Source organism: Glycomyces amatae (genome assembly GCF_020991375.1).
Taxonomy (GTDB): domain Bacteria; phylum Actinomycetota; class Actinomycetes; order Mycobacteriales; family Micromonosporaceae; genus Glycomyces; species Glycomyces amatae.
Window position 1 is genome coordinate 452958 of the sequence record NZ_JAJLQZ010000002.1, and the last position, 56519, is coordinate 509476.

Here is a 56519-nt window from a genome sequence, read left to right on the forward strand (position 1 = left end):
CAGGAACGAGTACCTGGCGGCGACCGCGCGGTCGAGGTTGATGAACAGGCCCGCGGTGATGGTGGCGCCCGAGCGCGAGACGCCGGGGATGAGCGCGCCCGCCTGCGCGAAGCCGAGGATGAGGCCGTCCTTCATGCGGAAGTCGCCCCAGGTGCGGGTCTTGCGGCCGACGAGTTCGGCCAGCGCGAGGAGGAGGCCGAAGAAGATGAGGCTGAAGGAGACCAGCCACAGGTTGCGGGCGCCTTCGCGGATCGCGTCCTGGAAGATCAGTCCGAAGAAGACGATCGGGAGGGTGCCGATGATGACGTACCAGCCCAGGCGGTAGTCGGTCTCGTTGCGCAGCTCCTTGTCGCGCAGGCCCTTCCACCAGGCCACGAGGATGCGGACGATGTCCTTCCAGAAGTAGAGGAGGACCGCCGTCTCGGTGCCCAGCTGCGTGACCGCCGTGAAGGAGGCGCCGGCGTCCTCCTCGAAGAACAGCGCCGAGGTCAGGCGGAGGTGCGCCGAGGAGGAGATCGGCAGCATCTCGGTCAGGCCCTGGACGATCCCGAGCACGATGGCCTCGAACCAGGTCATGTCGACCATCCGGCCACCTCCGTCCGCACACGGAACCGGCAGGGGGATGTGTACATGTGAGCTTCTTTCGTCATTTCGACGTCGGGGAGTCGCTGCCGCCGTCTCTCGGCACCCGGCGCGACTGGGACATCTTGCCAGATCCGTCCCTGTGACCGTCTCCTGTACACCCGCGAGTGAGACCGATCGCGAGCGGAGACGACCGGCGGCGCCGACCCGAACGCGGTCGGCGCCGCCGGAGACCTGACCGCGTCGCATGGCAGGAACAGTCGGTCGGCCTGCGGGCCCGCGCGGCGGGCCCGGTTATGACACGCACTCTACGAGCCGCGAGTCCGGCTTGTCAGCGATTCGGATGATTCAGGCGGATTGGGGTGTGGTGCGCCTCGGCGTCAGGCGGCCGTCAAAAGCGCGGCGGCGCGCGTAGCGATGGCGTCAGGCCCTCTGGCCAGGGGCCCCGCCGCGGCGTTCACTCGGTTCCGCCGGGGCCGATCGCCCCGGCGGCGGCCCTCGGCCGCCCCCCACGCAGAGGAGAAGGAAGCCATGCCCGATCTCGCCCACCTCGCGCTGACGGTGGCCTGTTTCATCGTCCTGGCCCTGGTCGTCAAGGCGGTGGAGAAGCTGTGAGCGCCGTCGGCGCCGTCCTCGCCGTCCTCATCGGCGTCTACCTCGTGGTCGCCCTGCTGAAACCGGAGCGGTTCTGATGGGCGAGACCACCGCGGGCGTCGTCTTCATCGCCGCGATGATCGCGGCGCTCGCCGCGAGCCACGGACCGCTCGGCGACCACATCCACCGGGTCCTCACCCGCGAGCGCCACTACAAGGCAGAGCGCGGCCTCTACAGGGCCATGGGCGTCCGCCCCGGCGAGGAGCAGCACTGGGCGGGGTACGCGCGCAGCGTGCTGGCCTTCTCGGCCCTGAGCGTACTGGCGCTGTACCTCCTCCAGCGGGCCCAGGGGTCGCTGCCGCTGAGCAACGGGTTCACCGGGGTCGAACCGGGGCTCGCGTGGAACACCGCGGTCAGCTTCACCGCGAACACCAACTGGCAGGCGTACTCGGGCGAGTCCACGATGGGCGTCCTGGTCCAGACCGCCGGCCTGTCGGTGCAGAACTTCGCGTCCGCCGCCGTCGGCATCGCCGTCGCCGCGGCGCTGATGCGCGGCTTCGCCCGCAAGACCACCGACGCGCTCGGGAACTTCTGGGCGGACCTGACCCGGATCACCCTGTGGGTGCTGCTGCCGATCGCGTTCGTCGGCGCGGTCGTCCTCGTCGCCGGCGGCGCGGTCCAGAACCTCACCGCCTTCACGGGCGCGACCACCGCCGCCGGGGACGCGCAGACCCTCCCCGGCGGGCTCGTCGCGAGCCAGGAGGCGATCAAGAACCTCGGCACCAACGGCGGCGGGCCGTTCAACGCCAACGCGGCGCACCCGTTCGAGAACCCGTCCGGCTGGACGAACTTCATCCTGGTCTACCTGATCCTGGTCGTCCCGTTCTCGATGCCGCGCGTCTTCGGCCGCATGGTCGGCGACCGGCGCCAGGGGCGCGCCGTCGCGGCGGCCATGGCCGTCATCGCCCTGGTCTCGACCGGGCTGGTCCTCGGCTTCGAGTCCTTCGCGAACGGCACCGTCCCGCAGGCGGTCGCGGCCGCCATGGAGGGCAAGGAGGTCCGCTTCGGCGTCGCGGACTCCGGCGTCTTCGCCGCCGCGACCACCTTGACGTCGACGGGCTCGGTGAACTCCTTCCACGACTCGTACACGTCGTTCGGCGGCGGGGTGCTGATGCTGAACATGATGCTCGGCGAGGTCGCCTCCGGCGGCGTCGGCGCGGGGCTGTACGGCCTGCTGGTGCTCGCGGTCGTCACCGTGTTCATCGCCGGGCTCATGGTCGGGCGCACGCCCGAGTACCTGGGCAAGAAGATCGGCGGCCGCGAGATCAAGCTCGCCGGCCTGTACTTCCTGGTGACGCCCGCGCTCGTGCTCATCGGCCTGGCCGCCTCGCTCGCGGTGCCGGCCAACCTGGAGTCCATGCAGGACGCGGGGCCGCACGGCCTCTCGGAGCTGCTGTACGCCTTCACCTCCGCGTCGAACAACAACGGCTCGGCCTTCGCCGGGTTCGGGGCGGACACGCCGTGGTTCAACACCGCGCTGGGCCTGTGCATGCTGTTCGGCCGGTTCCTGCCGATCATCCTGGTGCTCGCCCTCGCCGGCTCGCTGGCGCGGCAGCGGCCCGTCCCGGCCACCGCGGGGACCTTCCCGACCCACAGGCCGCTGTTCGTCGGCATGGTCGTGGGCGTGACGGTCGTCCTCGTCGCCCTGACCTTCCTTCCCGTCCTCGCCCTCGGCCCGCTGGCCGACGGGCTGCAATAGGAGGCGTCCGCACATGTCAAGCACGGCAACCGCGCCCACCGCGGCGCCCCGGAGCCGGAACGGGCTCCTGGACCCCCGGCAGTGGGCGGGATCCGCACCCGCCGCACTGCGCAAGCTCGACCCGCGCCTCATGTGGCGCAACCCGGTCATGTTCATCGTCGAGATCGGCGCGGCCTTCACGACCGCGCTCGCGATCGCCGACCCGACCCCGTTCGCCTGGACCATCACGGCGTGGCTGTGGCTGACGGTGCTGTTCGCCAACGCGGCCGAGGCCGTCGCCGAGGGCCGCGGCAAGGCCCAGGCCGACTCGCTGCGCCGGGCCAGGACCGACACCGTGGCGCGGAAGCTCGCGGTGCAGGACCCCGGCATCGGCTCCCCCCGGGTGGCGACGGTCGAGGTCCCGGCGCCGGAACTGGTGCGCGGCGACCACGTCCTGGTCGAGGCGGGGCAGACGATCCCCGGGGACGGCGACGTCGTCACCGGCATCGCGAGCGTGGACGAGTCGGCGATCACCGGCGAGTCCGCGCCCGTCATCCGCGAGTCCGGCGGCGACCGCTGCGCGGTCATGGGCGGCACGAGGGTCCTCTCGGACTGGGTCGTCGTCCGGATCACCGCCGAGCCCGGCAGGTCCTTCCTGGACCGGATGATCGCCCTCGTGGAGGGCTCGGAACGGCGCAGGACGCCCAACGAGATCGCTCTGAACATCCTGCTCTCGGCGATGACGGTCATCTTCCTGCTGGCCGTGGTCACCATGCAGCCCGCAGCGGTCTTCTCCAAGGACCACATGGCCGCCGCCCAGGACTCGACGGTCCTGAACCAGGACGGGGTCACCGGTATCGTGCTGATCTCGCTGCTGGTGTGCCTCATCCCGACCACCATCGGGGCGCTCCTGAGCGCCATCGGCATCGCCGGGATGGACCGGCTCGTGCAGCGCAACGTGCTGGCCATGTCCGGCCGGGCCGTGGAGGCCGCCGGCGACGTCGACACGCTCCTGCTGGACAAGACCGGCACCGTCACCTACGGCAACCGCCGCGCGTCCGCGTTCCTGCCGGTCCCCGGCGCCGGCGGGCGGGAGCTCGCGGACGCCGCGCAGCTCTCCAGCCTCGCCGACGAGACCCCCGAGGGGCGCTCGATCACGGTGTACGCCAAGGAGGCGTACGGGCTGCGGGAACGGGCCGAGGGAGCGCTCGCGCACGCCGAGTGGATCGCGTTCTCGGCGCAGACCCGCATGTCCGGCGTGGACCTGGTCGAGCACGGCTCGACGCACCGCATCCGCAAGGGGGCGGCCGCGGCCGTCATCGCCTGGGTCGGCGACGAGGGCGGCGATGCGGACCCGCGCGTGGACGACCTGGTCGACCAGGTCTCGCGCGAGGGCGGCACGCCGCTGGTCGTCGCCGGGCACCGGGACGGCGAGCGGGCCCGCGTCCTCGGGGTGGTCCACCTCAAGGACGTCGTCAAGGAGGGCATGGCCGAGCGGTTCGCCCGCCTGCGGGCCATGGGCATCCGCACCGTCATGGTCACCGGCGACAACCCGCGCACCGCGGAGGCCGTCGCGGCCGAGGCCGGCGTCGACGACTTCCTCGCCGAGGCGAGGCCCGAGGACAAGCTGGCGCTCATCAAGCGCGAGCAGGACGCCGGGCGCATGGTCGCCATGACCGGCGACGGCACCAACGACGCGCCCGCGCTCGCCGCGGCCGACGTCGGCGTCGCGATGAACACCGGCACCTCGGCGGCCAAGGAGGCCGGGAACATGGTCGACCTCGACTCCGACCCGACCAAGCTCATCGAGATCGTCGCCATCGGCAAGCAGCTGCTGACGACCTTCTCGGTCGCCAACGACGTCGCCAAGTACTTCGCGATCATCCCGGCGATCTTCGCCGCGGTCTACCCGGGCCTGGACGCGCTCAACGTCATGCGCCTGTCCAGTCCGGAGTCGGCGATCGTCTCGGCGGTGGTCTTCAACGCGGTCGTCATCGTCGCACTGGTCCCGCTGGCCCTCAAGGGCGTCGCCCACAGGCCCGGCCCGGCCTCCTCGCTCCTGCGCAGGAACCTGCTGGTCTACGGCCTCGGCGGGATCGCCGCCCCGTTCATCGGCATCAAGCTCATCGACCTCGCGGTCGCCCTCATCCCAGGGATCGGTTCATGACACGTCTGCCCCGCTGGGTCCCCCAGCACTTCGCCGCAGTGCGGGCACTGCTGGTGCTCACCGCCGTCACCGGCGTCCTGTACCCGCTGGCGGTCCTCGCGGCCGCCCAGCTCCCGGGCCTGAACGACAAGGCCGAGGGGTCGCTCCTCCACGACGGGGACGGCGCCGTGGTCGGCTCGTCCCTGATCGGGCAGTCCTTCACCGACGACGAGGGCGCGGCGCTGCCGGGGTACTTCCAGTCGCGCCCGTCCATAGCCGCCGGGGACGGCGGCGACTACGACCCGACGGCCTCGGGGGCCTCGAACTTCGGACCGGAGAACGTGGTCGACGCGCTGCCCGATCCCGGACTCGGGTGGGAGGGCGACGAGGACGCCGCCAAGAGCCTGCTCACGCAGGTGTGCGAGCGCTCGTACGAGATCGGGGAGCGGGAGGGCGTGGACGGCTCCCGGCCGTACTGCGCCGAGTCCGGGGACGGCGCCGTGGGCGCGGTCCTCGGGGTGTTCCGCTCCGGCGGCGTCACCGGCGAGGCGACGCGGGCGGTGAGCCTCAACGAGGCCTGCGGCTCGGTGGAGGCGCCGTTCCTCGCCGAGTACGAGGGCGTGCCGGTCGAGTGCGCCGAGTACGGCGAGGACTACGCGAAGGCGGTCGTCACGCCGGTCGAGGGCGACGCGGGCGAACCGGAGGTCCCGGCCGACGCGGTGACCGCCTCGGGCTCGGGGCTCGACCCGCACATCTCCCCCGCGTACGCCGGCCTCCAGGTCGACCGGGTCGCGGCCGAGCGCGGCGCGGGCGCCCGGGAGGTCGCGGCGCTGGTCGAGGAGCACACGACGGGACGGTTCCTCGGGTTCATGGGGGAACCGGCGGTGAACGTCCTCGAGCTCAACCTGGCCCTGGACGAGGCGTATCCGCTTTCTTAGGGCCGCAATGGAAACGGGGCGGACGCGATATGCGCGTCGCGTCCGCCCCTCCCTCATCGCCCGACCGGGGTCAGGACCGGAACCACTTCTGCGCGGGGTTGCCGCTGCAGGTGACTATCTGGAGGTTCGTGCCGTCGGCCGAGTTGGCCCACGGCACGTCGAGGCACTTGTTCGCCTGCGGGTTCACCAGGTCGTTCGCGCCCGAGAGGACCCATTTCTGGGCCCCGGAGCCGTTGCAGTTCCACAATCGGACCGGGGTGCCGTCGGCGGTCCCGCCGTTCGCGACGTCGAGGCACTTGCCGAGGGCCCGGAGGGACCCGTCGCTCGCGAAGGTCCACTGCTGGGCGGCGGTGCCGTTGCAGTGGTAGAGCTGGACGGGCGTGCCGTTCGCGGTGCCCGAGCCCTCGACGTCCAGGCACTTGCCGGCCAGGCCGGTGATCGCCCCGCCCGAACTGGTCGCCCCCGAGTAGACGCGGACGTAGTCGATCTTCATCTGCTGCGGGAACTGCGTGGAGCCGTCGGGGTAGCCGGGCCAGTTCCCGCCGACCGCGACGTTCATGATCATGAAGAACGGGTGGTCGAAGACCCACTCGTTGCCGCCGATGTCGGCCGTGGACTTGGTCTGGTAGTTGACGCCGTCGACCGACCAGGTGATCGAGTTCGGCGACCAGTCGACCGCGAACGTGTGGAAGCCGTTCGCGAACGGCTGCCCGATCGTGTGGGAACCGGTGACGCCCGCGCCGCCGGAGTAGCCGGGGCCGTGGAGGGTGCCGTGGACGGTGTTCGGCTCGTGGCCGACGTTCTCCATGATGTCGATCTCGCCGCTCTGCGGCCAGCCGACCTGGCCGAGGTCGTCGCCGAGCATCCAGAAGGCGGGCCAGATGCCCTGGCCGCGCGGGATCTGGATGCGGGCCTCGAAGCGGCCGTACGCCTGGGTGAACGTGCCGGAGGTGAGCAGCCGCGCCGAGGTGTACTGGCAGGTCCCGTACCAGCACTGGTAGTTGGACGGGTTCTCGCGGCGGGCGGTGATGACCATGTTGCCGCTGCCGTCGTGGGCGGCGTTGCTCGTCGAGTCGGTGTAGTACTGGTGCTCGTTGTTGCCCCAGCCTCCGCCGCCGATGTCGTAGCGCCACTTGGAGGAGTCGGGCGGGGTGCCCGCGCCGGCGTTGAACTCGTCGCTCCAGGTCAGGGCCATGGCCTGCACGTCGGCGGCGTCCACGTCCTGGGCGTCCGCGGGGCGGTCGAGGTTGACGGTGACGATGGTCGCGGCGGCCGCGACGGCGGCCGCGGCCAGTGCGAGGAGGCGGACGGTCCGGCCGCGCCTGGGCCGGGTGGTGACGGGGTCTCGGGGTGGTCTCACGGAGGCGTCCTCTCGTTCCGCGGGAGAGGGAGCGCTGCTGTCGGTCATGGAGGCATGACATTCAGAGAGCGCTCTCTCTAAATATTCTTATCTTTTTATCATCGGCATAGATCCTTGTCAATAGGATGAATTCGGGCGGGGGCCGCGGTCGCCCGCGGCCCCCGGTGGGTCAGCCCTTCACGGCGCCGCCGAGGCTCGCGCCGTTGAGGAACAGGCGCTGGAAGACCAGGAACAGCGCGATCGGGATCAGCGAGGAGATCGCCAGCGCCGCCAGGAACACGTCGAGCTCCACGAACTGCTGGAGGATCGGCAGCCGCACCGAGAGCGGCTGGCGGTCCGGGTCGGGCAGCACCAGCATCGGCCAGAGGAAGTCCTTCCAGGAGGCGATGACGGCGAAGACCGAGACCACGCCGATGATCGGGCGCGACATCGGCAGCACGATCGACCAGAACAGGCGGTAGGGCCCGGCGCCGTCCACTCGGGCCGCCTCGAAGATCTCCCTGGGCAGGTTCGCGAAGAACCGCTGCATGAGCAGCACGTTGAACGCGTTGGCCCCGGCGGGGAGCCAGATCGCCCAGAACGTGTTGAGCATCGAGGTGCCGACCACGGGCGGGTCCAGGATCGTGAGGTACAGCGGGACGAGCAGGACCACGCTGGGCACGAACAGGGTCGCGAGCACCGCGCCGGAGACGAGCTTGCCGAGCCGGGGGCGCAGGACCGCGAGCGCGTAGCCGCCGGTGGCGGCGACCAGGAGCTGCACGGCCCAGGAGCCCGCGGCGAGGGCGATGGTGTTGAAGAAGTACTTGTCGATCTCGACGCGGGTCCACGCCTCCGCCAGGTTGGCGAAGTCGAACCCGTTGGGCCAGAAGGCCATGGGCTGACGGAGCGTGTCCTGGGTGGGCGTGACGGCGGCCTTGGCGAGCCAGAGCATCGGGCCGAGGCCGGCGACGGCGAGGCCCGCCAGGAGCAGGCCGTGGGAGATGCGCGCGCTCCAGCGGACGCTGGGGCGCTTCCAGTCGGTGGGGGCGAGGAGCCCCCTGTCGGTCCTCGCGCTCATCAGCTGCTCCAGGATCGGGTGAGGCGGAAGTACAGCACGGAGAAGCCCGTCAGGACCACGGCGAGCATGAGGCTCAGGGCCGCCGCGGCGCCGTAGTCGCCGCCGAGCGAGTTGGTGAACGCGTACCGGTAGATGAGCAGCAGCAGCGTCAGGGTCCGGTTCGCGGGCCCCCCGTCGGTGAACAGGAACGGCTCCAGGAAGACCTGGGCGGTCCCGATGATCTGGAGGATGAAGGTCACCAGCAGGATGCCGCGCAGCTGCGGGAGCGTGATGTGCCAGAGCTTGCGCCACACGCCGCCGCCGTCGATCTCGGCCGCCTCGTAGAGGCTCGGGTCGACCCCGGTGAGGGCGGCGAGGTAGATGATGACGGTGCCGCCCGCGGCCGCCCAGGTCGCCTCGAGCACCAGCGAGGGCATGACGATGTCGGCGTCCTGGAGCCAGGCGACCGGGCCGATCCCGAACCAGCCGAGGACCGTGTTGAACACGCCGTCCTCGCCGGCGTCGTAGAACAGCTTCCACAGCAGGACCGCGACGACCGGGGGCACCACGACCGGCAGGTAGGCGAGGGCGCTGAACAGGCCGCGCATCTTGCGGACCTCGCTCATGAGCACGGCGGCCACGAGCGGGACCGGGTAGCCGAAGAGCAGCGCCAGGACCGCGAAGTAGAGGGTGTTCTGGGCGGCGGTCCACAGCTGCGGGTCGGCGAAGACCTGCTGGAAGTTCGCGAACCCGACGAAGACGGGGTCGGAGACCAGGTTGGTGCGCTGGAAGCTCATCACCACGGCGCGTCCGATGGGGAGCCAGGAGAACACGCCGAAGATCACGAGCATGGGGGCCAGGAACACCAGTGTGGGGAGTCCGGCGCGGGCGCGGGCGAGCGGGCCGCCCCGGCGGCCGGGCCGGGCCGCGGTGCGCGGCCCGGTCCGGTCGCCGGTGACACCGGCGGGACGGGTGTCGGTCGAGGTCATGTCGGTCTTCCGCTACGCGGCCGCGTCGATCGCGGCCTGGGCCTCGGTCTGCGCCGTCTCGAGCAGGGCGTCGACGTCCGCGCCCTCCTCGGTGAGCACGGTCTGGACGACCGTGTCGAGGACGCCGTAGACCTCCTGGGTGGCGACGGTGGGCTCGTTGAGCAGCGGCTGGTCGAAGACCTGCCCGGTGTAGGGCGCCATCTGGTCGACGGGCACGTTGACGTAGTCGGCGATCCAGGTCTGGACCTCGTCGTAGGTCGCCTTGTCGAACACCGGGAGCTCCGGGGCCCCGACGGGCTGGCCGGTCTCGGCCTTGACCTCGGCGTCGGCGACCGCGGCCTCCTGGACGGTGAGCTTCTCCATGTAGTAGAAGTCGATCCACTTCACGGCCGCGGCCTGCTCGTCGGCCTCGGCGTTCGGGCTCACCGCGGCGAGGGTGCCGCCGCCGAGGACGCCCGCGTTCGGGTCGTCGGCCAGCGGGAGCACCGTCAGTCCGTAGTCGTCCGGGTTGAGGGCGTTCTGGGTGAACAGGTTCCCGTAGTTGCCGCCGCCCGAGACGTACATGCCGATGCGGCCCGAGGCGAAGTCCTGGTTGATGGTCGCCCAGTCGTACAGGAAGTTGTCGCCCATGGAGCCGTCGTCCCAGCGCATGGCCTGGAGGTCGGCCAGGGCCTGGCGCATCTGCGGCGTGTCGACGGTGGCGGTGCCGTTCCCGTCGTCGGTGCGCCCGCCGAGGGCGTTGACGACGGTGGTGAGGATCCAGCCGCCGGTGTTGTCGTTGGTCATCACCGCGTAGCCGGCCTCGCCGGTCTCGGCGGCGATCCGGTCGGCCGCGGCGCGGACCTCCTCCCAGGTGGTCGGCGGGGCGTCGGGGTCGAGCCCGGCGGCCTCGAAGAGGGTGCGGTTGTAGTGCAGCCCCTGGCCGTAGGCGGCGATCGGGACCGCCCACAGGTCGCCCTCGGCGTCCTCGCCGGCGGCGGCGATGTTCGGGTTGTACGCGTCGCGGTAGGGCAGTTCGGCGGTGAGGTCGCCGATGTCGGCGATCTGGCCGCGCTCGATGAGGCCGCGCCCGTCGGTGAAGGGGACGGTGAAGACGTCCGGGAGGGTGCCGCCCGCGAGCTGGGCGGTGAAGGTCCCGGCGGTCCAGGTGTACTCCTGGGTCTCCACCGCGATGTCGGGGTTGGCCTCCTCGAACTGCTCGATGCGCGTGTTGAACGCGTCGATGGCGTCCTGCTCGAGCCCGGCGTCGATGGTGACGGTGATGTGGGTGCGCCCGTCGTCGGGTTCGTCGTCCGAGCAGGCGGCGAGGCCCGCCACGGTGAGGGCCGCCGCGGCCACGGCGGCCGCTGCGCGAGAGGTTGTCATTGGTTGCTCCTTGTTTCGGTTTCGGATTGGAGAGGGGTCGGCGGTCAGGTCCGCAGCCACGCGGCGGTGTCCTTCGGGAGGGCACCGCCTTCCAGGGGGCCGCTGGCGAGCAGCACCTCGGTGTGGGCGGGCAGGTCCGCCGGCGCGTCGGCGAAGTTGACGACGCAGGTGACGTCCTCGCCCCGCCGGAAGGCGAGGGCGCCGGGCGCGGTCTCGGTCCAGGCGAACGCGTCGCCGCGCAGCGCCGGTTCGGCGCGGCGCAGGCGGATCGCCCGGCGGTAGAGGGTCAGGAAGGAGCCGGGGTCGGACTCCTGGGTCTGGGCCGCGTGGCCGCCCCAGTCCTGGGGCTGGGGCAGCCACGGGGCGGCGGCGGCCTCGCCGCTGAACCCGAAGGTCGGGCCGGTCGCGGTCCACGGCAGGGGGACGCGGCAGCCGTCGCGGCCGGGGTCGACGCCGCCGGAGCGGAAGTGCATGGGGTCCTCGCGGGCGCCGTCGGGGAGGTCCTCCACTTCGGGCAGGCCGAGCTCGTCGCCCTGGTAGACGTAGAGGACGCCGGGGAGGGCGGCGGTGAGCAGCGCGGCGGCGCGGGCGCGGCGGGCGCCGAGGGCGAGGTCGGTGGGGGTGCCGAACCGCTTGTCGGCGAAGGCGAACGAGGTGTCCTCGCGGCCGTAGCGGGTGACCGGGCGGGTCACGTCGTGGTTGGACAGGACCCAGGTCGGCGGGGCGCTCACCGCGGCGTGGGCCGCGAAGGTGGACCGGATCGACGCGGCCAGCGCCTCGGCGTCCCAGGGGCGGGACATGAAGTCGAAGTTGAAGGCCATGTGCATCTCGTCGTCGCGCAGGTAGCGGACGAAGCGGTCGGTGTCCTCCAGCCAGACCTCGCCGACGAGGAGCCGGGGCTCGTCGTAGGAGTCGGCGATCTTGCGCCAGCGGCGGTAGACGTCGTGGACCTCGTCGCGGTCGAGGTGGGGGTGGCGCCCGGGAGGGTGCGCCTCCCCCACCTCGGGGAGGGACGGGTCCTTGGCGAGCATGGAGGCCGAGTCGATGCGGACGCCGGCGACGCCGCGGTCGTACCAGAAGCGGAGCACCGCCTCGTGCTCGGCGGCGACGTCGGGGTGGTTCCAGTTGAGGTCGGGCTGCTCGGGGGCGAACATGTGCAGGTACCACTGGCCGGGCCGCCCGTCGGGGCCGGTGGTGCGGGTCCAGGTGTCGCCGCCGAAGCTGGAGGACCAGTTGGTGGGAATGGTGTCGCCGCCGGGGCCCTTGCCGTCGTGAAACCAGAAGCGGTCGCGGGCGGGGTCGCCGGGCGGGGCGGCGAGGGCCTCGCGGAACCAGGCGTGGTCGGCGGAGACGTGGTTGGGGACGATGTCCACGATGGTGCGGATGCCGAGGCGGAGGGCGTCGGCGATGAGCGCCTCGGCGTCCTCGAGGGTGCCGAAGGCGGGGTCGATGGCGCGGTAGTCGGCCACGTCGTAGCCGCCGTCGGCCTGGGGCGAGCGGTACCAGGGGGTGAACCACAGGGCGTCGACGCCGAGTTCGGCGAGGTAGGGCAGGTGCCGCCGGACCCCCGCGAGGTCGCCGGTGCCGTCGCCGTCGGCGTCCGCGAAGCTGCGCGGGTAGACCTGGTAGATCACCGCGTTCCGCCACCAGCCGGTGTCGCTGGTGCGCTGTGCCGAGTGCAATGTCGCTCCGTTCCTCGTCGTTGTGCTGTCGAGCGCCACGCCTGTAGGGGCCGGGGCATGGTGAATCCCCAGCACATGATAGGTTTAGCGCTATACCTAGGTCGGAAGCTTAGACCGTAGATGTCACACTTGTCAACGGCGGATTTCCGGCATCCGCCGCGACAGCGTTTGCCGAGGGCGGACGCGCTTGGAGAGGGGTCCTCTTGGCCGTCACTTTGAAGGACATCGCCGCCGAGGCCGGCGTCAGCCTCATGACCGTGTCCAACGTGGTCAACGGGAAGCAGGCGCGGGTCTCCGCGGCCACCCGGGAGCGCATCCTGCGGATCGTCAAGGACCGCGGCTACGTGCCCAGCGCCTCGGCCCGCAGCCTCGCGGCGCGGTCGTCGCGGCTGGTGGGCCTGCTCGTGCCCGCCGAGGGCGAGGCCAGCCTGACGATCGACCCGCACACCGTCGAGGTCGTCGGCATGCTCGAGCGCGAGCTGCGTCGGCTCGACTACCACCTGATGCTGCGCGGCATCGCCCGCCGCAAGGAGATCACCGAGGCGCTCAAGTCCTGGAACCTCGACGGCGCGGTCCTGCTGGGGTTCCAGGACGCCGAGATCGACCGGCTCGACGCCGGGGCCATCGGCGGCGTGGCCCTGGTGGCCATGGACTCGTACTCGGCGAACCCGCTGGCCCTCGAGGTCCGCTCCGACGACTTCGGCGGGGCCGAGCTGGCGGTCAGGCACCTGGTCGCCCTGGGCCACCGGCGGATCGCCTTCGCCGGGCCGGGCTTCTCCGCCACCGGCGTCGTGCGCAAGCGCTACGAGGGCTACCGGAAGGTCCTGGCCGAGAACGGCATCGAGGTGGACGACGCGTTGGTCACCACCGTCGAGATCGGACACGACGAGGGACTGGCGTACGGGCGGCGCCTCGCCCGCGAGCGGCCCGACGTGACGGCCGTGTTCACCACGGCGGACATCCTGGCGATCGGCGTGATCGAAGGCCTCGCGGCCGAGGGCCGTTCAGTGCCGGGGGACGTCTCGGTGATCGGGTACGACAACGCCGACATCGCCGCCTACGTGACGCCGAAGCTCACCACCGTGGCGCAGGACCTGCCGGGCAAGGCCGCGGAGGCGGTGCGGCTCATGATGGACCGCCTCGCCGGGAAGGAGCGCCCGGAGCGCGCGACCGCGCTGGGGGTGCGCCTGGTCGAGCGCGGCACGGCCGCTCCCCCGCCCCGGCGAGGGGGGAGCGGCCGCTGAACCCGGTCGAGGGGGTGAGACGGCCCCCGGGACCCGGCCGGGCCCTCAGGCCCAGTCGAGGGACGCGCCGTTCGAGGCGATGACGTCGCGGTACCAGTGGGCGCTGCGCTTGAGGGTGCGCTCCTGCGTGTCGTAGTCGACCCGGACGAGGCCGAAGCGCTTGGAGTAGCCCTCGCCCCACTCGAAGTTGTCCAGCAGCGACCACACGAAGTAGCCGCGCAGGTCCACGCCCTTCTCGACGGCGCGGCCCGCCGCCCGCATGTAGCCGTCGAGGTACGCGACCCGGTCGGCGTCGTCCACCGCGCCGTCCGGGCCCACCGCGTCCTCGAAGGACGCGCCGCTCTCGGTGATGTAGACCGGCAGGTCCGTGTACTCGGCCGAGAGGCGCTCCAGGACGCGGCGCAGGCTGTCGGGGTTGATCTCCCAGCCGAACCCGGTCACCGGGTTCTGCGGCGGCAGGCTCCGGTTGCCCAGGTGCGGGTCGGCGGGGTCGGCCTCGACGGTGAAGCGGTGGTAGTGGTTGACGCCCACGAAGTCCAGGGGCGCGGCCACGGCCTCCATGTCGCCGGGGAGCACCGCGTCGAACGCGCCGGTGGGCGCGAAGTGGCGGAGCATGTCCTCGGGGTAGGCGCCGCGGAAGAGCGGGTCGAGGAAGAGGCGGTTGCCGCCGCCGTCCGACAGGCGCGCGGCCTCGACGTCCTCGGGCCGGTCGCTGGCGGCCTCGATGTCGGTCATGATGACCGCCGAGCCGACCTTGCCCGCGGGGGCGTGCTCGCGGATCGCGGCCACGGCGAGGCCGTGGGCGAGGTTGAGGTGGTGGGCCGCGCGCAGGGCGGCGGTGCGGTCGGTGCGGCCGGGGGCGTGGACGCCCGCGTGGTAGCCGAGGAAGGCCGCGCACCAAGCCTCGTTGATCGGGATCCACTCGTCCACGAGGTCGCCCAGGGCCTGCGCGGTGCGGGTCGCGTACTCGGCGAAGCGCTCGGCCGTGGCCCGCTCGGGCCAGCCGCCCTCGTCCTCCAGGACCTGGGGCAGGTCCCAGTGGTAGAGGGTCACCGCGGAGCGGATGCCCTTGGCGCGCAGGTCGGCCAGCTGCTCGCGGTAGAACGCGACGGCGGCCGGGTTGAGGTCGCCGCGGCCGGTCGGCTGGAGGCGCGCCCACGAGACCGACATGCGGTAGGCCTTGAGGCCGAGGCCGGCGGCGATGCCGAAGTCCTCGCGCCAGCGGTGGTAGTGGTCGCAGGCGACCTCGCCGGTGTCGCCGTCCTTGACCTTCCCCGGGGTCGCCGAGAAGGTGTCCCAGATGGACGGTCCGCGGCCGCCCTCGGCGGCGGCGCCCTCGATCTGGTAGGCCGCGGTCGACGCGCCCCAGAGGAAGTCCTCGGGGAACGGGCTGGTCGTGGTCATGGCGTTCGCTCCTTGCTGTGGTGGTTCGTTCGGCTCATTTGTCCACGCCGGTCACGACGATGCCCCGGACGAAGACCCGCTGCGCCGCGAGGAAGATCGCGACCGGCAGGGCCAGCGCCAGGATCGCGGCGGCCAGGATGAGGTGGGGCTCGGAGTTGTAGACGCCGCTGAAGTAGCTCAGGCCCACGCCGATCGGCACGATCTCGCGGTTCCCGGCGAGGTAGAGCAGCGGTTCGAAGAAGTCGTTCCAGGCGTAGAAGAAGTGGAACAGGCTCACCGCGGTCAGGGCCGGGAGCGCCTGCGGGACGATCACCCGCAGGAAGGTGCGGATCGGCCCGGCGCCGTCGATGCGGGCGGCCTCCTCGAGCTCCCGGGGGATGGTGAGGAAGTACTGGCGCAGCAGGAAGACGTTGAAGGCGTTGGCGAACAGCTGCGGGACGATGAGCGGCAGGTAGGTGCCGACCCAGCCCATCTGGAGGAACACCGCGTACTTGGGCACGAGGGTGACCGCCGGGGGCAGCAGGATCGTCGCCATGAGGAGTCCGAAGAGGAGGCCGCGGCCGGGGAAGCGGAAGCGCGCGAAGCCGTAGGCCACGACGGCGGAGGACACGACGGTGAACAGCATCGTGGTCAGCGCGTACATGAGCGTCCAGCCCATCAGGCGCAGGAAGTCGATGGTGTTCCAGGCCTCCTCGAAGTTGCCCCACTGGGGGTCGAGGCCGGTGACCGGTTCGAGGGTGCGCCAGCGGCCCTCCCAGTCGACGGTGCCCGCGCCGGGGTCCTCGGGGTCGACGAAGACGCTCGCCTCGCGGCCGGGCTCGACGAGGGCGAGCTCGCGGACCTCGCCGCCGGGCATGGGCACGGCGTAGACGTCGAGCTCCTCCCCCTCGTACTCGAAGGTGAGGGCGGAGACGGGGAGGATCGAGGCGTTCGGGTCGGAGACGCCGTCCTTGTCCTTGAGGGCGGTGGCGGCCCCGTACCCGAGGGGCATGAGGAAGACCGCGGCGAGCAGGAGCGCGCCGAGGGTGGTGCAGCCGGTGAGCAGGAGGCCTCGGCGCCGGCGGCGCACGGCGGCGTCAGTGTGCTTGACGTCGGTGGGCTTGGCGTCGGTGTTCACGATCGCTCCGTTCCGTAGTGGACCCAGTAGCGGGCGGTGCCGAACAGCAGGCCGGTGAGGACCGCGACGACGATGAAGATGAGCCAGGCCAGGGCCGCGCCGTAGCCCATGTTCCCGAAGACGAAGGCCTCCTGGTAGAAGTGCACGAGCAGGAACCTGCTCGCGCCGCCGGGGCGGCCGCTGGCGCCGAAGAGGACCCACGGCACCACGAAGTACTGGAGGACCAGGACCGAGCCGATCACCAGGTTGTAGAACATGACCGGTGAGAGCAGGGGCAGGGTGATGCTGCGCAGGCGGCGCCACCATCCGGCGCCGTCGATGGCGGCGGCCTCGTACAGCTCGGTGGGGATGCCCTGGAGTCCGGCGAGGTTGATGATCATCGAGTTGCCGATGCCCCACAGGCCGATGAAGCTGAAGGCGAACAGGACCAGCACCGGGTTGTCGAACCAGCGGATGCCGTCCGCGCCGGTGGCGTCGGCGCCGGTGAGGCCGATGAGCCTGTTGACCCAGCCGGTCTGCGGGTTGAGCACCTGCTGCCAGATGAGGATGCCCGCGACGAGCGGGATCATCGACGGCGCGAAGAACAGGAGCCGGAACAGGCCGGTGAACTTGAGGTGCTTCGAGTTCAGGAGCAGGGCCAGGCCGAGGGCCACGATGAGGCTCAGCGGCAGGAACAGCACGGTGAAGCGGAACGTCGCGGCGAGCGCGGTCCAGGTGTCGGGGTCGGACAGGGCCCGCTCCCAGTTGCTCCCCCCGGCGAAGGTGGTCGCGCCGGGGTCGGTGAGCTGGAAGTCGAGCACGGAGAAGACCAGCGAGGCGGCGATGGGGACGGCCCAGAAGAGGACGAACCCGATGATCCAGGGGCTGATGAACGCGTAGCCCCAGCGCGCCTCGCGGCGCGCCATCGGGCTGGCGGGGCGCCCCGGGCGCCTGCCGCGCCGCCGGAGGGCGAGCACCGCGTCGGTGAAGTCGGACATGGGAGGGCGGACCTTTCGGGAGGCACGGCGGCGGGGGTGCCGGGCGGGCGCGGGGGCGCCCGCCCGGCCGGGAGGAGCGGCGTCCTCGGCGACGCCGGGAGGCCGTGGATCGGTACCGGCGTCGAGGGCGGCCGCGGTGGGTGGCTCGGGTGCCGTCCCGCGGGCCCGGCCGGACCCGCGGGACGGGGCTAGGCGGCGTCGAAGACCGTCTGGAGTTCCGCCCGGAGCGATTCGAGCTCGGCCGGGATGTCGAGTCCGTCCTCCTGCGCGAAGCGGGTGCCGTACTCGGCGATGACCGCGTCGGCCTCCAGGAAGTTCGGCATGGCGCCCTCGTGCGAGGGGTTGTCCACGTAGGTCATGCCGTCGACGGCGACGTCCCAGTTGATGTCCCTGCCTTCGAAGTTCTCCGCGCCGACGCGGTCGAAGTAGCCGTCCTGGAGGCTGATGCGCGCGGGCATGCCGCCGTAGGTGGTGGTCAGCTCCTCGGCGGCGTCGCCGATGAGGTGGGTGAGGACCGTGAAGGCCTCTTCGGGGTGCTCGGTGTCCTTGGTGATCGAGAAGGTGTCGGCGTGGAGCTTCGCGGTGGTGGTGCCGTCGTAGGAGGGGACGGCGGCGGTGTCCCAGGCGCCCTCGAAGCCGGCCATGCAGCAGGTGGCGTACCACAGGTGGGTGTAGCCCATGGCGAGGTTGCCGGACTCGAACCACGAGCCCGCGTTGAGCATGTCCGAGTCGCCGTAGGGGCCGTTGGGGATGAAGTGGTCGCGCCACATGCCGTCGTAGTACCACTGCTGGGCCTCGGCCCAGTGCGCGGGGATCTGGGCGTCGCCCTCGGCGTCGACGAGGCTGCCGGAGCCGAAGAGGGTGGACTGGGCGCGGAGGTCGGCGAAGACGTTGCCGAAGCCGAACTGGACGATGTCCCCCGGGTCGAAGTCGGGGCTGGTGGCGTCGTTGCCCTCGGCGTCGACGGTGAGGCGCTTGGCGAGGTCCGTCATGGTCGCGATGTCCCAGGGCCGCTCGGTGCCGTCGGCGTCGACGTAGGGCGCGCCGTACTCCTGGGGCGGGTAGGGCAGCCCGGCCTCGTCGAACAGGTCGAGGTTGACGTACATGAAGGACGGGAAGACCGCGAACGGCAGGCCGATCTGGCCCTCCTCCTCGATCCGGTAGAAGTCGACCAGGGCCGGGTCGAAGTCGGCGAGGTCGTAGTCGTGCTCCTCGATGTAGGGGGTGAGGTCGAGCCAGTTGCCGGGGAAGGTGGAGCGGCCGCGGATGCCCATGGGGCCCACGATGTCCGGGGCGTCGCCGGTCGCGATCTGGGTGGAGAGGATGTTCGGGGCCTGGTCGGCGTCGACGATCTCCAGGACCAGTTCGATCTCGTCCTGGCTGGCGTTGAACGCCTCGACGACCGCCTCCTGCGCGGGGATGGTGGGGGCGTCGGAGCCCGCGCCCATCCCGACGAACCAGCGGATCTCGACGCGGTCGGAGGCGCTCGAGGCGCCGCCGCCGTCGAGGCACGCGGTGGCGAGGAGGGCGGCGGCGCCGCCCACGGCGATGGCGCGGAGGGCGTTGGGGCCGCGCCCGCGGAGGGGAGGTGTGGTCCTCATGGGATGCTCCTAGGTCCAGCAGCCGGCGGGGGCCGGCAGCTCGGGAGGGATATTCGGAAGGTTCCTTTGTGGTGGAACGAGGGTGTGGAGGGCGGTCGCCGATGCCGCGTCGGCGGCCGGTTCGATGCGGCCCGGTAGGGGTCGGAGGTAGGCTGGATCAGTCGTACACGACTTATTGATAAGACTTAGATTAAGTAGTCGAACTCATGCCGTCAATCTCCCCGGCGTAACGGCATGGTTCCGGACCGATAACGGACTGGTGGACAGATGGAAGCCCCAAGGCACAGGACCACGCGCGACCTCAAGCTCGGCAACCGCATGCGCCTGCTGCGGGCCCTCTACTTCGACGGCCCGCTGACCCGCCGCGACCTGGCCCCCGCCACCGACCTGAGCACCGCGACCATCTCGAACGTGACCGCCGGGCTCCTGGCAGACGGGGTGCTGCGCGAGGCCGGCAAGGTCGAGTCCGACGGCGGCAGGCCGCAGATCCTCCTGGAGGTCGACCCCGGCCACGCCCGGGTCGTCGGCGTCGACGTCGGCGAGACCCAGGTGCGCGTCGAGCTGCTGGACCTGAAGCTCGCCGAGCGCGCCCGCGCCCGCTACGCGCTCGCGCCCGGGCGGCACGACCCGGCCACCGTCATCGAGCACATCGTCGCGGGCGTCAAGGAGGTGCTCGCCGAGGCGGACGGCGCGCCCGTGCTCGGCGTCGGCGTCGGGATGCCCGGGATCGTCGAGTACGGCCCCGAGGGCGTCATCCACGCCAAGGCCTTCGGCTGGGACGCGGTCCCCTTGGGGCGGATGCTCATGGAGCGGCTCGACCCGCTGCCGGTCCACATCGAGAACGGCGCGATGACCATGGGGCAGGCCGAGCTGTGGTTCGGGGCCGGGCGCGGGGCCGACAACGCCGTCATCGCGCTCATCGGCTCCGGCGTCGGCTCCTGCGTCGTCGCCGGGGGCGCCCTCTACCGCGGCGCGGGGTCGAGCGCGGGCGAATGGGGCCACACCACGATGGCCGTCGCCGGGCGGCCCTGCCGGTGCGGCTGCCGCGGGTGCCTGGAGGCCTACGTGGGCGCCGAGGGCATCCTCGACCGGTACCTCGCCGCCGCGGGCGTCGTCGAGCTCACCGGCGAAGGCGAGGAGGCCGACCTGGAGCGGCTGCTCGACAGCGCCGCCCACTACAGCGCCTCCCTCAACAGTGCCTCCCACGACAGCGCCGCGAGCGGCGACCCCCGCGGGGCCGCCGCCGCCGCGGTCGTCGACGAGACCGTCGAGTACCTCGGCGCGGGCCTGGCGGACCTGCTCAACCTGTTCAACCCCGAGCTCATCGTCATCGGCGGCTGGGCCGGGCTCATGCTCGCGCACCGCAGGCTCGCCGACATCCAGGCCGCCGCCGGGTCCTACTCGCTCGGCCAGCCGTTCGCGACCGCCCGGATCGTCCCCGGCCTCCTCGGCCCCGACGCGGTCGCCAAGGGGGCCGCGACCCTCGTCATCGAGCGGTTCCTCAGCGGCTGAGGCCCGCCGGCGTCACCTTTGACGATTTCTTGACGGCCCCCGCCGCGAAACCGGGGAATGATGGTCCAGTGCCACGTGGACAACTGCGGATCTACCTCGGCGCCGCCCCCGGAGTCGGCAAGACCTTCGCCGCGCTCGAAGAGGCCCGCCGGCGGGCCGAGCGCGGCACCGACGTCGTGGTCGGCTTCGTCGAGACCCACGGCCGGCCCGCCACGGCGGCCCTCGTCGCCGGCCTGGAGACCGTCCCGCGCCGCACCGTCGAGTACCGCGGCGCGGTCTTCGAGGAGTTCGACGTCGACGCGGTGATCGCGCGGGCCCCCGCCGTCGCGCTGGTGGACGAGCTCGCGCACGCCAACGTGCCCGGCTCGCGCCACGAGAAGCGCTGGCAGGACGTGGACGAGCTGCTCGACGCCGGGATCGACGTCGTCTCCACGGTCAACGTGCAGCACCTCGAGTCCCTCAACGACGTCGTCGCCCAGATCACCGGGGTGCCGCAGCGCGAGACCGTCCCCGACGAAGTGGTGCGCCGCGCCGACCAGGTCGAGCTCGCCGACATCACCCCCGAGGCGCTGCGGCGGCGCATGGTCCACGGGAACGTCTACCCGCCCGAGAAGGTGGACGCGGCCCTGTCGAACTACTTCCGGGTCGGCAACCTCACCGCCCTGCGCGAGATCGCGCTGCTGTGGCTGGCCGACAAGGTCGAGGACCAGCTGGAGCGGTACCGCGAGGACCAGCACATCACCGCCATGTGGGAGTCGAGGGAGCGCGTGGTCGTGGCCCTGTCGGGCGGCGACGAGGGCGACACGCTCGTCCGCCGGGCCGCGCGCATCGCCGCCCGCTCGGGCGGCGCGGACCTCAAGGCCGTGCACGTGGCCTCCGGCGACGGGCTCGCCGGCGCCCGGTCCGCCCGCAACCTCGCCCGCCAGCAGGGCCTGGTGGAGGACCTCGGCGGCTCGTACCACCAGGTGGTGGGCGACTCGATCCCCGAGGCGCTCCTGGAGTTCGCGCGCGGGGTCAACGCGACGCAGCTGGTCCTGGGGGCCTCGCGGCGGGGCCGGTTCGCGCAGATGCTCTCGCGCGGCGTGGGCGTGACGACCACGGCGCGGTCGGGGAGGATCGACGTGCACCTGGTCAGCCACGAGCGGGTCGCGGCCGTCAAGCGGGTCCGCTCGGGCCGGGGCCTGATCGACGCGACGCGGCGGCGCCTGGGGATCGTCCTGGCGGTCCTCGGCGTCCCGGCGCTCGTGGCGGTGCTCATCCCCTTCCACGAGGGGCTGTCGCTGACGACGATGATCCTCATCGTCCTGACCGCGGTCATGGCGCTGACGCTCACCGGCGGCATGTGGCCGGCGCTCCTGGGGGCGCTGCTGGGGTTCTTCCTGCTCAACTACTTCTTCGCCACGCCCTACTACCAGTTCAAGATCCACGACCGGGAGCAGCTCATCGCGCTGGTCGTCTTCGTGGCGCTCGCGCTGGGCGGGGCGGGCGTGGTGAACCTGTCGGCGGCGCGGGCGCGGCTGGCGGCGCGGGCCAGCGCGGAGGCGCAGACCCTGGCGACCCTGGCGGGCAACGTGCTGCGCGGCGGGAACCGCCTGGCGGACCTGCTGGAGCAGCTGCGGGAGACGTTCGCGCTGGAGTCGGTGACGCTCCTGGAGCGGACCGAGCCGGGGGCGGGCCCGGCCGAGCGGCACGACCCGAAGGTGTGGCGGGCGGTGGCGTGCGCGGGCGAGGCGTGCGGGAGCCCCGGCACGGCCGAGAACGACCTGCCGATCAACGACGACCTGGCCCTGGCGCTGCGGGGGCACACCCTGGAGGCGGCGGACCGGCGCATCGCGCAGGCGTTCGCGATGCACGCGGCGGCGGCCCTGGAGCAGGAGCGCCTGGAGCGCCAGGCCGCCGCGGTGCAGCGGCTGACGGACACCGACAAGATGCGGACGGCGCTGCTGGCGGCGGTCTCGCACGACCTGCGCACGCCGCTGGCGTCGGTGCGGGTGGCGGTGACGAGCCTGCGGTCCACCGGGGAGCTGTTCACGCCCGCGGAGCGGACGGAGCTGCTGGAGTCGGCCGAGACGTCGCTGTCGCGGCTGACGGGGCTGGTGGACAACCTGCTGGACATGAGCCGCCTCCAGGCGGGGGTGCTGGGCGCGAACCCGGTGCCGATCGCGCTGGACGAGGCGGTGCCCACCGCGCTGGACGAGATCGGCGAGTCGGCGGCCGACGTGCGGCTGGACGTGGCGCCGGACCTGCCGGAGGTCGCGGCCGACCCGGGGCTGCTCCAGCGGATCCTGGTGAACGTCATCGCGAACGCGCTGCGGTTCAGCCCCGCGGAGCGGCCGTCGCGGGTGACGGCCGGGGCGCGCGGCGAAGTGGTGGAGCTGCGGGTGGTCGACCGCGGCCCGGGCGTGCCCGACGAGGACCGCGAGACGATGTTCACGCCGTTCCAGCGGCTCGGGGACCGCGACAACACCACCGGCGTGGGGCTGGGCCTGGCGCTGTCGCGGGGCCTGGCCGAGGCGATGGGCGGCTCGCTGCTCCCGGAGGCGACGCCGGGCGGGGGCCTGACGATGGTGCTGGCGCTGCCGCGCGCGGACGCGGGCCGAGGCGATGGCGGGCATGGAGAGGAGGCGGCGTGATCAAGGTGCTGGTGGTGGACGACGAGCCGCAGATCGCGCGGGCGCTGCGGATCAACCTGGCGGCGCACGGGTACGAGGTGGGCACGGCGGCGGACGGGGCGCAGGCGCTCAGGGCGGCGGCGGCGATCGTCCCGGACCTGGTGGTGCTCGACCTGGGGCTGCCGGACATGGACGGGACCGAGGTGATCGCGGGGCTGCGGGGCTGGACGAAGGCGCCCATCCTGGTGCTGTCGGGCCGGGCCGCGAGCGCGGAGAAGATCGCGGCGCTCGACGCGGGCGCGGACGACTACGTGACCAAGCCGTTCGACATCGGGGAGCTGCTGGCGCGGGTGCGGGCGGCGACGCGGCGCAGCGGGCCGGGCGCGGACTCGCCGGTGACCGAGATCGGCGGGGCCACGGTGGACCTGGCGGCGCGGGAGGTGCACCGCGGCGGCGAGGAGGTGCGCCTGACGCCCACGGAGTGGCAGCTGCTGGAGGTGCTGCTGCGCAACCCCGGCAAGCTGGTGGGCCAGCGCGAGCTGCTGCACCGGGTGTGGGGCCCGAACTACGACCGGGAGACGAACTACCTACGCCAGTACATGGCGCAGCTGCGCAAGAAGCTGGAGGAGGACCCGGCCCGTCCGGTGCACCTGCTCACCGAACCGGGCATGGGCTACCGCTTCCGGCCGTGAGGCGAGCGGCGAAGCCCTTGCGGCGCAGGGGAACGGCGCCGCTCGCAAGGCCGCGGAGACGGCGCCGTCAGGGCAGGCGCGCCCGGCGTCGCGCAGCGCTTGCGGCTCAGGGGGACGGCGCCGCCTTCGGGCGGACCGCTCCCGGACGCGCCCGGCGTCGCGGCACCGCGCTCAGCGGAGGCGGGCGGTGTGGGTGGCGCCGCGGGAGCCGCCGACGGCGACGGTGAGCTGCGGTCGGTCGCCGGGGACGGCGGTGACGGTGTCGTCGGCCTCGATCAGCTCCGCTGCGGCGTGAGGGAGTTCGATCGTGACGGTCTCGGCGGTGCGGCCGGGGTCGGCGACCGCGACGGCGATGCCCTCGTCGGTCCGCTGGACCAGGACCGAGGCCGGGCCGTCGCAGGCCAGTCCCCCGGCCTCGCCCGCCTGCCAGAAGTGGGCGGCGACGAGGCCGAGCGGCTCGGACGCGACCGCCTGCACGGTGGCGGTGTTGGCGAGGACGGTGGCGGCGGGGTCGGCGGCCCAGGCCGCGGTCGCCTCCTCGCTCGCCTTGGGCAGCAGGGTGTACGCGTAGGCGGCGCCCGTGGGCGAGATGCCGTGGTCGTACCAGAGGGTGGCATACCAGCGGGTGCGCGGTTCGGTGTCGCCGCCGCCGGTGGTGGGCCCCTGCTCGATGTCGTTCCATGCGCCCGAGCGCGCCTCGCGCGCAACGCGCAGGCCCGGCGATCCGGAGGGGAAGACGTAGCCGGCCACGCCCGGCAGGTGGGCCCAGCGGGCGCCCTCGATCACGGTGGCCAGGTCGCCGTCGCCGGCGGGGGCGACGCCGTCCACGGTGATGCGGCGGTCGCCGTCGGCGTGCCGGTTTCGGTGCTCCACAGTGGTCTGGACGGAGCGGCCATCGTAGGCGGTGATGTCCGCGCCGAGCGCGGTGATCGCGTCGCCGAGGACGAACCAGGCCTTCTTGGCGCGCAGTGAGGAACCCTCGGCCATGAGGTCCATGGCGGCGACGGCGTGGCGGTCCGCCAGGACGGCGCCGCCGGCGACGTCGTTGGGGGGCAGGTGGACCGCGCCCTCGGCGTCGGTGCGCGGGACGCGTGCGCGGGTGTCCACGGTGGTCCCCGGGAGCCGGTAGGGGTCGGCGGTGGGCCAGAACTCGTCGCTGAACTGCACGGGGTCCTCAGGGAGGTAGAGGTACGACATCCCGTCGCCGGTGTACCAGCCTCGCAGGTTCTCGCCGTTGCCCGACTCGTAGGCCGCGACCCGGTTGGAGGACATCGACAGGGCCCAGGACCAGCCGGGACGGCGCACCACGAGGCGGTCCATCCCGGCGAACACGCGGGTGCCGTCGAGCCGGGGGGCGGCCTCGACGGACGCGTCGGCCAGCACGGCCTTGACACGCCGGATGCCGGCGACCCCGGCCCGCCCGAAGTACGGCAGGTCCTCCGCCGAACGCTCGATCCAGCCCTTGACGAGGGCGCTCCAGCGGCCGCGGTAGTCCTCCGGAGCGGCCTCGGCCAGCTGGAGAACGGCGCTGACGAGGTCGACGGCCTGGTGGAAGTCCCGCGTGCCGGGCCGGGCGATGCTGCGGCCCCGCACGCAGTCCATGAGGAGGCCGTCCTCCATGAACGGCGCGAAGGCGCGCTCCACGGTGTCGAACAGGACCGGCAGGTCGGGGTCGTCGACCTCGCCGGCGGACCCGTCGAGCAGCGCGACCGCGAGGCCGACCGAGTCGAGCAGGCCGGTGCCGTAGGCGCCGGTGTAGGGCACGGAGCCGTGCTGGACGAACGAGCCGTCGGGGTGGAAGCCGTCGCCCTCCTCGACGGTGCGGAACAGGCTGTGCTCGCCGCCGTTCGCGGCGTCCGAGAGCCCGTCCCGGGCGAGGCGGAGCTTGTCGGCGTCCCCCCCGATGATGCCGCGCAGAGCGAGGATCGCGGCCTTGTCGGCGCGGTTGGCGCCGGTCTCGCTCTCCTCGGGGGCGGTGAGGCGCACGTCGGCGTCGGGGCACCACCGATCGACGGTGTCGAGGTAGTGGGCCAGGTGGGCGGTGGGGATCTGGTCGTACAAGAGCACGCAGGCGCGCATGAGCGCGCCGGGGGAGCCGATCTCCCACCAGTACCAGTTGCCGGTCCGCTCGGCGTCCGCGTTGAAGGCCTCCCGGTGCAGGAAGGCGAGCGCGTCCGTCACGTCGTCGGCGAGCGCGCCGTCCCCGTACTGGTCGGCGCCGGGGGTGGCCCAGGCGAGCGCGAGGCGCAGCAGCCGATGGTAAGCGGTGTTGAAACCGGCGGGGTCCCCGACGGGTCCGAGGTCGGGCCAGAGGACGGCGCGGCCCTCGCCGCGGTCCATGGAGTCCCAGAACACGGTCGCGGCGTCGGAGAGGGAGCCGAGGGCGGTGGCGTAGTCCTCGTCGCCGGGGTCGGCGGCGCCGCCGGTGATGAGCGCGCGGGCACGGTCGACCAGGGAGGGGAAGGGGACCCCGCCGCCGGGGCGGGTCAGGGTGCCGCTCGTGTCCCCGCGGCCCATCGCGAGCAGGGCGGTGACGAGGGCCGCTCCGGACAGACCGGCGCCGCCGCCGATGAGCAGGCGCCGGGTCAAGGAGGTCGTGCGAGGCGGCATCCGTGTCCAAATCAGGCGGAGGGAGGGTCGCGCCCATAGTAGCCGCGTTCGACGCACGTGCCGGGTCTCGAACGCCCGCCGGTGACGCGGCGCTCTCCCGCGGGCCGGTCAGGCGCGGCGGGGGCCTTCGGTGACGAGGTCGTCGGCCCGGGTGCGGCCCCGGGTCACGAAGGACTCGGTGAACGCCTCGACCACGGCCGCGATCTCCGGGTCGGCCTGGGCGTCGCGGGCGGCCCGGAAGCAGGCGGCGGCCGCGCGGGCGATCGGCGCGTCCTGGAGGGCGGCGGTGGCGGCGCGGAGGTAGAGGTCGGCGGCGCTCGCGTTGCGCCACAGCGGTTCGAGGGCTTCGCGGGCGGCCGCGTTCGCGGCCGGGTCGTCGAAGAGCGCGGCGGCCACGGCGACGGGGGCGACCCAGTCGCGGCCGGGCTGGGCGTCGATCATGCGCAGCTCGAGATAGGCGCCCCGGGGCCGCACCGGCGGGAAGAGCGTCGAGAGGTGGTAGTCGAGGTCGTCCGGCGCGGGCGGGCGCGGGCCGGCGCCGCGGATCCAGCCGCGGAAGGTGAGGCCGCGCGGGACGGTCCAGCGGCCGGGGCCGCGGATGGCCATGACGCGGGCGTCGAGGGCGTACCGGGCCCAGGCCTCGCGCGGGTCCCCCTGCGGGTCGGTGAGGTGCGAGACCGCGCGGGAGCGGCTGTGGTCGATCGCGGCCCACACGTGCTGGCGGGTCGAGCGCCACAGGCTCGGTTCGCCGCGGCGCAGCGGGGAGTTGGCGAAGGCGGCGATGAGGACGGGGGCGAGGCGGTGGGCGAGGTCCCAGCGCTCGGCGAGGCCGCCCGGTCCGGGGCCGTCGTCGCCGGTGTCGAGGCAGACCTGGACGGAGGCGGTGTTGGCCATCATCCAGCGCCCGGCGCGGCCGTCCTGGTCGAACAGCTCCTCCATGGCCTGGTAGCGCGGGCTGCGCAGGACCCTGCGCGGCAGGCGGATCGGGTCGAGGCCGAGGCCGAGGAGTTCGAGGCCCTCGTCGCCGAGGGCGGCCGCGACGCGGGCCCGGTCGGCTTCGAGGTCGTCGAAGCACTCGCGGACGGTGGTCCTGGGGAGGGTGCTCAGCTCGAGGGCCCCGCCGGGTTCGAAGCTGAGCCGGGTCCGCCGCGGCAGGGCGCCGCGGACGCCGAGCACGGCCTTGAGCGACTCGGGGTCGACGCGGCGGCGGCGGTCGGCGATACCGGTGACCAGCCATTCGACCTCGGCTCCGATCCGCGCGGGCGCGGTGGGGCGGAAGCCTTCGGCGGCGATGCGGTCGAAGGCCTCGTCCTCGCTGAGGGGGGCGGCGGTGCGGTCGCGGAGCGAGGCGTCGGACATGCGGACCTCCGAGTCGGTGCCGTCATTATTCCTATTTAATCAATAGGATATGTAGAGCTTACGGCTCCCGCCCGCGGCGCGCAAGCGCATCGCGGCGCACCGGCGCGGCCTCCGCTGTCAATTCCCCGACAGCGACCGGGAAGTCCCGGTTCGGCGGGCGCGCGCACTTGAATCATACTTAAAAGATAGGATATAGTTCGGGCGTGAACCGCATCGGCGAAGAGGCGGCGCCGCACTGGACGAAGCGGCGCCACATCGACTTCGCGCGCATCGACTCGGCCCTGTGTCGCCCGGGCGGCGCCGTCCGCGCCGACGCGATCCGCTGAGCCCCCGAGGCCGTCGATCGCGCCCGGCAGCGCATCCGACCGCGCCGCCCGCTCCGGACTCCCACCCGACACCGAACGCGAAGGCGCCGCCATGACCCACGTCCAGATCCGCACCCGTCCCCCCGCCCAACGCCGCTCCGGCACCGCCCACATCACGATCACCGTCGAGATCCCGGCCGACGACCCGCGACTGGCGCGGCGCCTGACCGCCGCGCTCGGCCTCCTCGCCCAAGGCGGGGGCCGCGTCGCGGTCGCCGCCGACGACGTCCCGCCGGCCGTCGAGGCGCCCCGGCGGACGCCCGCCCTCGTCATCGACGTGCCCGCCCGCGAGGTCCTCATCCACGGCGAGGCGGTCGCCCTGACCCGCCTGGAGTTCGAGCTCCTGGCCTTCCTGGCGCGCTACCCGGGGATGGTCCACACCAGGACCGAGTTGCTCCAGTACGTCTGGGACACCCCGGACACGGGACTGCCCGGCCGCACGGTCGACGTCCACGTGCGGCGTCTGCGCGCCAAGCTCGCCGAGTTCGACTCGCTGGTCGCGACCGTGCGCGGAGTCGGCTACCGGTTCACGCGCAGCCGGGACGTGGAGTACCGCGGCGCCGCCGGACTCCCCCGGGACGAGGACCGGGTTCTCAGCATCTAAGAAATCCTATTACTTCTATAGGAATACTGCTATTGTTGTCGGCATGACGTCCGCCGCCTTCCTGACGCGGCGGCGCGAGATCGATCAGATGCGCGCCGCCAGCGCCCTCTGTCAACGCCGCTCCCGCCGGCGGCGCGGTACCGACCACCAGCGTTGTCCCAGTCGGCACCGCCGTTTCAGCCGGCACTGTCGATTCAGGCAGCACTGCCGAATGCGCTAGTCGTCCGGTCCCGCTCCGCGGGGCCGGACGCCCGACCCCGCACCCGCCGTCCGCGCCGTCTTCACGGCCCCCGACGCCATCCCCCGGGCCCCGACGGGCCCGTCTTTCCGCACGCCCGCCTCCAGGGCGCGCCAACCCGTCTCCACTTCCCCGAAGGACGCCATCGTGACCGACAGCATCGCCGTGACCACTGTGGTCGGCAATCCCAAGCGCCTCTCGCGCACGCTCACCACGGCCGAGGCCCTGGCCTCGGCCGTGGCCGCCGGCCTCGGCGCCGAGCCGCGCACCGACTCGACCGACCTCGCCGAGCTCTACCTGGACGGGATCGAGCCCCCGCACGACGGGTTCGACCGCGCCCTGCGGCGCGTCCGCGCCGCCCGGGTCCTCATCGTCGCCACCCCGGTCTACAAGGCCGCCTACACCGGCCTGCTCAAGCTCTTCCTGGACCAGCTGCCGCCCAAGGCGCTCGAGGGGACGGTGGCCGTCCCGGTCACCGTCGCCGCCGCGGCCGAGCACCGGTTCCTCGCCGACCTCCAGCTGCGGCCGGTCCTCGCCGAACTCGGCGCGAGCCTCCCGGTCCCCTCGCTCACCTTGCGCGAGAAGGAACTGCCCGAACTCGACGAGCGCATCGAGACCTGGACCGGGGCGCACCTGCCGGTCCTGGCCGCCGCGGCGGCGCCCGCCCGCGACCGGATCGGAGCGGCGGTATGAGCGCCCGGGCCGACCGCCGGCCCGGCGTCGGCGCCGAGTCCTTCCGGTCCCTGTTCCGGGCCCACCCCGCGGGCGTCACGGTGATCTGCGCCGACGCGGGCGAAGGCCCGGCCGGATTCACCGCCACCTCGCTCACCTCGGTGTCGCTGGAGCCGCCGCTCATATCGTTCGCGATCGCCTCGTCCTCCTCGGCGTGGCCCACGGTCAGGGACACCGCGAGCCTGACCGTGAACTTCCTGTCCGCCGGGCAGCACGCGATCGCGACCCGCTTCGCCACCAGCGGCATCGACCGCTTCGGCGGCCCGACCCTGTGGTCGCGGCTCGCGTCGGGCGAGCCGGTCCTGGACGACGCCCCGGCGCACCTGCGGGCGGTCGTCACCGACCGCATCGAGGCCGGGGACCACCACGTGGTGCTCGCCCTGGTGGTGGACGCCGAGACCGGCGGCTCCCACGAGCCGCTGGTGTACCACGCGGGCGGCTACTGCGCCGCCGCCCCCCTGACATGACCTCCCGACGCCGCCCCGCTGAAAGGCCGAACACCATGCCGACCAGAGCAACCCGACGAACACTCCTGGCGGGCGCGCCCGCCGTCCTGGCGCTCGCCGCGTGCGCCGAAGAGCCGAGCGGCCCGGTGCTCGCCGCCGACGCCGACCTGCCGACCGCCGTCCCGGGCGGAACCAGGCTGGTCATCGGCGACCCGTCCCAGCAGCTCGCCTTCGAGCTGTCCGGGCTGGCGGACCTGCTGACCTTCGAGTACGAGTGGGCGAACATCTCCGGCGGGCCGAAGTCGTCCGAAGCGTTCCGCGCCAGGTCCCTCGACGTCAGCTCCGTCGCCGACATCCCGCCGATCCACGCGACCTGGACGAACCTGCCCGTCAAGATCGTGGCCGCGGCCGGGCGCCAGGACCCGCTGAACCACCCGGTCTACGACCTCGGCATCGCGCCGGGCGTCGCGGTCGGGGCGGTGGAGGACCTGCGCGGCAAGACGATCGCGTACTCCCCCGGGCAGGCCCAGGGCGCGCTGGTCCTGCGGGTCCTCGACGCGGCCGGGCTGACCCGGGACGACGTCGACTTCGTGGAGCTGCCGAGCACCGCCGACACCTACTCGAACGCCCTCGCCGGCGGGGAGGTCGACGTCGCCCCCATCGGCGGCACGCAGGTCCGGTCCTATCTGAACAAGTACGGCTCGGACGGGGCCACCGCGATCCCGCACGGCCTGCGCGACGACCCGTGGACGCTGTACGCGCCCGTCGAGGTCCTGGAGGACGCCGGCAAGGCGGCCGCCGTCGCCGAGTACGTGCGCCTGTGGGGCGCCGCGAAGCTGTGGACGCGGGCCAACCGCGAGGAGTGGATCAACGCCTGGTACGTCGACCACGAGGGACTGCCCTACGAGGACGGCGACTACCTGTTCGACCGCGAGGGCGAGCCGGACTTCCCCGAGGACTGGGACGAGACCATCGCGCGGCACCAGGAGACCGTCGAGGTCGTCGCCGAGGGCACCGGCAACGAGGTGTTCGACGCCGAGGACATCTACGACCGGCGCTTCGAGCCCCTCGTGGGCGAGGGCGTCGCCGAGTACGGCGAGGCGGGCGCGCCGTGACCGCCGTCGAGACCGAACCGGTCCGCCGCACCGCGCCGCCGGAGCACGACGAGGCGGCCGGCGGCCGCGCCTCCAGGCCGCGGGGCAAGCGCCGCCTCGGCCCCGGCAAGGCCGTCCCGTTCGGGTACCTCCTGGGCCCGCTCCTGCTGCTGGGCGTCTGGGTCTGGGGCTCGGCGCAGGGGTGGATCGACCCGCGCGTCCTCACGGCCCCGTGGACCGTGGCGGCCACCGCGTGGGACCTGTGGGAGTCCGGGCGGCTCGGCCCCGACCTGCTCGTCTCGGCCCGCCGCTTCGCGCTCGGGCTGGTGTTCGGCGTCCTCGCCGGGCTCGTGCTCGCGATCGTCTCGGGGCTCAGCCGCTGGGGCGAGGCCGTCGTGGACGGGCCGGTGCAGATCAAGCGGTCCATCCCGAACCTCGCGCTGCTGCCGCTCCTGCTGCTGTGGTTCGGCATCGACGAGAACATGAAGATCATCACGATCGCGCTCGGCGTGCTCATCCCGATCTACCTCCACACCCACAACGGCCTGCGCTCCATCGACGGCCGCTACGCCGAGCTCGCCGAGACGCTGCGGCTGCGGCCCGCGGCGTTCATCGGGCGCGTGGTCCTGCCGGGCGCGCTCCCCGGCTTCTTCCTGGGCATGCGGTTCGCCGTCACGTCCTCGTGGCTGTCCCTGGTCGTGGTCGAGCAGGTCAACGCCACCAGCGGCATCGGCTACATGATGCTGCTGGCCGGGACCTACGGGCAGACCGACGTGATCATCGTCGGCCTGGTCCTCTACGCCCTGCTCGGCCTCACCTCCGACACCGCCGTCCGCATCGTCCAGAGGAGGGTCCTGTCATGGCGACGCACACTGGAGGACTGACCGCCGCCGCGGCGGTCCGCATCCGCGGCCTCCACCGCTCCTTCACCGACGACCGGCCGGTCCTCTCCGGCCTCGACCTCACCGTCGAGCCCGGCGAGTTCACCGCGCTCCTGGGCCGCTCCGGCTCGGGCAAGTCCACGCTCCTGCGGGCCCTGGCCGGGCTCGACGACGTCGCCAAGAACGGCGACGCCTCGGGCACCGGCGAGATCGCCGTGCCGCGGCAGGTCTCGGTGGTCTTCCAGGACTCGCGGCTGCTGCCGTGGCAGCGGGTCCTGGGCAACGTGGTCCTCGGCCTCGAAGGGGCCGGCGCCAAGGCGCGCGGCAGGGAGGCCCTGGCCGAGGTCGGCCTGGCCGGTCGCGAGCGGGCCTGGCCCCGGGAGCTGTCCGGCGGCGAGCAGCAGCGGGTGGCGCTGGCCCGCTCGCTGGTGCGCGAACCCGAGCTGCTGCTGGCCGACGAGCCCTTCGGCGCCCTGGACGCGCTGACCCGCATCAAGATGCACGGCCTCCTGCGCGCCCTGCACGAGCGGCACAGGCCCGCCGTGCTGCTCGTGACCCACGACGTCGACGAGGCGATCGTCCTCGCCGACCGGGTGCTCGTCCTGGACCAGGGGCGCCTCGGGACCGAGCTGACCGTCGACCTCGACGGCCGGCGCGACCCCTCGGACCCGCACTTCGCGGCCATCCGCACCGAACTGCTCGCCGCCCTCGGCCTCGCCGGCGGGGCCGAGATTCCCACCGCAGACAAGGAGGACGACGCATGAGCGCCAGACAGCTGCACCTCAACGCGTTCCTGATGAACACCGGCCACCACGAGGCGTCGTGGCGGCTGCCCGAGTCCGACCCGCACTCGTCCACGTCGATCGCGCACTACACGCGGCTGGCGCAGACCGCCGAGCGCGGGAAGCTCGACTCGATCTTCTTCGCGGACTCGCCGACCCTGTGGAGCACCATCGGCCGCAGGCCCTCGGGCTCGCTGGAGCCCACGGTGGCGCTGGCCGCGATCGCGGCCCTGACCGAGCGGATCGGCCTCATCGCGACGGCCTCGACGACCTACAACGAGCCGTACAACCTGGCCCGGCGCTTCGCCTCGGTCGACCACCTCTCGGGCGGCCGGGCGGGGTGGAACATCGTCACCACCGCCACGCTGGACGCGGCCCGGAACTTCAACCTGGACGAGCTGCCGTCGCACGCCGCGCGCTACGCCCGGGCCGAGGAGTTCCTCCAGGTCGCCAAGAAGCTGTGGGACTCGTGGGACGACGCGGCCGTGCTGGGCGACAAGGAGGCCGGGCGGTGGGGCGACGAGCGGCTCGTCTACCCGGCCGACCACGTCGGCGGGCACTTCCGGGTCGCCGGGGCCCTCAACGTGCCCCGGTCGCCGCAGGGGCACCCGCTGCTGGTGCAGGCCGGGTCCTCGGAGGACGGCAGGGCGTTCGCCGCGCTCCACGCCGAGGCGATCTTCACCGCGCAGCAGACCCTTGAGGAGGCCCAGGCGTTCTACGCCGACGTCAAGCGGCGCGCCGCGGCGGCGGGGAGGGATCCGGCGGGCGTGCTCGTGCTGCCGGGGATCGTCCCGGTGCTCGGCGACACCGAGGCCGAGGCCCGGGACCTCGAGGCGGAGCTCGACCGCCTCATCGTGCCCGAGTACGCGCGGGACAACCTCGCGAAGCAGCTCAAGCTCGACCCGTCCGAACTGGACCTCGACAAGGAGCTGCCGGAGCACCTGCCGAGCGAGGACGAGATCGAGGGGGCCAAGAGCCGCTTCACGCTCATCGTGGACCTGGCCCGGCGCGAGCGGTTGACGGTGCGCCGGCTGATCGGCCGCCTCGGCGGCGGGCGCGGGCACCGCACGTTCACCGGCACCGCCGAGCAGGTCGCCGACGCGATCGTCGAGTGGTTCGACGACGGCGCGGCCGACGGGTTCAACATCATGCCCGCCGTGCTGCCCTCGGGCCTGGAGGCGTTCGTGGACCGGGTGGTGCCGGTCCTCCAGGAGCGCGGGCGGTTCCGCACCGAGTACACCGGCACGACGCTGCGGGACCACTACGGCCTGGCGCGGCCGGAGAACCCGCGCCGCCGCGAGGCGCTCGAGTCCGCCGTCAAAGGCGTGCTCGCGCACTCCCGGTAGGACGCCGGGTCGTCCCCGCCGGGCGTCCGCACCTTCGCCCGGCGGGGATCCGGGGCCCCGTCGCATAAATACCATTATATCTATAGGATAGATGTGCATATGGCGTCGCCCGGCCCCTGAGACGGTCGGCGGCCGGGTTCCCGGTCAGCTCGCGGGAACCCGGCCGCCGACGCTTCGCAACGACCGCTGAGGAGTGGACATGCCCAATGGTGCGGCCGCTGGCGTTCCTGCCGTGGAACCGCGGAGCGGCCTGACCTCGGGGACACCGACCCGACGGTTTCCGGTCTAGGCTCATGGCACCCCCGACTGCGGCGAAAACCCGAGCCGCCGTCGCTACGCCCGCGCGATTTGATACCGGAACCCCATGCCCCGCAAGTCCGAGTCCGGCCGGAGGCCGGACCCGCTCCCCTTCGACCTCCGGAGCGAGGTCGCACGCTCGGTGCTGCCGCCCGTCCTCGCGGTCGCCGCGATGGCGACCGTGCTGTGGCTCGGCCTGTTCCTCCAGGACCCGCTGCCCCCGTGGGCGCGCGCCGTCGGCGCCGCCGCCGTGGCGGCACCGGTCGTCGGCGCGATCGCCTCGTGCTTCCGCGGCCGGTCGCGCCGGCTCTGGAAGCCCGCCCTGGCCTTCCCCGTGGCGGTCATCGCCGCCGCCGCCGCGCTCGTGCCGGCCTTCGAGCGGTTCGCGCTCGCCCACCACGGCGTCGACGCGGAATGCTCGGTCGTCTCGAAGCGCGACTACGTCAAGCACCTCGAAGACGAGGACGAGCCGATGACCGCCCACGAGTTCCTCTGCCGCGGCTGGGGCCCGGTCTCGCTCGACACGTACCGCGACGAGCAGCTCGAACCGGGCGAGGTCCGGATCGTGGTGTTCGATCCGCTCGGCCGGGTCGATCCGGACTTCGACGACCCGGACTTCGGCGACGGACTGCTCTTCATACCGCTGCCGCTGCTGTTCATCGCCGGAGGCATCGCGATCCGCCTCTTCCTCGTCGACGACGGCACGATCGCCACGGCGGTCGGCGCCGGGTTCCGGCGCCTCCGCGGGCGCTTCGCGGCCTGACTCCGAAACCGCCCCGACCCCGGGAGAGGCGGGCGGTGGGGCACCGCCGCAGCCGCGGAACGCCTCCGGTGGACCGGCCCTCCCATGCTCGGACCTCACTGCCCCTCGTGCTGATCGGTGCCCGGCCCGTCCTCCGGCGCCTCGCCGCGGGCGCGGGCGGCGGCGGGTCATGTGAGGTACGGCCTTCGTTCTGGACCCGTTCAAGCAGGGCGGTTACGGTTGCGGCGGCGCATCGGGGCGCCGCCGCCGCAACCGCCGACCGGGAGGCCCGCCGTGATCCACAACCTGTTCGACTCCGTCACCGCCTACGAGCCGACCGAGGCCGAGCAGGCCGGGCCGGTGCCGCCGATCGAGGCGGTGCTGTTCGACTTCAGCAACACCATCTTCAAGCTCATCGACATCCCGACGTGGCTGCGGCGCGTCGCCGACGCGACCGGGCGGGCCCTGGACGACGCGCTGGTCGAGAAGACCGCCGAGCAGCTGTACGAGACCTACCGGATCCCCGAGGTCGCCGCCGCGCAGATCGGGCGGGACGAGTCCCCCGAGCAGCACCGGGCCGCGCTGTTCGCCTGGTTCGAGCGCGTCGACTACCTGCAGGGGGTCGAGGCTGCCGCGTACGGGCTCATCGCGGCCCCCGACGCCTGGGTGCCCTACCCCGACACCGAGCCGCTCCTGCGCGAGCTGCGCCGCCGCGGGATCAGGACCGGGATCGTCTCCGACTTCGCGTGGGACGTCGGCGTCCACATGGAGCACTTCGGGCTGGCCGACCTCGTCGACGTGCGCGTCATCTCGTACCAGTACGGGACCGAGAAGCCCGACCCCGTGCTGTTCCGCGCCGCCTGCGAGCGGCTCGGCGTCGACCCGCGCCGCACGCTCATGGTCGGCGACAACCCGGCCAAGGACGGCGGCGCCGCCGCCTCCGGCCTGCGCGCCTACATCCTGCCCGGGGAGGCCCGGACCGGCGAGCGCGGCCTCGCGCACGTCCTCGGCTTCCTCGACGGGACCGCCGACCTGGAGTCTTGACCTGGAGTGCACTCCAGGTCCTAGCCTCGGCCCATGAGCGAACTACAGCACCCGATCGAATCCGGATTCAACGCCCGCTCCACCGCCGCCGAAGTCCTCGACGGCCTCGACCTCAAGGGGCGCACGGCCGTCGTGACCGGCGGCTATTCGGGGATCGGCCTCGCGACCACGCGGGCGCTCGCGGGAGCGGGCGCCCGCGTGGTCGTGCCGGCCCGGCGGCCCGGCGCGGCCGCGGAGAACCTCGCCGGCATCGACGGCGCCGAGACCGACGAGCTCGACCTGTCCGACCTCGAGAGCGTTCGCGCCTTCGCCGACCGCTGGCTCGCGACCGGCGAGCGCATCGACATGCTCGTCAACGGGGCCGGGGTGATGGCCTGCCCCGAGACGCGCACCGGGCCCGGCTGGGAGCTCCAGTTCGCGACCAACCACCTCGGGCACTTCGCACTGGTGAACCGGCTGCGGCCCGTCCTCGACGGCGCCCGGGTTGTGTCGGTGTCCTCCGGCGGGCACGGCGGGTCCGCGATCCGCTGGGACGACGTGCACTTCGAGCGCGGCTACGACCGCTGGCAGGCTTACAGCCAGTCGAAGACCGCGAACGTGCTCTTCGCCGTCGAGCTCGACCGCCTCGGCCGGGACGCGGGGATCAGGGCCTTCGCGCTGCACCCGGGGGCGATCCTGACGCCGCTCCAGCGCCACATCCCCGTGGCCGAGCAGCGCGAGATGGGCTGGAGGGACGAGGAGGGCAATCCGCCGGAGTACTTCAAGACCGCCGAGCAGGGCGCGGCCACCCAGACGTGGGCGGCGACCTCGCCGCGGCTCGACGGGCTCGGCGGGGTCTACCTGGAGGACTGCGAGGTCGCCGAGGTGACGGCCGAGGGCCCGGGCGTCAGGGCCCACGCGGTGGACCCGGCCGAGGCCGAGCGGCTGTGGGCGTACTCGGCCCGGCTCACCGGCGTGGACGCCTTCGCCTGAGCCGCCGCGGGGCGCCCGCCCGGCGGCGGGCGCCTCATCTCCCTCCTTTGGGCTTGGCGCGCAGGTGGGCCCGTTCGCCCTGACTGCCGAAGAGGCTGAGGAACTCGACCCCGCCCTCCTCGGCGCGGCCGAACCAGTGGGGGGTGCGGGTGTCGAACTCGGCGGCCTCGCCGGGTTTCATCACGAAGTCGTGCTCGCCGAGGACGACCCGCAGCCGTCCGTTGAGGACGTACATCCACTCGTAGCCCTCGTGGACCTGCGGGTCCGGTTCCTGCGGGGCGCCCGCGGGGATGATCAGCTTGTACGCCTGGATGCCGCCGGGGCGGCGGGTGAGCGGCAGGTGGACCATGCCGTGGCGGGTGACCGGGCGCAGGTGGATGCGGGGATCGCCGGTGGGCGGCGCGCCCACGAGGTCGTCGAGGGTCACGCCGTGGACCCTCGCCAGGGGCAGCAGGAACTCCAGAGTGGGCTTGCGCGCGCCCGACTCCAGGCGGGAGAGCGTGCTGACCGAGATCCCGGTCCTGGCCGAGAGTTCGGCGAGCGTGGCCTCCCGCTCCTTGCGGAGGGCGCGCAGGCGCGGCCCGACAGCCTCGAGCGTGGGGTCGGTGTCCTCTTCCATGGTTCGATTTTGCCATAACGGCAAGAATGATTGCCATTTTCATGGACGCCGGTCTACGGTCGACGCGGAGGTAACGATATGACCGATGAACTGAAGGACCGGTACGACGTCGTGGTGATCGGGGGCGGGGCCGCCGGCCTGAACGGCGCGCTCATGCTCGCCCGGGCCCGGCGCTCGGTGGCGGTGGTCGACGCGGGCGAGCCGCGCAACGCCCCGGCCGAGGGCGTGCACGGACTGCTCGGACGCGAGGGCATGCCGCCGTCCGAGCTGCTGGCGCTCGGCCGGGAGGAGGTGCGCCGGTACGGCGGCCACGTCGTCTCGGGCGCGGTGGGCGGCGCGAAGCGCTCGGAGGGCGGTTTCACCGTCTCGCTCGAGGACGGCCGCGAAGTAACCGCCCGCAGGATCCTCGTCACCACCGGCCTGGTGGACCGGCTGCCCGAGATAGCGGGCCTGCGGGAGCGCTGGGGCAAGGACGTCGTGCACTGCCCGTACTGCCACGGCTGGGAGGTCCGCGACGAGCCGATCGGCGTCGTGGCGACCGGCCCGATGTCGGTGCACGGGGCGCTGCTGTTCCGGCAGTGGACCGCGGACCTGGTGTTCTTCACGCACGATCAGCCTCGTCCGAGCGACGAGGAGGTCGAGAAGCTGGAGGCGCGGGGCGTCCGGATCGTCGACGGCGCGATCGAGCGGGTCGAGACCGGGCCGGACGGCATCACCGGCGTGCGGCTCGCGAGCGGCGAGCTCGTGGAGCGGCGCGTGCTCACGGTGGCGTCCAAGATGGAGGCCCGCGCCGGGTTCCTGGAGGACCTGGGCCTGGTCCCGGTGGAGCACCCGTCGGGGATGGGCGTGCACCTGCCGGCGGATCCCATGGGCCGCACGGCGGTCGAGGGCGTGTGGGCGGCGGGCAACGTGGTCGACCTCTCGGCGCAGGTCGGCAGTGTGGCGGCCGCGGGTGCGATGGCCGGGGCCCAGATCAACATGGAGCTCGTGAACGAGGAGACCGCCGCGGCGGTCGAGGCGCACCGGGCGAAGTGACGGGGGCGCGGCGGCCTCGGGGCCGCCGCGCCGTCGCTCGCCTGCGGTCATCGCCGCCCGCGGCGGCGCGCGTCGTGGTCCTCGGGGGTCAGGGGCCGGAGCGCTCGTCGGGGGCGGTCCAGGTCATCTCGACGACGACCTCGTCGGCCCGCCGCACCGGGGCGTCGCCGATGACATGGCCGTCGATGACGATCACGTCCTCGCGGCCGCCGTCGCCCGCGGCCGCCATCACGACGTCGGAGGGGAACTCGACCGGCAGGTCGGCCCCGAAGTCCGCGGCATCGCCGCCGTCGCCGCCGTCACCCATCTGGCACCTCCGCAGTCGCGTCCGTTCTGGACTGTCAACGGTACCGCCGCCGCGCCCCGGACGGTATCCGACGATCGGCCCAGGCGGACCCGCGAAGCGAAGCGGCGGCGCGGTGCCGCCGCACCCCGTGCGCCGCTACTCCTTCCGGCGGGGCGGCGCCGCGCCGCCGGTGGCCAGGCGCATGAGGTCGGTGCCCAGGTCGATGTCGAGCTCCGTGCCGCCCGCGCTGCCGTACTCGTGCTGGTAGTGCTTCCACGACTCGCTGCGGACCTGCTCGGCGAAGCCGGACTCCATGAGCAGCAGCAGCTCGATCGCCGCGCGGCCGATCCGCTCCCCCAGCTCCGAGGAGTTCCAGTCCTCCGTGGCGGCGAAGACCGACGTCGGCACCGTCATCGTCCGCAGGTACGCGAACAGCGAGCGCATCTGCTCGTCCACCACCAGCGCGTGCCGCGCCGTGCCCGCCGTCGCGGCCAGGATCACCGGCTTGGCGATGAGCAGGTCGTTGTCGAGGACGTGGAAGAACGAGCTGAACAGGCCGCTGGGCGCGGCCTTGTACACGGGAGCGCTGGCGACGACGCCGTCCGCGCGGCCGAGGACCTCGATCGCGCGGGTCATCTTGGGGCCCATGAGCTGCGAGACGATCGCGGTGGTGATCTCACTCGCGAGCCCGCGAAGGTCGATCACGTCGACCGCGACGGCCCCGCCGCGCTCCCCGGCGAGCGCGCCCACGCGGGAGGCGATGCGGTCGGCGAGCATCCTGGTCGAGGACGGGTCGCTGGTGCCGCCGCTGACGACGGCGAGCCGGAACGGCTCGGCGCCGGTGGTGTGCTGGTCGTTCACAGGGTGGCCTCCTGTCGGTTCGGGCGGGGCGGTTGCGGTTCGCCTTGCGCGGCGAGCTTGCGGCCGATGGCCTCGAGCTGCCGCATCTCCTCGTCGGTGAGGGCGGCGGTGACGGCGCGGGCGACGTCGACGGCGTGGCGGCCGCCGACGCGGTGCTGGCGCTCGCGCCCGGCCGCGGTGAGCGCGAGGCGCACGCCGCGGCCGTCGGCCGGGTCGGCGGTGCGCTCGACCAGGCCGCGGTCGACCAGGCGCTCCACGAGCCGCGACAGGGCGGGCTGGCTGAGCAGCACGCCGCGGCCGAGCTCGTAGAGCCGCATCGGGCCGTCGTGCTTGGACAGGGTGTAGAGCACGTCGTACTCGCGCATGGACACCTCGTCCCAGATCGGCTCGGCGCCGAAGCGCTTCATGAGGGAGGCGTGGGCGGTGAGCAGCGACTCCCACGCCTCGTTCGCGAGCCGGCTCCTGCTGCGGGTCACGGCGCCTCCTCAGCCGATCGCCGGGTACTCGGCCTCGACGTCGCCGTCCTGGTAGGGCGAGGCGCCGGTGACGTTGTCGCCGCGGTTGGCGTTGGGGCTCGGCTGGCGGGCCGGGCCGTCGCCGTACTTGGCCTGGACGAGGCCCGCGTGGGTCGGGGCGTCGGCCGACTCGGGGTCGCGCCGGGAGGCGAGCTCCTTGCGCAGCACCGGGACGACCTCCCCGCCGAGCAGTTCGAGCTGGTCGAGGACCATGCCCAGCGGCATCCCGGCGTGGTCGATGAGGAACATCTGGCGCTGGTAGTCGCCGAACGCGTCGTGGAAGGTCAGGGTCTTGTCGATGACCTCCTGCGGGCTGCCGACGGTGAGCGGGGTGCCCTTGGTGAACTCCTCCAGGGACGGGCCGTGGCCGTAGACCGGGGCCTCGTCGAAGTAGGGGCGGAACTCCTTGACGGCGTCCTGCGAGCGCTTGGCGATGTAGGCCTGGCCGCCGACGCCCACGATGGCCTGCTTGCGGGTGCCGTGCCCGTAGTGCTCGAAGCGCTGCCGGTAGAAGTCGATGAGGCGCTTGGAGTGCGAGGTGGGCCAGAAGATGTGGTTGGCGAAGTACCCGTTGCCGTAGAAGGCGGCCTGCTCGGCGATCTCGGGCGTGCGGATCGAGCCGTGCCACACGAACGGCGGCACGTCGTCCAGCGGCCGGGGCGTGGCGGTGAAGCCCTGGAGCGGAGTGCGGAACTGGCCCTCCCAGTCCACGACGTCCTCGCGCCACAGCCGGTGCAGCAGGTTGTAGTTCTCCAGCGCGATCGCCAGGCCCTGGCGGATGTCCTGCCCGAACCAGGGGTAGACCGGCGCGGTGTTGCCGCGGCCGAGCATGAGGTCCATGCGGCCCTTGGCCAGGTGCTGGAGCATCGCGTACTCCTCGGCGATGCGCACCGGGTCGTTGGTGGTGATCAGGGTGGTCGCGGTGGTGAGCACGAGCCGCTCGGTGAGGGCGGCGATGTGGGCCAGCAGCGTGGTCGGCGAGGAGGAGAAGAACGGCGGGTTGTGGTGCTCGCCGATGGCGAAGGCGTCGAGGCCGACCTCTTCGGCCTTGACGGCGATCTTGACGATCGCGTCGATCCGCTCGGCCTCGCTCGGGGTCCTCCCCGAGACGGGGTCGCGCGTGATGTCACTGACTGAGAAGATCCCGAACTGCATCGGATTTCCCGCCCTTCCCGCCGCAGCGGCTCAAAGTTCATGCGTTTGCATCTACCTCAACGGGGCTCCCGCAGGGCCTATTCCCGCCGCGGCACCGTGACGTGGCGCATATCCGCCCGCCGGGAGGGCAACCGCGCCCGGCGCGGCGCACCTATCCCGTACATCGACCCCCAGCGGAAGGGAACACCACGTGCGACACAGGACCAGGCGGATGCGAGGCGCGGCCGCGCTCGCGGCGATCGGCGCGCTCCTCGCGGCGGGCGCCTGCGGCGGCGAGGCCGAGGGCGACGAGGGCGGCGCGGCCGTCGAGGCGGGCTCGGACGCGGTGTCGGAGGCCGAGCGGCTCTACCAGATGATCAACGACAGCCGCCGCATCGACGACGAGCTCACCGAGATCGAGCACCGGGTCGCCAAGCGCTGCCTGGAGGACGCGGGGTTCAGCGTCCACGACCCCATGGTCTTCCAGGAGACGGACTACGCCGCGTACGGCGCGGCGGGCTACATGACCGACGCGCCCGACCAGGCCGTCCCCGCCCCGGAGGCGGCCGAGCAGTGGGGGTTCGGGATCTGGGTCGAGTTCGTCCGCGACCCCGGGAACGAGGACCTGGCCGAGGAGCTGCTGACGCCCGAGGCGCGGGCCGCCTTCAACATCCCCGAGGAGGACTACGTCGAGCCCGACACCGGCGAGTGGGAGGCCGAGGGCGAGGAGTACCAGGCGGCGTGGATCGAGGCCTGGACCGGGGCCCCCGCGTACGACAGCTCGGTGAAGGGCCCCGAGGAGGACGGCGAGGCGCCGATGGGCGGGTGCGAGCTGGAGATGGTCGAGACGATCTACGGCGAGCCCTACACCGTCGAGGTCGAGGAGGACGGCGAGGAGGGCTCCTACACGCTCACGCACCGGCCCAGCCCCATGGCGGAGCTCGAGGAGTTCGAGGACCCGGACGCGCTGCTCGGACGGCTCGACGGCGAGAACGACGCCTTCGACTCCTGCCTCATCGACAAGGGCTACGAGGGCTGGGAGATCGGCACCGACTTCTCGCCCCCGCTGTGGAACTACTTCGGGACGATGTACGCCCCGGACTACTTCGCGGAGTACGGCGGCGAGGAGGAGATCGAGGTCCCCGAGGGGCCCGACGACGTTCCCGGCGACTTCCTCGGCGTGCTCGAGCTCGAGCGCGCGATGGCCGTCGACTTCGCCGCGTGCGGCCAGGAGAGCGGGCTGCGCGCCGCCGTCGAGGAGGGCTGGGCGGCGATGCTGGTCGAGCAGTACCGGCCGATCGAGACCGACATGGTCGCCTGGCAGGAGGAGATGCAGGGGCACCTGGACAACGCCCAGGACTACCTCCAGGAGTAGCGGGCGCCCGGGCGGATCCGAGAAGGACGCGCGCGCCGGTCCCGCCGTCGAGGCGGGGCCGGCGCGTGCGCTGCGCCGGGGCCCGTCACCCCGCGGCGCGGCCGTGGACGAGCAGGGCCCAGCCGAGCGCCAGGAGGGCCCCGACGGAGGCGACGCCGCGGACGGTGTTCCAGGCGATCCACTTGGCCTCGACGCTCGCGCGCAGAGCGGCGGGGTCCGCGAGGGAGCCCGGGTCGCCCGCGGCGGCGAGGCGGTCGTTGAGGGGCACGTTCACGGCGACGGTGCCGATGAACATGACCAGCGCGAGCGCCAGTGCGGCGAGGACCCACGGCAGGGCGGCGCGGTTCGCGGAGGCGCCCACCAGCGCGGCGGCCGCGCCGGTGAAGACCACCGCGCCCAGGAACGCGGGCATGAACCAGCCGTTGATGATCACCTTGTTGATCTGCTGCATCGCCGCGATCCAGGCCTTGTCGTCGAGGATCTTGAGGCCGGGCATCACAGCGTAGGAGAAGCCGGTGAACAGCCCGGCCATCATGCCGACGCTGACGAGGGCCGCGAGGAGGGACAGCATCTGGAGGAGTTTCACGGGACCGGCCTTTCAAGAATTCACTTCGAATGAAGTACTATGTTTGAAGTGGTTTCACTGTACCACTACACATGAAGTGGTGCCAACCTGGAAGGGCGGAGATGCGCCAGAACCCCGAACGCCGGGCGGCCCTGCTCGACGCCGCCATCGAAGTGCTCGCGGCGCAGGGCGCGCGCGGGCTGACGTTCCGCGCCGTCGACCAGCAGGCCGGCGTCCCCGTCGGGACCGCCTCGAACTACTTCGCGAGCCGCGACGCCCTCCTCGTGCAGGCCGGCGAGCGCGTCTTCACGAAGCTCGACCCGAACGCGGCCCCCGCACCGGCGGACCTGCCGCGCACCCGCGAGGGCGTGGACCGGGCGATGCGCGCCATGGTCGAGAGGATCACCGCCTACCCGTCCGGCTACCTCGCCGTCCTGGAGCTGCGCTTGGAGTCCACGCGCCGCCCCCAGCTGCGCGAAGTGCTCACCGGGCAGGTCCGCGGCCACTTCCAGAAGGACCTCGACCTGCACCGCGAGGCGGGGATGCCCGGCGACGAGCAGGCGATGACGCTGCTCTACCTCGCGCTCGCCGGGCTCATCGTGGAGCGGCTGACGCTCCCGGGCTTCATCGGGCCCGACGCGGTCGACCCGCTCGTCACCGCGCTGGTCGACCGGATCGTCCCGGCCGAATAGCGGCTCCGGCCCCCCGAGGCGGGCCCGGCGCTCAGGGCGCCGGAGTCGGCTTCTGGCGGACCGGGCGGATCGCGTACTTGGTGGCCACGGTGGGGACGCCCGCGGTCGTCTGCGCCTGCGTCCGGTAGACGCTCGGCGGGACCCCCACCAGCTCGGTGAAGCGGGTGCTGAAGGTGCCCAGGGACTGGCACCCGACGGTGAAGCAGACCTCGGTGACGCTCAGGTCGCCGCGGCGCAGCAGCGACATGGCGCGCTCGATGCGCCGCGTCATCAGGTACGAGTACGGGGACTCGCCGTAGGCGCGCTTGAACTCGCGGCTGAGGTGCCCGGCCGACATGTGGACGCCGCGCGCCAGCGCCTCGACGTCCAGGGGCCGCGCGTACTCGCGGTCGATCCGGTCGCGGACGCGGCGCAGCACCGCGAGGTCGCGCAGGCGCTGGGTCTCGGCGGGATCGCTGGTCACAACTGCCATCATGGCATGCCCCGGTCGGTCGCGCCGACGGCCCGGGGGCCGCCGGCGCGCCGGGCTCAGGCGCCCACGTAGTCGGCGAGGTGCTCGCCGGTGAGGGTGGCGCGGGAGGCCGCCAGGTCGGCGGGGACGCCCTCGAAGACGACCTTGCCGCCGTCGTGGCCCGCACCGGGGCCGAGGTCGATGATCCAGTCGGCGTGCGCCATGACCGCCTGGTGGTGCTCGATGACGATGACCGACTTGCCCGAGTCCACGAGCCGGTCGAGCAGGCCCAGGAGCTGCTCGACGTCCGCGAGGTGGAGGCCGGTGGTCGGCTCGTCGAGGACGTAGACGCCGCCCTTCTCATCCATGTGGACGGCCAGCTTGAGGCGCTGGCGCTCACCGCCGGAGAGGGTGGTGAGCGGCTGGCCGAGGGTGAGGTAGCCGAGGCCGACGTCGACGAGGCGGCCGAGGATCTTGTGGGCCGCCGGGACGCGGGCGTCCCCCGCGGCGAAGAACCGCTCGGCCTCCTCCACCGGCATGGCGAGGACCTCGGCGATGTCGCGGCCGCCGAGGGTGTACTCGAGGACCTCGGCCTGGAACCGCTTCCCCTCGCACTCCTCGCAGGTGGACTCGACGGTGGCCATGACGCCCAGGTCGGTGTAGATGACGCCCGCGCCCTTGCAGGTGGGGCAGGCGCCCTCGGAGTTGGCGCTGAACAGGGCGGGCTTGACGCCGTTGGCCTTGGCGAAGGCCTTGCGGATCGGCTCGAGCAGGCCGGTGTAGGTCGCGGGGTTGGAGCGGCGCGAGCCGCGGATCGCGCCCTGGTCGATCGCGACGACGCCCTCGCGCCCCGCCACGGAGCCGTGGATGAGGGAGCTCTTGCCCGAACCGGCCACGCCGGTGACCACGGTGAGGACCCCGAGGGGGATGTCGACGTCGACGTCCTGGAGGTTGTTGTCCGAGGCCCCGCGGATCGCCAGCTGCCCGGTGGGCTTGCGGACGTCCTCCTTGAGGGAGGCCCGGTCGTCGAGGTGGCGGCCGGTGACGGTGCCGCTGGCGCGCAGCCCCGCGAGGTCGCCCTCGTAGCAGATGGTGCCGCCCGCGGTGCCCGCCCCGGGGCCGAGGTCGACCACGTGGTCGGCGATGGCGATGGCCTCGGGCTTGTGCTCGACGACCAGGACCGTGTTGCCCTTGTCCCGCAGGCGCAGCAGCAGGTCGTTCATCCGCTCGATGTCGTGCGGGTGCAGGCCGATCGTGGGCTCGTCGAAGACGTAGGTGACGTCGGTGAGCGAGGAGCCGAGGTGGCGGATCATCTTGGTGCGCTGGGCCTCGCCGCCGGAGAGGGTGCCCGAGGGCCGCTCGAGCGAGAGGTAGCCCAGGCCGATGGCCGTGAAGGAGTCGAGCAGGTGCTGGAGCCCGGCGAGGAGCGGCGCCACGGAGGGCTCGTCGAGGCCGCGGACCCATTCGGCGAGGTCGCTGATCTGCATGGCGCAGGCGTCGGCGATGTTCTTGCCCTCGATCCTCGAGGAGCGGGCCTCGGGGGCCAGGCGGGTGCCCTCGCACTCGGGGCAGGCCGTGAAGGTCACGGCCCGCTCGACGAACGCGCGGATGTGCGGCTGCATCGCCTCGAGGTCCTTGGACAGCATCGACTTGGTGATCTTGGGGATGAGCCCCTCGTAGGTGAGGTTGATGCCGTCCACTTTGATCTTGGTGGCCTCGCGGTGGAGCAGGTCGTGCAGCTCGCGTTCGCCGAACTCGCCCAAGGGCTTGTCCATGTCGAAGTAACCCGAGCCCGCGAAGATCCGGCCGTACCAGCCGTCGGTGCTGTAGCCGGGGACGATGATCGCGCCCTCGGCGAGGGTCTTGGTCTCGTCGAACAGGGCCGTCAGGTCGAAGTCCTGGACCTTGCCCATGCCCTCGCAGCGCGGGCACATGCCGCCGAGCTGATTGAACGTGGCCTTCTGGGCCTTGGCCTTGCCGCCCTTCTCGATGGTGATCGCGCCGCTGGCCTTGACCGAGGGCACGTTGAACGAGAACGCGTTCGGCGAGCCGATGTGGGGCGTGCCGAGCCTGCTGAAGAGGATGCGCAGCATCGCGTTGGCGTCGGTGGCGGTGCCGACGGTGGAGCGCGGGTTGGCGCCCATCCGCTCCTGGTCGACGATGATCGCGGTGGTGAGCCCTTCGAGGCGGTCGACGTCGGGTCGCGCGAGCGAGGGCATGAAGCCCTGGAGGAACGCGCTGTAGGTCTCGTTGATGAGCCGCTGGGACTCGGCCGCGATCGTCGCGAACACCAGCGAGCTCTTGCCCGAGCCCGAGACCCCGGTGAACACCGTCAGGCGGCGCTTGGGGATCTCGACGCTGACGTCCTTGAGGTTGTTCTCGCGCGCGCCGTGGACCTGGATGAGGTCGTGGGTGTCGGCGTCGTGCCGTTTGGGGTCGCTCATGGTGTCTCCGTGCCGCTGGGTGGTGTTCAGTGCTGCTGCTGGATGCGGATCTGGTTGCCCGCGGGGTCGCGGAAGGCGCAGTCGCGGACGCCGTAGGGCTGGTCGATCGGCTCTTGGACGACGTCGGCGTTCGCGCCCGCGATCCGCTCGAAGGCCGCGTCGACGTCGGCGGCGGAGAGGACGAGGCTCGCGAAGGTGCCCTTGGCCATCATCTCGGTGATGGTGCGGCGCTCGTCGTCGCTGACGCCGGGGTCGGATCCGGGCGGGTAGAGCACCACGTTGATCCCGGGCTGGTCGCCGGGGCCGACGGTGATCCACCGCATCCCGTCGTAGCCGACGTCGTTACGGACCTCGAAGCCGAGGACGTCGCGGTAGAACGCGAGCGAGGCCTCCGGGTCGTCGTGCGGGAGGAAGGTCGCGTGAATGCTGATGTCCATGGGGGAAAGATTAATACGGGCCGCCGACACGGGCTTCTCGATTCCTGACCGGTTCGGGGCCCGTCACGGGCTGCGGCGGGGCGCTAGAGGATCGTCGACAGGATCACGAAGAAGATGACGATCAGGATGATCACGGTGGCGCCGGTGACCAGGACCGCCGGCTCCTGGAGCAGCGGGCGCTTCCCGCCGGCCTGCTGTCGCTGCTGCTGGTAGCTCGGCTGCGGGGACGGCGCGGCCTGGTAGTTCGTCTGCGGCGGCAGCATCTGCGGCGCCTGGACCGGCGGGGCCTGCACGGGCGGGCGCGGGGCCGACATGTGCCCGGCCGGCGAGACCGGTCCGCCCGAGGTCGGGCGGGTCAGCGGCGGCTCGGTGGGCGCCGGGCCCGAGGCGGCGCGCACGGCGCCCTCGACCACGACGGTCTCGGGCTGCTCGAACGTCTGCGGCGGCACGCCCAGCTTGGAGTGGATGAGCTGGGAGATCGCCGGGATGCGCGAGGAGCCGCCGACCAGGAAGATGCCGACGAGGTCGGCCGGGTTCATGCGGGCGGAGCCGATGGCCCGCTGGAGGCAGTCGACCGTGCGCTCCAGGGGCGGGCGGGCGATCTCCTCGAACTCGGCGCGCGTGAGGTGGGCGTCGACCTCGAGCGCGGGCAGGTGGATGTCGGCGCTCGCGGTGCGCGAGAGGGTCTCCTTGGCGCCGCGGACGTCCTCGTAGAGCATCCGCCGGTAGCGGCGGTCGCGGTCGTCGGAGGGGGTGAGGAGCCGCTGCCAGTCGACGGGGTGCGAGGCGCCGTAGGTCTTGCCGAGGTGCTCGACGATGCCGTGGTCGAAGTCGAGGCCGCCGATGTCGCCGATGCCCTCCTCGGCGAGGACCTCGAAGCCGGTCTGGGTGCGGCGCACCACGGTGGCGTCGAAGGTGCCGCCGCCGAGGTCGTAGATGGCCAGGGAGCGGCCGGGCGGGACGGCGGTGCCGAGCACGGAGGTGAAGTAGGAGGCGGCCGCGACCGGCTCGGGGATGAGCTGGGGGGCCGGGAGGCCGGCGAGGCGCGCGGAGTCGACCAGGATCGAGCGGCGCCGCTCGCCCCAGCGCGCGGGGTGGGTGAGGCGGACCTGGCCGGGCATCTGGCCGGCCTGGCGCTGCGCCTCGAGGGCGACCTGCTGGAGGACGTACGCGAAGACCTGCGGTACGGGGATCTCGGAGGTGCCCAGGAACAGGGACCCGTCGTCGATGCGGCGCTTGGGGTTCGGTTCGAACCGGGCGGGGTCCATGCGGGCGTTGCGCTCGGCGTCGCGGCCGACGAGCATCCGGCCGTCGGAGTTGTAGTAGACCGCCGAGGGCAGGATCGGGGCACCGTCGAACAGCAGCGGGCGTACGCGTCCGTCGGCCGAGCGCAGCACGGCGACGGTGTTCGAGGTTCCGAAGTCGATTCCAAGGACGTGCATGTGAGAACTCCCTCTCGGCGATGCTTGCGAGACGTAAAAGTGCCGAGTCTGATGCACACCCTACTGGGCCCGTCCACGTCCCATGCGACCCGTTCGGCCGTCGCGCGCCGCTTGCGCCCCGTTCGCATCGCCTTGGCATTATGCCGGTGACGACGCTTGCCGCGCACGCCGGGCGGCCGTTCGGTCACGGCGCGGCACCGCGGTGCGGCGAGCGGCATCTCACGTGCTCACCGGCGTGGATCGGGCTCGGTGTTGTGTCACACTTCAAGGGGACGTCTGTGGCCGCCGCGACGGCGCAGGGCCACACTTGGGGGTCGCGCCGCCGCGGCCGCTCGGGGAAGGATCCGGCTGGTCCAGGCGTTGTACAAGGCGAAACCCCAGGAATCGGCGTGATCGGCTGGGGATGTCGCAGGCAGGGCTGACCAGGCCGGCGGCATTGTTCACGGCAAGTGCTCAAAGGAAGTGCAGGGGAACATGGGCGACAGAATGCTGAGGGGCTCCCGCCTCGGGGCCGTCAGCTACGAATCGGACCGCAACACCGAACTGGCCCCCCGCCAGACGCGCGATTACGTGTGCCCGCAGGGTCACCGCTTCGAGGTGCCCTTCGCGGTGGAGGCGGAGATCCCGCTGACGTGGGAGTGCCGCCTCGACGGGTCCACGGCCAAGCTGGTCGACGGCGAGGAGCCGGAGACCAAGAAGGTCAAGCCGCCGCGCACCCACTGGGACATGCTGCTCGAGCGCCGTTCCATGGAGGAGCTCGAGGAGATCCTCGACGAGCGCCTCCAGGAGATGCGCGCCCGCCGCGGCGAACGCTAGCCGAAGCGAGTCACGGGCCCCGGTCGTCGACCGGGGCCCGTCGGCGTGTCCGGGGGGCGTCAGTCCGGGTCGATCGAGCGGGGGCCGCGGCCCCCGCCCTCGGGGCCGTACCGGCGCGGGGCGTCGGCGTCTCGCTCCTCGATGACCTCGCCGTCGATGACGTCGGTGCCGCCGAAGCGCATCGGGGGCGTGCGGGCGGCGATCCAGCGGCCCAGGCCCCGGAAGACGAACCGGGTGGGCGGGAACAGCAGCAGCAGGCCCGCGAGGTCGGTGACGAAGCCCGGGACGATGAGGCAGACGGCCCCCGCGAGCGCGTACCCCTTCCCCTTGGGGAGCTCGCGGGAGGGGTCGCCGCCGGAGTTGAGGTAGTCGCGGGCGGACCGGAAGGACTGGGCGCCGACGTACCCGACGAGGGCCACGCCGAGGAAGCTGGTGCCGATGAAGATCAGGATCGTGTAGAAGAGCCCGATGAGGTAGGCCAGGCCGATGAAGGCGGCGGCCTCGGCGACGACCCACACCGCCAGGGCGAGCCTGAGGGCGAACGGTGCCCGTTTGGGGGCCGCGGGCGGCTGCTGGTAGGTCACGGTTCGATTCTGCCACGCCCGAAGGCGCGGCGCAGTCGGCGCGTGCGGTGGGCCAGGCCCCACCGCGTGACGTTCCACAGTGCCTCGACGGTGATGGCGCCGCTCATCTTGGACGCCCCGGCGCGCCGCTCGGTGAAGACGATGGGCACCTCGCGGATGTCGAGGCCGTTCTTGACCGCCCGCCAGGTGAGGTCGATCTGGAAGCAGTAGCCGACCGAGTCGACGGTGTCGAGCCGGAGCTTCTGGAGGGCGTCCAGGCGGTAGGCGCGGTAGCCGGCGGTGACGTCCTGGACGCGCAGCCCCAGCATGGCGCGGGTGTAGATCCCGGCGCCGCGGGAGAGGGCGAGGCGGTGGGCGGGCCAGTTCCGGACCGAGCCGCCGGGGACGTAGCGCGAGCCGATGGCGAGGTCGGCGCCCGCGGCCAGCGCGTCGAGCAGGCGGGGCAGGTCGGCGGGGTCGTGGGAGCCGTCGGCGTCCATCTCGACGACGGTCCGGTAGCCGCGCTCGGCGGCCCAGGCGAACGCGGCGAGGTAGGCCGCCCCCAGGCCCTGCTTCTCGGTGCGGTGCAGGACGTGGACGCGCGGGTGGGCCGCGGCGAGGGCGTCGGCGAGGTCGCCGGTGCCGTCGGGCGAGGAGTCGTCGACGATGAGGAGGTCGCAGCGGTCGCATCCGGCGAGCGCGGCCTGCACGGTCGCCTCGATGTTGTCGCGCTCGTTGTACGTCGGTACGGCCACGATGGCCGGTTCCGGCGCGGCGGCGCCGGGTCTGTCACTGTCGCCGGCGTGCCGGTCCGGGGTCTGGCTCATGGGTCGCCTTCTAGGTCTGGCTGCGGCGGTGCTTGATGTTCATCGCGATGGCGCAGGCCAGGACCACCAGTGCCGCTCCGGTGAGGACCGCTTCAGGCAGGATACCCATTGCGGTCGCGGGCGTCGAGCGGTCGGAGAGCGTCAGATCCGACTGGAGGACGGCCGCGGTGTTGAACTCGGTGGCCTGGTACACCTCGCCGGTGTGGTCGGTGAAGCCGGAGACGCCGACGGTGGAGGCCATGAGGCCGTCGCGGCCGTGCTCGATCGAGCGCAGCTGGACCATCGCGAGCTGCTGCTGGGCCTCGTTGGTGTCGAAGGTGGCGTTGTTGGTCTGGACGACCATGAGCTGGGAGCCGTCGCGCACCGAGGCGGTGGTCTCGGCGTCGAAGGCGATCTCGAAGCAGATGAGCCCGGTGATCGCCATGTCCCCCACTTGGACGACGCCGGCGTTCTGCCCGTGCTCGAACCCGGCGACGTTGTCTAGCCCAGCGGCCATGCGCGGGTCGATCCAGCCGGCCACGGTGCGGAAGAAGCCCTTGTAGGGGACGTACTCGGCGAAGGGCACGGGGTGGCGCTTGGAGTACATGAAGACCGGCCCGGCCTCGGGGTCCCAGACGATGCTCATGTTCGAGCGGGTGCCGTCGTCGTTGTGGACGATGCCGCCGAGGACGATCGGGGCGCCGATGGCCGCGGCGGCCTGGCTGATGAGGTCGTAGGCGTCCTGGTTCTCGAGCGGGTCGATGTCGGAGGCGTTCTCGGGCCAGACCACGAGGTCGGGGCGCTCGGTCCGGCCCGCGTCGACGGCGGCGGCGAGGTCGAGGGTGCCCTGGACGTGGTTGTCGAGGACGGCGCGGCGCTGCTCGTTGAAGTCCAGGCCCAGGCGGGGGACGTTGCCCTGGACGACGGCGACGTTGACGACCTCGCCGGCGGGGGCGGTGCTGCCCAGGGGCACGGCGAGGGGGGCGACGGCGGTCAGCGCGGCCGCGGCGGTGAGCGCGGCGGCCTTGCGGACGCCCGCGCCGCGTTGCGTGGCGAGCGCGAATCCCGCGGCGAGGAGGAGGCCGCCGGCGAGGGCGACGAGGAAGCTCAGGAAGGGCGCGCCGCCGAGCCAGACCGCGGCGGCCCCGGGCGCGTCGGCCTGGCTGAAGGCCAGCCGGCCCCAGGGGAAGCCGCCGAAGGGCTGGCGCGAGCGCAGCGCCTCCTGGGCGACCCAGGCGACGCCGGTGAGGGGCGCCCAGGCCCAGCGGTGGGCGTCGATCAGGCGCGAGCAGGCGGCGAGTCCGGCGCCGAGCAGGCCCGTGCCGAGGGACTGGAGGGCGCACAGGAACAGCCAGGGCCACTGGCCGACCTGCGTGGAGGACCAGGCCAGCAGGGGCAGGAAGAAGGCCATGCCGTACACGAAGCCGATCCCCAGGCCGCCCCAGGGGCGGCGGCGGTGGACGGCGGCGCCGAGCCCGGCGACGGAGACGGCCGCGAGCGGCCAGGCCCCGTAGGGCGGGAACGCGAGGACGGCGAGGAGCCCGGAGACGACGGCGAGGACGAGCGCGGCCGGGAGGCTCAGGCGCCTGCCCAGGGGGGTCGCCGCGAGCAGCCGGGGGCGGCGCTTCGCGGCGGGGGGCGCCTCGGGTGTCGGGGCGTCGCGGTCGTCGTCGATCACGGTGCTCACAGGGGGCGCTCCTCGTTCGTACGCTGTGCACATGCGCGGCCCGCGGGCCGCGCTGAGACTCCCGGCCCGGCGCGAGTGATCCTCGCGGGGCGGGGGGCTCAAGCCTACTGCGGGCACGGCAAAGGGGCGTAGCTGTGTCCGGCTACGCCCCTCGCACGGGTTTCTCCCAGTCCCTGTACGGCCGGCGTCCCCTGCCGCGTCCACCGGCGATCTTCGGACCAACTCGTACCCGTCTGGCTGAGCGTCTACGAGTTGTTGTCTAGGGATCACTGGCGTCCGCCGCGGGTCCACCACCGGCGACCGGCCCGCCTTCCTCCGCCGACCCCCGCGATCTGGACCTGGCCGCCGGTGGCAGTGCGGCCGCGCTGCCACCTTGTCCAGTCTGCGTGGGAGCAAAGCAAGTCGAGTCGCCCCCGACGTTCGGCGGACTTCCTTCTCGGGTCGTCCGCCGAGGACCAGACCACCGTAAGCCAATCCGCGCCGGTGACGTCAACCGGGTCGGAATTTTGGTCCAGTAATTTTTTTCGCGTTCCGGGCCGGTCGCTCGGGGGCCGCGCGGCGGGCCTGGTCAGGCACGCGTGTACGCAAGGTGTCCCGCCGCGACGGTCATGGCGCACGCCGGTGCGGGCGTGCCCGGGTCACTCAGATCGGGCAGGGCGCCGGCCGTGAGATCCCACACGGCGAAATTGGCTCGGGTGTTCGGAACGAGCGACCCCGCGTCGTCCACGCCCAGGGCCCTCCAGCCGCCCCTGGTGGCCGCGGTGAAGGCCGCCGCCAGCGGCAGTCGCGAGACCGGGTTGCGGTGCGCCACGGCCGCTCTGACGCCGCCCCAGGGGTCGATGGCGGTCACCGGGGAGTCCGAGCCGAAGGCCAGCGGGACGCCCACGCCCGCGAGCCTGGAGAACGGGTTGGCCGCCAGCGCCCGCTCCCTGCCGAGCCGGGCCGCGTACATGCCGTCGGGGCCGCCCCAGGCGGCGTCGAACGCCGGCTGGACGGAGGCGTGCACGCCGTGGTGGACCATGCGCGCGATGAGGCCCGCGTCGAGCAGCTCGGCGTGCTCGATGCGGTGGCGGGCGTGGCGGATCGCGTCGAGGCCGAGCCGGGGCTCGACCAGGTCGAGGCCGTCGAGGACGGCCGCGACGGCGCCGTCGCCGATGGCGTGGAAGGCCGCGGGGAGGCCGGTCGCGTGGCAGTCCATGAGATGGGCCGCGACGTCCTCGGCGGTGAGGTACTGGGCGCCGAGGGTGTCGGCGTCGGCGTAGGGGGTGCGCAGGAACGCGGTGCGGGCGCCGAGGGAGCCGTCGGCGGAGAGGTCGCCGCCGCAGCCGTGGGCGCCCAGGTCGCGGGCCTTGCGGGCGGACCGCAGCTCCCCCCACCAGCCGTAGACGGCGGGGCTGCCGGGCTCCTTGCCGAGGGCGACGAGGCCCGCGAACTCGGGCTCGATGCGGTCGTCGAAGCGGTTGGGGACCGAGTGCTCGACGACGGCGGCGACGCCCAGGGACGCGGCGCGGGCGAGGGCGGCGCGGGCCTTCTCGAGGCGCTGGTGGACGGGGACGGCGTGGGCGACGGCGGCGCGCGCCGCCCGGTGGGCCATGCGCCGGTACGGGGGCTCGTAGAGGCCGTACTCGAGGGTCGCGATCTCGGGGTGCTCCCGGTCGAGCCGGGCGCCGGGGACGCCGGCGTGGCCGCAGACGCGGGAGAGGTAGGCGAGGCGGCCCCCGGCGGCGCGGTCCACCTCCTCGTAGGAGGGGAGCGCCGGGTCGTCCCAGCCGGTCTCGTCCCAGCCTCCCGCGAGGACCACGGCGTCGGCGGGGAGGGTCGCGGCGTAGGCGGCGACGCGGTCGAGGACCTCGGCGGCGGACGCCGTCCCGGCGAGGTCGAGGTCGGTGAGGGCGGCGCCGGTGCCGGAGAGGTGGACGTGGGAGTCGACGAACGCGGGGGTCACCAGGCCGCCTTCGAGGTCGACGGCGCGGTCGGCGGCGGGCGCGTCCTCGTCCCGGCCGATCCAGGTGATCCGGTCGCCGTCGGTGAGCAGGGCCGTCGCGGCCGGGCTGGTCGGGCTCAGGACCCGCCCGCCGCGCCACAGGGTCTTGGGACCGTTCGCTGGGAGGTGGCTCATGCCTCCAATGATGTCAGTCGACGGGGTGGAGGACGCGGTGGAGGAACCCGCGCGCCCGTTCGGTCTTCGGGGCGGCGAGGACCTCGGCGGGCGGACCGGACTCGACGATGACGCCGCCGTCGAGGAAGACCACGCGGTCGGCGACCTCCCGGGCGAAGCTCATCTCGTGGGTGACCACCAGCATCGTCATGCCGCCGGCGGCGAGGCGCTTCATGACCGACAGGACCTCGCCGACCAGTTCGGGGTCGAGGGCGCTGGTGGGCTCGTCGAAGAGCATGAGCCTGGGGCGCATGGCCAGCGCCCGCGCGATGGCGACGCGCTGCTGCTGGCCGCCGGACAGCTGCGCGGGCCGGGCCCGCTCCTTGCCCTCGATGCCGACCTCCGCCAGGAGGCGCCGGGCGTCGGCCTCGGCCCGGGCGCGCGGTGTCTTGCGCACCCGGCGCTGGGCGATGGTGACGTTGTCGAGGATCGACAGGTGGCTGAAGAGGTTGAAGTGCTGGAAGACCATGCCGATGTCGCGGCGGGCGGCGTCCAGGTCCGCGTCGGGGCCGGTCATGTCGTGCCCGGCGGCGGCGATGGCGCCCTCGGTGGGCTCCTCCAGGAGGTTGACGCAGCGCAGCAGCGTGGACTTGCCCGAGCCGGAGGGCCCGATGAGGCAGACGACCTCGCCCTCGGCGATGTCGAGGTCGATGCCGCGCAGGACCTCGTTGTCGCCGAAGCGCTTGCGCAGCCCCCTGATCCGGACGAGCGGGGCGTCCCCGGTGGACTCGTTCATCGTGCGTCTCCTCGCTTCTCCAGGCGGCGGGCCAGCATCGAGAGCGGTACGGTCAGCAGCAGGTAGAGCAGGCCGCCGACCAGCAGCGGGGTGGCGTTCGCCTCGGAGGTGAGCTCGTTGCGGGCGAACTTGGACAGCTCCATGGTCGCGGCGGTGACGCCGAGGACGAACACGAGGCTGGAGTCCTTGGTGAGCATCACCAGCTCGTTCGTCAAGGGCGGGATGACGATCCGCAGGGCCTGCGGCAGGACCACGGTCACCATGGTGCGGGTGTGGCTCATGCCGAGGGAGCGGGCCGCCTCGATCTGCCCCTTCGGGACGGCCTGGATGCCCGCGCGGACGCTCTCGGCGATGTAGGCCGAGGAGGTCAGGCCCAGGCCGATGGCGACCTGGCCGTAGACCCCGCCGGGGTATTGGAGGCCCGGGAAGGCCTGGGGCACGCCGAAGCCGACGAGGAAGAGGACCAGCAGGGCGGGCAGGCCGCGGAAGACCTCGACGTAGCAGGCGGCGAACCAGCGGTAGGGGCCGAACGCCGAGACGCGCATGAGCGCGACGGGCACGCCCACGAGCATGCCGAACGCGAACGCGAAGAGGGTGTAGACGATCGTGTTCCAGAAGGCCGTCCACACGTCCGGGAACATGTCGGCGGCGATGTCGAGCCGGAGGAACGAGTCGGCGATGCGGCCCCAGTCGGCGAGGAGCGCGACCGCGAGGACCGCGGCGGCCGCGACGGCGTACTGGACCGCGCGGGAGATCCGGCGCCGCTGCCGCGGCGCCAGGCGGGGCTCGGTGCGCG

General features: G+C 72.9%; 51 protein-coding genes and 1 pseudogene (2 of these 52 cut by a window edge). 24 read left to right on the forward strand and 28 right to left on the reverse strand.

Translation table 11 applies throughout. The features are described from left to right. Nucleotides 1-576 carry the 5' portion of an undecaprenyl-diphosphate phosphatase gene (locus LO763_RS05000; RefSeq protein ID WP_369431920.1) on the reverse strand. The gene continues 258 nt to the left of window position 1, outside the view, so 576 of the gene's 834 nt are visible here — the first part of the coding sequence; the start codon lies at nt 574-576; its stop codon lies off the left edge, out of view. A gap of 423 nt (nt 577-999) precedes the next feature. Here LO763_RS05000 and LO763_RS05005 point away from each other — a divergent pair, with 423 nt between their 5' ends. From LO763_RS05005 to LO763_RS05020, 5 genes are read left to right on the forward strand one after another with little or no spacing between them, the layout of a single operon-like run. After that, a complete protein-coding gene (locus LO763_RS05005) occupies nt 1000-1197 on the forward strand; it encodes a hypothetical protein (protein ID WP_230600849.1) in 198 nt (65 codons plus the stop codon). After that, the gene (kdpF, locus tag LO763_RS29595; protein WP_369431921.1) at nt 1194-1274 is read left to right on the forward strand and encodes a K(+)-transporting ATPase subunit F; all 81 of its coding nucleotides are present in this window, start codon (nt 1194-1196) and stop codon (nt 1272-1274) included. The genes LO763_RS05005 and kdpF overlap by 4 nt, the downstream gene beginning before the upstream one ends. Next, on the forward strand, nt 1274-2935 hold the full coding sequence (kdpA, locus tag LO763_RS05010) for a potassium-transporting ATPase subunit KdpA (RefSeq protein WP_230600850.1): 1662 nt from the start codon (nt 1274-1276) through the stop codon (nt 2933-2935). The genes kdpF and kdpA overlap by 1 nt, the downstream gene beginning before the upstream one ends. 13 nt (nt 2936-2948) lie before the next feature. Beyond that, nucleotides 2949-5081 (forward strand): potassium-transporting ATPase subunit KdpB, encoded by a 2133-nt coding sequence (kdpB, locus tag LO763_RS05015; RefSeq protein WP_230600851.1) that lies wholly within the window; start codon nt 2949-2951, stop codon nt 5079-5081. Then, nucleotides 5078-5998: a potassium-transporting ATPase subunit C gene (locus LO763_RS05020; RefSeq protein ID WP_230600852.1), complete on the forward strand. Its 921-nt coding sequence runs from the start codon at nt 5078-5080 to the stop codon at nt 5996-5998. Before kdpB ends, LO763_RS05020 begins: the two co-directional genes overlap by 4 nt. A 70-nt stretch (nt 5999-6068) precedes the next feature. Here the strand turns inward: LO763_RS05020 and LO763_RS05025 are convergent, their stop codons facing one another. The 5 genes from LO763_RS05025 to LO763_RS05045 all read right to left on the reverse strand — a co-directional run bounded on the left by LO763_RS05025 (nt 6069) and on the right by LO763_RS05045 (nt 12430). Beyond that, nucleotides 6069-7358: a ricin-type beta-trefoil lectin domain protein gene (locus tag LO763_RS05025; RefSeq protein ID WP_230600853.1), complete on the reverse strand. Its 1290-nt coding sequence runs from the start codon at nt 7356-7358 to the stop codon at nt 6069-6071. A 169-nt stretch (nt 7359-7527) separates the two neighbouring features. Continuing rightward, entirely contained in the window at nt 7528-8415 is an 888-nt protein-coding gene (locus tag LO763_RS05030; RefSeq protein WP_230600854.1) for a carbohydrate ABC transporter permease, read from the reverse strand. Continuing rightward, nucleotides 8415-9383: a carbohydrate ABC transporter permease gene (locus LO763_RS05035; RefSeq protein WP_230600855.1), complete on the reverse strand. Its 969-nt coding sequence runs from the start codon at nt 9381-9383 to the stop codon at nt 8415-8417. Before LO763_RS05035 ends, LO763_RS05030 begins: the two co-directional genes overlap by 1 nt. A gap of 12 nt (nt 9384-9395) precedes the next feature. After that, nucleotides 9396-10748: an ABC transporter substrate-binding protein gene (locus tag LO763_RS05040; protein WP_230600856.1), complete on the reverse strand. Its 1353-nt coding sequence runs from the start codon at nt 10746-10748 to the stop codon at nt 9396-9398. A 44-nt stretch (nt 10749-10792) separates the two neighbouring features. Continuing rightward, entirely contained in the window at nt 10793-12430 is a 1638-nt protein-coding gene (locus LO763_RS05045; RefSeq protein ID WP_230600857.1) for a glycoside hydrolase family 13 protein, read from the reverse strand. 203 nt (nt 12431-12633) lie between these two features. Between LO763_RS05045 and LO763_RS05050 the strand changes: the two genes are divergently transcribed. Further along, nucleotides 12634-13674, forward strand: a complete 1041-nt coding sequence (locus LO763_RS05050) for a LacI family DNA-binding transcriptional regulator (RefSeq protein WP_230600858.1) — start codon at nt 12634-12636, stop codon at nt 13672-13674. A gap of 45 nt (nt 13675-13719) precedes the next feature. Here the strand turns inward: LO763_RS05050 and LO763_RS05055 are convergent, their stop codons facing one another. From LO763_RS05055 to LO763_RS05070, 4 genes are all read right to left on the reverse strand, one after another. Beyond that, on the reverse strand, nt 13720-15078 hold the full coding sequence (locus LO763_RS05055) for a GH1 family beta-glucosidase (protein ID WP_230600859.1): 1359 nt from the start codon (nt 15076-15078) through the stop codon (nt 13720-13722). A gap of 34 nt (nt 15079-15112) precedes the next feature. Beyond that, a complete protein-coding gene (locus LO763_RS29600) occupies nt 15113-16195 on the reverse strand; it encodes a carbohydrate ABC transporter permease (protein ID WP_230600860.1) in 1083 nt (360 codons plus the stop codon). After that, nucleotides 16192-17172, reverse strand: a complete 981-nt coding sequence (locus LO763_RS05065) for a carbohydrate ABC transporter permease (protein ID WP_230600861.1) — start codon at nt 17170-17172, stop codon at nt 16192-16194. Before LO763_RS05065 ends, LO763_RS29600 begins: the two co-directional genes overlap by 4 nt. A gap of 188 nt (nt 17173-17360) precedes the next feature. Beyond that, on the reverse strand, nt 17361-18773 hold the full coding sequence (locus LO763_RS05070; protein ID WP_230600862.1) for an ABC transporter substrate-binding protein: 1413 nt from the start codon (nt 18771-18773) through the stop codon (nt 17361-17363). 267 nt (nt 18774-19040) lie between these two features. Here LO763_RS05070 and LO763_RS05075 point away from each other — a divergent pair, with 267 nt between their 5' ends. The 3 genes from LO763_RS05075 to LO763_RS05085 all read left to right on the forward strand — a co-directional run bounded on the left by LO763_RS05075 (nt 19041) and on the right by LO763_RS05085 (nt 23589). Next, nucleotides 19041-20285, forward strand: a complete 1245-nt coding sequence (locus LO763_RS05075; protein WP_230600863.1) for an ROK family transcriptional regulator — start codon at nt 19041-19043, stop codon at nt 20283-20285. 68 nt (nt 20286-20353) lie between these two features. After that, entirely contained in the window at nt 20354-22918 is a 2565-nt protein-coding gene (locus tag LO763_RS05080; protein WP_230600864.1) for a sensor histidine kinase, read from the forward strand. Beyond that, a complete protein-coding gene (locus tag LO763_RS05085; RefSeq protein ID WP_230600865.1) occupies nt 22915-23589 on the forward strand; it encodes a response regulator in 675 nt (224 codons plus the stop codon). The genes LO763_RS05080 and LO763_RS05085 overlap by 4 nt, the downstream gene beginning before the upstream one ends. A 171-nt stretch (nt 23590-23760) precedes the next feature. On the opposite strand, the gene LO763_RS05090 is transcribed toward LO763_RS05085, so the two are convergent. After that, nucleotides 23761-26178 carry a polysaccharide lyase 8 family protein gene (locus LO763_RS05090; protein ID WP_230600866.1) on the reverse strand — a complete coding sequence of 806 codons (2418 nt, stop codon included), beginning with the start codon at nt 26176-26178 and terminating at the stop codon, nt 23761-23763. Nucleotides 26179-26307: 129 nt separating this feature from the next. Continuing rightward, nucleotides 26308-27558, reverse strand: coding sequence for an ergothioneine biosynthesis glutamate--cysteine ligase EgtA (gene egtA / locus LO763_RS05095; protein WP_230600867.1), 1251 nt, complete (start codon nt 27556-27558; stop codon nt 26308-26310). 203 nt (nt 27559-27761) lie between these two features. On the opposite strand from egtA, the gene LO763_RS28745 reads away from it, so the two are divergent. From LO763_RS28745 to LO763_RS05145, 11 genes are all read left to right on the forward strand, one after another. Then, nucleotides 27762-27884, forward strand: a complete 123-nt coding sequence (locus tag LO763_RS28745) for a hypothetical protein (RefSeq protein ID WP_255671710.1) — start codon at nt 27762-27764, stop codon at nt 27882-27884. 91 nt (nt 27885-27975) lie between these two features. Then, nucleotides 27976-28527: a winged helix-turn-helix domain-containing protein gene (locus LO763_RS29350; RefSeq protein ID WP_304608775.1), complete on the forward strand. Its 552-nt coding sequence runs from the start codon at nt 27976-27978 to the stop codon at nt 28525-28527. A gap of 385 nt (nt 28528-28912) precedes the next feature. Further along, nucleotides 28913-29458, forward strand: coding sequence for an NAD(P)H-dependent oxidoreductase (locus tag LO763_RS05105; RefSeq protein WP_230600868.1), 546 nt, complete (start codon nt 28913-28915; stop codon nt 29456-29458). Then, a complete protein-coding gene (locus LO763_RS05110; RefSeq protein WP_230600869.1) occupies nt 29455-29964 on the forward strand; it encodes a flavin reductase family protein in 510 nt (169 codons plus the stop codon). Before LO763_RS05105 ends, LO763_RS05110 begins: the two co-directional genes overlap by 4 nt. Nucleotides 29965-29999: 35 nt before the next feature. Beyond that, on the forward strand, nt 30000-31058 hold the full coding sequence (locus LO763_RS05115; RefSeq protein ID WP_230600870.1) for an ABC transporter substrate-binding protein: 1059 nt from the start codon (nt 30000-30002) through the stop codon (nt 31056-31058). Then, a complete protein-coding gene (locus tag LO763_RS29605) occupies nt 31055-31921 on the forward strand; it encodes an ABC transporter permease (RefSeq protein ID WP_230600871.1) in 867 nt (288 codons plus the stop codon). Before LO763_RS05115 ends, LO763_RS29605 begins: the two co-directional genes overlap by 4 nt. After that, entirely contained in the window at nt 31897-32682 is a 786-nt protein-coding gene (locus LO763_RS05125) for an ABC transporter ATP-binding protein (RefSeq protein WP_230600872.1), read from the forward strand. Before LO763_RS29605 ends, LO763_RS05125 begins: the two co-directional genes overlap by 25 nt. Beyond that, nucleotides 32679-34046, forward strand: a complete 1368-nt coding sequence (locus LO763_RS05130; protein WP_230600873.1) for an LLM class flavin-dependent oxidoreductase — start codon at nt 32679-32681, stop codon at nt 34044-34046. Before LO763_RS05125 ends, LO763_RS05130 begins: the two co-directional genes overlap by 4 nt. 364 nt (nt 34047-34410) lie before the next feature. Then, nucleotides 34411-35106 carry a hypothetical protein gene (locus LO763_RS05135; protein ID WP_230600874.1) on the forward strand — a complete coding sequence of 232 codons (696 nt, stop codon included), beginning with the start codon at nt 34411-34413 and terminating at the stop codon, nt 35104-35106. 273 nt (nt 35107-35379) lie between these two features. After that, nucleotides 35380-36129 carry an HAD family hydrolase gene (locus LO763_RS05140; RefSeq protein ID WP_230600875.1) on the forward strand — a complete coding sequence of 250 codons (750 nt, stop codon included), beginning with the start codon at nt 35380-35382 and terminating at the stop codon, nt 36127-36129. A gap of 33 nt (nt 36130-36162) precedes the next feature. Further along, nucleotides 36163-37101 (forward strand): SDR family NAD(P)-dependent oxidoreductase, encoded by a 939-nt coding sequence (locus LO763_RS05145; protein ID WP_230600876.1) that lies wholly within the window; start codon nt 36163-36165, stop codon nt 37099-37101. Nucleotides 37102-37135: 34 nt separating this feature from the next. Here LO763_RS05145 and LO763_RS05150 read toward each other — a convergent pair whose 3' ends face one another. After that, a complete protein-coding gene (locus tag LO763_RS05150) occupies nt 37136-37720 on the reverse strand; it encodes a helix-turn-helix domain-containing protein (protein ID WP_230600877.1) in 585 nt (194 codons plus the stop codon). Nucleotides 37721-37798: 78 nt separating this feature from the next. Between LO763_RS05150 and LO763_RS05155 the strand changes: the two are divergent. Beyond that, nucleotides 37799-38746 (forward strand): annotated as a pseudogene (locus LO763_RS05155) (NAD(P)/FAD-dependent oxidoreductase); the annotation flags it as partial. Between the two features lie 97 nt (nt 38747-38843). Here LO763_RS05155 and LO763_RS05160 read toward each other — a convergent pair. From LO763_RS05160 to LO763_RS05175, 4 genes are all read right to left on the reverse strand, one after another. Continuing rightward, the gene (locus LO763_RS05160) at nt 38844-39062 is read right to left on the reverse strand and encodes a hypothetical protein (protein ID WP_230600879.1); all 219 of its coding nucleotides are present in this window, start codon (nt 39060-39062) and stop codon (nt 38844-38846) included. A gap of 135 nt (nt 39063-39197) precedes the next feature. After that, nucleotides 39198-39902, reverse strand: coding sequence for a CE1759 family FMN reductase (locus tag LO763_RS05165; protein ID WP_230600880.1), 705 nt, complete (start codon nt 39900-39902; stop codon nt 39198-39200). Continuing rightward, nucleotides 39899-40378 carry a MarR family winged helix-turn-helix transcriptional regulator gene (locus LO763_RS05170; RefSeq protein ID WP_230600881.1) on the reverse strand — a complete coding sequence of 160 codons (480 nt, stop codon included), beginning with the start codon at nt 40376-40378 and terminating at the stop codon, nt 39899-39901. Before LO763_RS05170 ends, LO763_RS05165 begins: the two co-directional genes overlap by 4 nt. Nucleotides 40379-40387: 9 nt before the next feature. Then, complete coding sequence (locus LO763_RS05175) at nt 40388-41572, reverse strand: LLM class flavin-dependent oxidoreductase (RefSeq protein WP_230600882.1); 1185 nt, start codon at nt 41570-41572, stop codon at nt 40388-40390. A gap of 190 nt (nt 41573-41762) precedes the next feature. Between LO763_RS05175 and LO763_RS05180 the strand changes: the two genes are divergently transcribed. Further along, entirely contained in the window at nt 41763-42926 is a 1164-nt protein-coding gene (locus LO763_RS05180) for a hypothetical protein (RefSeq protein WP_230600883.1), read from the forward strand. Between the two features lie 85 nt (nt 42927-43011). On the opposite strand, the gene LO763_RS05185 is transcribed toward LO763_RS05180, so the two are convergent. Further along, a complete protein-coding gene (locus LO763_RS05185; protein WP_230600884.1) occupies nt 43012-43512 on the reverse strand; it encodes an anthrone oxygenase family protein in 501 nt (166 codons plus the stop codon). A gap of 101 nt (nt 43513-43613) precedes the next feature. Here LO763_RS05185 and LO763_RS05190 point away from each other — a divergent pair, with 101 nt between their 5' ends. Continuing rightward, complete coding sequence (locus LO763_RS05190; protein WP_230600885.1) at nt 43614-44183, forward strand: TetR/AcrR family transcriptional regulator; 570 nt, start codon at nt 43614-43616, stop codon at nt 44181-44183. 31 nt (nt 44184-44214) lie between these two features. Here the strand turns inward: LO763_RS05190 and LO763_RS05195 are convergent, their stop codons facing one another. From LO763_RS05195 to LO763_RS05210, 4 genes are all read right to left on the reverse strand, one after another. Then, entirely contained in the window at nt 44215-44646 is a 432-nt protein-coding gene (locus LO763_RS05195; protein ID WP_230600886.1) for a helix-turn-helix domain-containing protein, read from the reverse strand. A gap of 65 nt (nt 44647-44711) precedes the next feature. Further along, a complete protein-coding gene (locus LO763_RS05200) occupies nt 44712-47078 on the reverse strand; it encodes an ATP-binding cassette domain-containing protein (RefSeq protein WP_230600887.1) in 2367 nt (788 codons plus the stop codon). 26 nt (nt 47079-47104) lie between these two features. Then, complete coding sequence (locus LO763_RS05205; RefSeq protein WP_230600888.1) at nt 47105-47515, reverse strand: VOC family protein; 411 nt, start codon at nt 47513-47515, stop codon at nt 47105-47107. 83 nt (nt 47516-47598) lie between these two features. Then, nucleotides 47599-48957, reverse strand: coding sequence for an Hsp70 family protein (locus LO763_RS05210; protein WP_230600889.1), 1359 nt, complete (start codon nt 48955-48957; stop codon nt 47599-47601). 474 nt (nt 48958-49431) lie between these two features. On the opposite strand from LO763_RS05210, the gene LO763_RS05215 reads away from it, so the two are divergent. After that, nucleotides 49432-49773, forward strand: coding sequence for an RNA polymerase-binding protein RbpA (locus LO763_RS05215; protein ID WP_205327476.1), 342 nt, complete (start codon nt 49432-49434; stop codon nt 49771-49773). Nucleotides 49774-49832: 59 nt separating this feature from the next. On the opposite strand, the gene LO763_RS05220 is transcribed toward LO763_RS05215, so the two are convergent. The 6 genes from LO763_RS05220 to LO763_RS05245 form a co-directional block, all read right to left on the reverse strand. Then, on the reverse strand, nt 49833-50357 hold the full coding sequence (locus LO763_RS05220; protein ID WP_230600890.1) for an FxsA family protein: 525 nt from the start codon (nt 50355-50357) through the stop codon (nt 49833-49835). Then, a complete protein-coding gene (locus LO763_RS05225) occupies nt 50354-51163 on the reverse strand; it encodes a polyprenol monophosphomannose synthase (RefSeq protein WP_230600891.1) in 810 nt (269 codons plus the stop codon). The genes LO763_RS05220 and LO763_RS05225 overlap by 4 nt, the downstream gene beginning before the upstream one ends. A 10-nt stretch (nt 51164-51173) precedes the next feature. Next, complete coding sequence (gene lnt, locus LO763_RS05230) at nt 51174-52829, reverse strand: apolipoprotein N-acyltransferase (RefSeq protein WP_230600892.1); 1656 nt, start codon at nt 52827-52829, stop codon at nt 51174-51176. Between the two features lie 568 nt (nt 52830-53397). Continuing rightward, on the reverse strand, nt 53398-54948 hold the full coding sequence (locus tag LO763_RS05235; protein WP_230600893.1) for an amidohydrolase: 1551 nt from the start codon (nt 54946-54948) through the stop codon (nt 53398-53400). A gap of 13 nt (nt 54949-54961) precedes the next feature. Further along, the gene (locus tag LO763_RS05240; protein WP_230600894.1) at nt 54962-55723 is read right to left on the reverse strand and encodes an amino acid ABC transporter ATP-binding protein; all 762 of its coding nucleotides are present in this window, start codon (nt 55721-55723) and stop codon (nt 54962-54964) included. Next, on the reverse strand, nt 55720-56519 hold the 3' portion of the coding sequence (locus LO763_RS05245) for an amino acid ABC transporter permease (protein WP_230600895.1). The gene runs 7 nt beyond the window's last position; only the last 800 of its 807 coding nucleotides appear in the window; its start codon lies off the right edge, out of view — the gene reads right to left on this strand; its stop codon occupies nt 55720-55722. The genes LO763_RS05240 and LO763_RS05245 overlap by 4 nt, the downstream gene beginning before the upstream one ends.

Excerpts from the sequence above, each read along its gene's own strand:
- LO763_RS05125 (WP_230600872.1), top strand. The coding sequence starts at position 31,897 with ATGGCGACGCACACTGGAGGACTGACCGCCGCCGCGGCGGTCCGCATC.
- egtA (WP_230600867.1), bottom strand. The coding sequence starts at position 27,558 with ATGTCCGACGCCTCGCTCCGCGACCGCACCGCCGCCCCCCTCAGCGAG.
- LO763_RS05145 (WP_230600876.1), top strand. The coding sequence starts at position 36,163 with ATGAGCGAACTACAGCACCCGATCGAATCCGGATTCAACGCCCGCTCC.
- LO763_RS05235 (WP_230600893.1), bottom strand. The coding sequence starts at position 54,948 with ATGAGCCACCTCCCAGCGAACGGTCCCAAGACCCTGTGGCGCGGCGGG.
- LO763_RS05210 (WP_230600889.1), bottom strand. The coding sequence starts at position 48,957 with ATGCACGTCCTTGGAATCGACTTCGGAACCTCGAACACCGTCGCCGTG.
- LO763_RS29350 (WP_304608775.1), top strand. The coding sequence starts at position 27,976 with ATGACCCACGTCCAGATCCGCACCCGTCCCCCCGCCCAACGCCGCTCC.
- LO763_RS05115 (WP_230600870.1), top strand. The coding sequence starts at position 30,000 with ATGCCGACCAGAGCAACCCGACGAACACTCCTGGCGGGCGCGCCCGCC.
- LO763_RS05110 (WP_230600869.1), top strand. The coding sequence starts at position 29,455 with ATGAGCGCCCGGGCCGACCGCCGGCCCGGCGTCGGCGCCGAGTCCTTC.
- LO763_RS05035 (WP_230600855.1), bottom strand. The coding sequence starts at position 9,383 with ATGACCTCGACCGACACCCGTCCCGCCGGTGTCACCGGCGACCGGACC.
- LO763_RS05150 (WP_230600877.1), bottom strand. The coding sequence starts at position 37,720 with ATGGAAGAGGACACCGACCCCACGCTCGAGGCTGTCGGGCCGCGCCTG.
- LO763_RS05020 (WP_230600852.1), top strand. The coding sequence starts at position 5,078 with ATGACACGTCTGCCCCGCTGGGTCCCCCAGCACTTCGCCGCAGTGCGG.
- kdpB (WP_230600851.1), top strand. The coding sequence starts at position 2,949 with ATGTCAAGCACGGCAACCGCGCCCACCGCGGCGCCCCGGAGCCGGAAC.
- LO763_RS05055 (WP_230600859.1), bottom strand. The coding sequence starts at position 15,078 with ATGACCACGACCAGCCCGTTCCCCGAGGACTTCCTCTGGGGCGCGTCG.
- LO763_RS05135 (WP_230600874.1), top strand. The coding sequence starts at position 34,411 with ATGCCCCGCAAGTCCGAGTCCGGCCGGAGGCCGGACCCGCTCCCCTTC.
- LO763_RS05065 (WP_230600861.1), bottom strand. The coding sequence starts at position 17,172 with ATGTCCGACTTCACCGACGCGGTGCTCGCCCTCCGGCGGCGCGGCAGG.
- LO763_RS05175 (WP_230600882.1), bottom strand. The coding sequence starts at position 41,572 with ATGCAGTTCGGGATCTTCTCAGTCAGTGACATCACGCGCGACCCCGTC.
- LO763_RS05215 (WP_205327476.1), top strand. The coding sequence starts at position 49,432 with ATGGGCGACAGAATGCTGAGGGGCTCCCGCCTCGGGGCCGTCAGCTAC.
- LO763_RS05030 (WP_230600854.1), bottom strand. The coding sequence starts at position 8,415 with ATGAGCGCGAGGACCGACAGGGGGCTCCTCGCCCCCACCGACTGGAAG.
- LO763_RS05190 (WP_230600885.1), top strand. The coding sequence starts at position 43,614 with ATGCGCCAGAACCCCGAACGCCGGGCGGCCCTGCTCGACGCCGCCATC.
- LO763_RS05160 (WP_230600879.1), bottom strand. The coding sequence starts at position 39,062 with ATGGGTGACGGCGGCGACGGCGGCGATGCCGCGGACTTCGGGGCCGAC.
- LO763_RS05200 (WP_230600887.1), bottom strand. The coding sequence starts at position 47,078 with ATGAGCGACCCCAAACGGCACGACGCCGACACCCACGACCTCATCCAG.
- LO763_RS05075 (WP_230600863.1), top strand. The coding sequence starts at position 19,041 with ATGGAAGCCCCAAGGCACAGGACCACGCGCGACCTCAAGCTCGGCAAC.
- LO763_RS05130 (WP_230600873.1), top strand. The coding sequence starts at position 32,679 with ATGAGCGCCAGACAGCTGCACCTCAACGCGTTCCTGATGAACACCGGC.
- LO763_RS05240 (WP_230600894.1), bottom strand. The coding sequence starts at position 55,723 with ATGAACGAGTCCACCGGGGACGCCCCGCTCGTCCGGATCAGGGGGCTG.
- LO763_RS05040 (WP_230600856.1), bottom strand. The coding sequence starts at position 10,748 with ATGACAACCTCTCGCGCAGCGGCCGCCGTGGCCGCGGCGGCCCTCACC.
- LO763_RS05005 (WP_230600849.1), top strand. The coding sequence starts at position 1,000 with ATGGCGTCAGGCCCTCTGGCCAGGGGCCCCGCCGCGGCGTTCACTCGG.
- LO763_RS05225 (WP_230600891.1), bottom strand. The coding sequence starts at position 51,163 with ATGAGCCAGACCCCGGACCGGCACGCCGGCGACAGTGACAGACCCGGC.
- LO763_RS05205 (WP_230600888.1), bottom strand. The coding sequence starts at position 47,515 with ATGGACATCAGCATTCACGCGACCTTCCTCCCGCACGACGACCCGGAG.
- kdpA (WP_230600850.1), top strand. The coding sequence starts at position 1,274 with ATGGGCGAGACCACCGCGGGCGTCGTCTTCATCGCCGCGATGATCGCG.
- LO763_RS05070 (WP_230600862.1), bottom strand. The coding sequence starts at position 18,773 with ATGAGGACCACACCTCCCCTCCGCGGGCGCGGCCCCAACGCCCTCCGC.